Below are 56,626 nucleotides of genomic sequence, written 5' to 3'. Positions count from 1 at the left end.
CCAACAATGTTGCCTTCTAAATCAAAAATGACAATCTTCGCACTCTGGCTTCCGCCATCGATACCAACGATATATTTCTTTTCCATAGTCTCTCCTTTTCATGTTTCTACTATTATATAGCTGGACTACCGTACTAAGAAACCACCATCAACAGCCAAGATATGTCCATTTACAAAATGCGAAGCTTCAGAAGCTAAGAAAGCTGTTGCACCCATCAAATCTGCCACATCTCCCCATCTGCCTTCTGGTGTGTGATCCACAATCCATTTACTGCGTTCTGGATCCTCAATTGATGCTTTTGCCGCATGTGTTTTGAAGTAGCCAGGTGCAATACCATTTACTTGGATATTGTATTGCGCTAATTCGTCACAATAAGCTTTCGTCAAACCAGCTAATCCATGTTTTGACGCGGCATAAGCAGGGGCCCATTGTCCTCCCAAGAAAGAGAACATAGAACAAATATTAATGATCTTTCCACTCTTCTGAGGAATCATCACTTTAGCAGCTTCATGGCTCATATCAAAGGCTGCAGTTAGATTAATGTTGATCGTTGGATCCCATTTATCACGACCATAGCTCACTACGTCATCGCAAGGACAAATTCCTGCGCAGTTTACTAAGATATCTACAGAGCCAAATTCAGCGACACATTTTTCAACAACTTCTTGGCAGACGCCGTCTTTTGTGATATCTGCTTCCATATAAGCTGTTTTTGCTCCACGCTCTGCTAACACAGCATTGAATTCTGGATCATCTGGCATAATCGATGGCATGAAAATATTTGCTCCTGCTTCAGCTAAAGCTAAGGAAAATGCTTGTCCTAGTCCAGTATTTCCGCCTGTTACGATCGCGTTTTTCCCTTTGATATGAAACATATCCATCTTGAAGTCTTTGATTTCCATTCTTCTACCTTCTTTTCCTTTATTTTTGTTTTTTCACCCGCTTTGGGGTTATCCCTTAAGTCTGGTACTTAGCTTCCTTGCAAATTCCGCTGCATCACCATGTACAACGATACTGGCTAAATGATTCATCGGTGCACCCAAATCCGTATTTACCGAAATAATCTCTTTTACATTTTTTAATCCTTCAATGTGCTGTGTCGAACCGTAAATGCCCAGTGCCAAATACAAATCTGGACTCACTGTCTTTCCTGATTGTCCGACTTGTATTTCTCGCGGCGCTCTCTTACGATCAACTAGCTGTTTCGAAACTGCCACGACACCACTCAATTCATCCGCCAACCCCTGTAGTTGATCAATAGGTTCCGAGAATCCTCCGCCTGCTGAAATGATTACGTCAGCCTCCCGAATATCAATACCGCTATGTTCACTTTCGTTAATATCTAAAATTTCAATTGATGACGCTTTCAATTCTGTAGGATAAAAATCGATTTTCTCTGGCATTTTCGTTAAATCCTCTGCATGAAAAACATTAGGATGGACACTCGCCATGATTGGTGACGTTTCACAGACGATACTTGCCATAATATTGCCTGAAAAAGCGGGTCGCACCAATTTCTTTCCACGTTTGTCGACATGAATGTCGGTAATATCAGCCACTAATCCTACCCCCAGTCGCATCGCCACGCGCGGAGCCACCATTCGTCCAAATTCCGTCGCTAAAATAATGATACTGTCAAATTGGTACTCTCTATGAACCTGCTCAATGATATCTGTCATTACACGACTATCCTTTAGTTGGATCGACGGTCCTTCAACGTTAATCAATGCATCAAGCCCTTTAACTTCTTCAGGCAAATTGATCCCTAATCCGTAAATAAATGCTTCTCCTTGAGCCAATCGATTGACTACAGCTATCAGATCCAATGAATAGTCAACCTGATCATTATCTATCAGAATGAGTCCTTTAAACATTATAAGTACCCCTTTTCTTTTAGAAACTGAACCACTTCATCAATACCTTGATCGTCAACTTTCACTACTTTGTGGGCCACTTGCTCTCTTTTTACCACCACATTTTTTTTCACTTTAGTTGGTGAGCCTTTACCGCCGATTTCTCCAGCTGGCAATTGTAACGTTTCATTCGTCACCAGCTCAAATTGGTCCTCCACATTTTTCCCAATATTTTCATACCTTACAAAACCGAGGCGCAGATTCATCTGATGAGTGACGCTCAATACGCTTGGGTTTTTAATTTTTAAATGATACGTTTTTTCCTCTTGAAAAGCTTCAACAATGGAATACTCTTCTGTGAGCGATGGAATAGAAACAATGTTGGAAAACTGATTGATTCTCATAATTTCCGCGATCTGCGGTCCGACATGTCCAGTTCCGCCATCTAAGGTATGCGTACCAGTAAGCAGTACATCATATTTTGTAGAGGAGAGGTAGCTTGAAATAATTCGACTAGTCACCAATGAATCACTGCCGGCAAAATGACGATCGCTGATTAAAACAGCTTTATCCGCACCCAAACGTACAAAATCTTTCGTTGGTTCCTCCAGCTTCATTGGCCCCATCGTCACAACTTCAACAAAAACAGAAGGGTTTTGCTTCTTTTGCATCATCGCAAAAGCCAGCGCATTCTTATCATCCGGATTCAAGATTAAACGGGAGCTATCTCGATCGATTTTATCCGTTTTATAATCATAGACAAATTTCTCTGTATCTGGAACAAATTTGACTAAGCAGATGATTTTCATGCTATTCCCTCCTAATGCGTAATATTATTATCTGTTCAAGGGCTTTCGCCCTTGAACAGATCGTGTACTTATTTTTGATACTTCAAGCCTTCTTGAACTGGATAAATATTTCCAAAACTCATAACACCCTTCGGATCGAAAACTTCTTTCAAGCTTTCTAACATATAGTAGGCAGATTGATGCTCTTCTTTTGTCCATTCATTACGGTACTTCCCGATTCCGTGATGGTGACACATAGAACCGCCTAATTTTAGCGTTTCCTCTACGATGATCGCTTGAATCGGATGGTGATAAATCTTCATTTCATCCTCTGGTTCGCAATTGATATCGTAATTATAAACAAAGTACATGTTCGTCCCGTTTAAATAGCTGTGTGAAGAATGTCCTCCTAGCATTGTTAAATCATCTGCACGAGGAAACTCATTACGAATTCGGTCAATGACGTTGTTATAAATTTTCGTGATTGTTTCCCAATCTGCCGAAACCTCTGTCGTATACCCATCGTGTTTGTCGTTGTCGATCATGCCTTGGATTTCATCGTCGATCGTTTGTTGTGTCCAGTTCAATTGATTGAACCAATTTTCGATCAATTGAGAATCTACTTGTTTCACGATACCATCCTTAAATTTCTCCACCGCTTCTTCGATTCCCTTGCCTGTTGCTTCAACGATTCCTTTTGGCCCTTCCGCCATAAAGATCAGCACGCATTTTCCTTCGTAGAAATGATAGAAATGCTGGCGTGCATCCTCTGGTGAATATGTTCGCGCAACCGATGGGCGATAGCCGTTTACCATCACTTCGCGAAGGACCTTCACGCCATCTTCTACATCATTTACTAAATAGCCGTAAAACTTATTATTGTCTGGGTAATACTTAAATATCTTCACTGTTACTTCAGTGATGTAACATAACGTTCCTTCATTTCCAATTACGATATGACGAATGTCCGGTCCACCGGCACGACGAGAAATATTTTTGATTCGCGAGATATGCCCATTCGGAAAGACACATTCAAGGCCAACGACCATATCTTCGATCCCACCGTATAAGGTAGAGAATTGTCCAATTGATCGTGTCGCAACTAATCCGCCGTATTGAGCGATCGGTTTTGATTGGGGAGAGTGCCCTGTTGTGTACCCGATTTTTCTTAATTCATCTTCCAATGCTTGTAGTGGAACACCCGCCTGAACAGTTGCCTGCATATTGTAAGGATCAATTTTTAAAATCTTGTTCATTCGCGAGCCATCAATTACTAATGCCAAATCTTTCCAGTTTTCCAATCCGCCTTCCGTTGCTGTTTGTCCGCTTCGAGGGATGACGTTGATGTCATTTTCGTTACAATACATCAAGAGCTCTTTGACTTCTTCTGCATTGTTAGGATAAACGACTGCTGTTGGCAGCGGGTTATCTAGAACCCCTTTTGCTTTCATGTATTTGCGGTAGCGGTCAGAGGCTGCATCATATAAAGTTGCATGATCGGTTACTACCTGTTCTTCAGAAACGATTTTTTTTACGTCCTTGATAATTGCTTCTTTCACCAATGTTTCAGAATTCATTCAATTAACTCCATTCATCATTTTTTCGAAAGCGCTTTTCTTGAGTTCAGTATAAAGGGTTGACTCTTGTTTTACATTAAAATTTGATTAAATTTTCTATTTATTTTTGTTTTTTATCAATATAATGGAAAATTTTCCACTTATTGTTTGCTTTTTAGATTCTGCTTATGCTATTCTGAATGTAAGATAACTCAATGAGAATTAGGAGGAATGCCTCATGAAAATACAGCTTGATCGATTAAACGATTTAGAAATAAGCATCCACAATCGTTTAACGCTAGAAAGCAAAGAAAATCCAAACTTGACCATCACGGAAGCGGCAAAGCTTTCAGGTGTTTCACCCTCCAAAATTTCTAAACTTGTCAAAAAAATGGGCTTCTCTGGCTACAAAGAATATTTTCGTTTTTTGACTGGCAAAGAATTAATTAAACAAAAAAAATTAAATAGCGAATTTGCTCGTATCAAGGATTTCATGGAGAATTTTGATGAATCAACGGTAGATTATTTAGCTGGATTGATTCAGCAGTCGGATAAAATTTTACTTTTTGGTTATGGTCCGACAAATTTTTGTATGGAATATTTTGAGTACAAATTAAATTTTACTCTTAATAAAAATGTCATTCGAGTGAGTCAGCCTTCCTTGATTCCTGATTTGTTAACGGAGGACTCTTTGCTACTGATTTTTTCTGTCGCTGGAAAATTTGCGAATTTTGATCCATTGTTTGAAGAAGCGAAAAAGCATCATGCCAAGTCTTTATTGGTAATGGAGGAAATGAACACTGATTTAACTCTTGATGCCAGTGAGATCATCTTCTTGACTAAGTCGCACCAAGATGAGCATTTAAAGTCTCATGAAAAAACTCGAACCATTTTATTGATGTACATCGAAGAAGTCATACGTCAATTAACGAAAGAAGACCTCCGCGAATAACTTGCGGAGGTCTTCTTCATTTCTAAACATTTATCACTATTTCATGATCCAATCAAATAGCCAATCCATCATTATTGCAATAAACGCACATAGGACTGCTCCAACGACAATAATTGGACCGCCATCCGTAATCGCGATTCCACGCAAGATGACATCACCGACCCCGCCAGCGCCAACGAAAGAACCAATCGTCGTAATCCCTACTGAAATTACTAGCGCATTGCGCACACCAGCTAATATCACTGGCATCGCTAATGGTATTTTGATCATATAAAGAATTTGATAGCGATTCATACCAATTCCCTTTGCACTGTCTATATACATTGGATCTACATTTACTAATCCAACATACGTATTTTTGACGATAGGTAACAATGAATACAGAACTACGGTTGCAACTACAGTATTTTGTCCTAAGCCCATTAAAATCAAGAGAACTGTCAGCATCGCAATGGAAGGGATCGTTTGAATCACATTGATGAGACCAATCACAAGATCAGAAAGTTTCTGTCGTTCAGATAATAGAATGCCTAAAGGAAATCCAATTAAAAAAGTTAAGACCACGCCGATCACAGAGATATACACATGCACACCAAATTGCGTAATCAAGTACGAAGAGTTTTCGCTCAAATATTGTATCAAATTATCAAACATTAGCTTCCCTCCTCAAAATAATTATGCTTTTCCAAAAAGCGCCGAGCAATGAGCTTTGGCTCTAGGAGTTCATTATCAGATTCATAATTCAACCGCTGCATCGCTTCTGTATCAATCGTATTCTGTAATTTCAGTAAAAGTGGTTTTAGTTCTGGATATTTTTTTAAAGTATCTCCTGAGACGACAACACTTGCTGTATAGGGTGGGAAAAATTTCAAGTCGTCTTCTAGCATCACAAGATCATAACTGCCCACTCGTCCATCTGTAGAGTATCCTAAGATTACATCCAGTTCCTTAGAGACGAGTGCATCATAAAGCAAACCGACCTGCATCGGATAAACCCGTTGAAACTTCGTATCATAAGCTTCCGTATAACCTTTATAGCCATCGCCTTCTCGCTTATACCACGTCTGATCGGACCCTAGACGCATTTTGTCCGCACATTTTTTTAAATCACTAACGGTTTTTAAGTCATATTTTTGGGCAGTTTCTTGAGTGACCATAAACGTAAACTGATTAGAAAAGCCATAGCTCGGGAACCATTCGAAGCCAAATCGCTGGTCAAACTCTCGTTGTACAATTTTTAGTGCTTTTGCAGGGTCTTTCTCTGTTGGGAGTCCTAAAGTTCCAATCAAATCTGTTCCTGTATAACGTGTAGGTGCAATATCCAGGTCCCCTCGAAGCATGGCTTCATGCATCAAGTTTGCTGATCCTAGATTATTTAGATAAACGATCTTTTTATCCGTTGAATGCTGAAGCAGTTCAACTACGATATTCCCTAATATCTGAGATTCCGATGTGACACCACCCGCAACCGTGATCGTATCATCCTTATTAGAAAAATTTTGCACGACAAAACTTCCGAAAAGCAGGAGCATCGCAACTAACAATAAAACACGCTTTTTCATCGATTCACCCTCTATCCATCGTTAGTTTTGCTTCTGAACGCTTAAGCAATGCATCAGAAAGTAAGGCTAGCAGCGTGATCGGAATTGTTCCCATCAATACTAAATCCATTCGATACAGATTCAATCCGTTAAAAATAAAATCTCCCAATCCACCAGCCCCGATATAGGATGCCAAGGTGGTCCATGAGATAACGTAAACCGTCGATACCCGAATCCCTGCCATAATAACGCCCATTGCTAGGGGCAGTTCAATTTGCACTAATCGCTGCATCTGCGACATCCCCATCCCTTTAGCAGCATCCAAATAGGTCGCATCGACTGATTTAATTCCTACATAGGTGTTTCTTAGAATCGGCAACAGTGAATATAAAAACAGCGCGATCACCGCTGGAATCTTTCCAATCCCAAAAAAAGGAATCATAATCGATAACAGTGCCAGTGACGGAATGGTTTGAAAAACACCTACAACCTTAATCACAGTTTCTGAACCCTTTTCTACACGAGTTAAGAGCGCGCCCAGCGGAACAGCCACGAGGATGCCAAGAAAAATCGCTAAAAAGGACAAATAAAAATGTTCCCAGAATTTCAATAAAATCTCATTACCATATTCTGACCAAAAATTCATGTCATCCCCTCCTACTGCAATTGTTCTTGTACAAGCGACACTAGTGATGAGCGCGTCACGATACCCACTAAGTGTTCCTCGTCATCCACTACCGGCAAGTATTTAAAAACATGATTAATCAGGGGTTCAATGACATCCGCTACTCGATCCTTTTGATTCACACTTGCCGTATCTGTTCTCATTACCTCAAAAACTGAAGAAGTCGGTTTAAGTTTGGAAATATTTCGTTCAACAAAGTTGATATCAATAAAGCCCTTCAAGCAATTTTGATCGTCTACAACAAGCAAAGTATCCACTTTTTTTTCTGACATTTGGCGGATTGCTTCGGTGATTGATTTACTTAAGGAGATCGATTCGACTCGATCCACCATCAAATCAGATACAGTCATCTCGTTATTGTAATACCCATTACGCTTCCGCTTTCCAATCAGTTCCTCTACAAAATCGTTGGCTGGCTTTTCTAAGATTGTATCAACCGTATCATATTGAACAATCTCCCCATGATCCATAATAATAATTTTGTCCGCCAGCTTGATTGCTTCATCCATATCATGCGTAACGAAAACAATGGTCTTTTTCATCTCCTGCTGCAAGCCTTTAATCATCTCCTGCAACGCATCTCGCGTAATTGGATCCAAAGCACCGAACGGCTCGTCCATCAGAATGATATCTTGACTAGCAGCTAATGCTCGAATTACACCAATTCGCTGTTGCTGACCGCCTGAAAGATTCTTCGGTTTTCGTTCTAAATACTCGATGGGTAAATCTACTCGCTGAATCAGCCGTTCCGCAACTCCTGATTTTTTTTCCTCACTCCATTTCAACAGCTTTGGAACGATCATAATGTTTTCACGTATTGTCATATGAGGAAATAATCCAATATTCTGGATCACATAGCCAATCTGTCTCCGCAATTCGTCCTCGTTCAGTTTAGTAACATCTTGTCCGTTAATTTTGATACTGCCACTTGAGGGCTCAATCATCCGATTAATCATTCGAACCAACGTAGTTTTTCCGCTTCCACTCGTACCGATAACACAGATGAATTGATTGTACTCGATCGTTAAGTCAAAGGGCTGTACAGCAACCGCTTTTTCTCCATATCTTTTTTCTACCTGCTCAAACTCGATCATACCAATGATTCCTCCGTTCTTATGTATAGCCGTGACAAAAAAATGCTGTCACGACGTTTAAAATTGGCTGATTACCTTACTCGATAGCCGCCATCGACTGACAAAATATGTCCATTAACAAAATTTGAAGCTGGACTAGCTAAATAAACTAAGGCTCCCATCAAGTCTACATCCTCCGCAAAATAGTTCGTGGGAACGTGGGCCAAGACGCGTTGAGTAATTTCCGAATCCTCGCTTTCAGTCCTATCAGTAATCATATATCCCGGAGCGATACCATTTACCTGAATATTGCTACTTGCCAATTCATCACAATAAGCTTTTGTTAGACCGACTAATCCATGCTTTGCTGCAGCATTTGCTGGTGATTGCTGTCCACCCAAAAAAGAGAATAAGGAGCAGATGTTAATGATCTTGCCGCTTTTTTGTGAAAGCATCACTTTTGCTGCTTCATGAGACATCTCAAATGCAGCCGTCAGATTCAATTGAATCATTGGGTCCCATTTTGAACGATCGAACTTTGTTACTTCTGCTGATAGGTGCATTCCAGCACAATTCACTAAGATATCTACTGTGCCAAAAACCTCCACACAGTGTTCTACTACCTGCTGCGGAACACCCTCTTCTGTTAGATCCACTTCCATAAAAACGTAGCACGAACCCGTTTCCTCAATAATTTTCTGTGTTGTTCCATCGTCATCAATCAAACTAGGCACAAGGATGTTTGCTCCACATTTGGCTAATGCTAATGAGAATGCTCGTCCAATCCCTGTATTCCCTCCTGTTACGATGGCAACTTTTCCATCCAGTGAAAAAAGATCCATATTGAATTCTGTGATTTCCATTTATCTTCCCTCCGATTGTATGATAGCTAATTACTGACGCATTTAGTTTTCTTCATTCCCGACCGAATCTACCCAGTTTTAACCGTTTGTACTAAAATCAAAATAAAAAAGCGAACACCAAATAAGCTGGTGTCCGCTTTTCTCTGTCCTCTTAGCAACAACTACCGTTTTTCATTTTTATATTTCCCAAACATCCATGTTGGTTGTTGAAATGGCAACTGCACCCGCCTGCAAAGCCGTCATAACTAATTCCTTATCACAAACCAAACCACTTGCTACAATAGGCACATCTACAACTTCTTGTACCCATGATAAAACTTTAGGCATCGCACCTGGCAAAACCTCCACAACATCTGCCTTTGATGTTCCTAATTGTTTCGGTAAATTATGATAAGACTTCGAATCAATCAAAAAGAAACGATGAATCGTAAACATTCCTCTGGCATTCGCCGCTCGCAAAAGAATGGATTTTGAGCTGATAATACCATCAGCTTTTGTCGCCCGTTTTAAATAGTCAACGGCCGTCTCCTTTGTCGCTAACCCATCAATCAAGTCCACATCTACCATTACGATTTTTCCCGCTTCTTTCAAGCGATCAACGATGTCCACGATGCTGCACACATCTCCGTAAAGGACGAAGATAATGTCGCTTTCACAGGTCAATGCCTTCTCAAAACTGCGCTTATTATTGATAGCAGCAATTAGCGGATTGTCCTCCATCATTTGAATAATTTTTTCCTTCATCTTCACCCATATCCCTACCAACGTAATTTAATACGCTTTCATTCTAGCGTGGCTCACAAATCTATGTACGAGAAATTTCTGAGAATAACAAAATATTTTTTCAGACTTTATCTTGCTTACTCAACATTTCTTGATTCATTATGATTGTGTTTCTTCAGTCTAAGGGATAACCGCTTTTTCGTCAATCACACTAAAAAAATCTATTTTTCGAATAAACATTGATATATCGGCATTATTCAAGCAAAAAAAACACAAAAATTTAGATGAAAAATATTTTTGAACTATTTTGGGTACAAAAAATTGTTGACATCGCTTTCACTCCCTTCTATACTTTGGGTGTTACTGGAGACCAGAGAGAAGTAACGCTTACTTAAGCGTTGCTTCTTTTTTGTTTTTTTGTAAGAAAATTCACAAACAGGAGGGTGTTATATGAACAAGCAAGCAGTAAAAAAATGGGGAACCTTGTTGCTATTGTCAGCCGGTGCAGGAATTATCTTTCAGCTCCCTTACATTCGGGAAACGTTTTATGTACCGATCCAGAAAGCTATGAATTTAACCAACGCACAAATGGGAATGTTATCTTCCGGCTATGCTACGATGGCGACCTTTTCTTACTTTATTGGAGGAATCGTAGCCGATAAGTTCTCAGCCCGCAAATTGCTGACCTTTTCTTTCTTAGCTACGGGGGTTCTTGGTTTTTGGTTTTCAACTTTTCCGGGATTTCAAGTAAGCCGAATTATTTTTGTATTGATGGGAATTTCTACCATCATCACTTATTGGTCGGCAGCCATCAAAGCGACTCGTATGCTAGGAGACAGTTCGGAACAAGGACGTTTGTTTGGTTGGCAAGAAGGGTTACGTGGTCTGTTGAATGCTCTACTGGTATTCGGAATGACAGCCGTATACAGTCGCTTTTCGAACGAAGTTTTAGGAACCACTTGGGCTATTCGTGTCTGTGCAATCGCTGTTATTATTATCGGTATTTTAAATTGGTTCGTAATTGAAGATACGGCAGCCGAAACTCATACAGAGCCAATTTCAAAAGTTGCCATCGGAATGTTTAAAACGTTGAAAATGCCTCGCACATGGGTATTAGTAGCGATCGTATTTTTTGCATACAGCATTTATGGTATTTTAGGCTACATCAACACCTATGCAATTAATGTTTATGGTTTATCCGTTGCCGGAGGAACCACGCTCGGTGGTGTCCGTTATTTAGTCCAGGCTGCCGGAGGAATTATCGGAGGGATTATCGCAGATAAACTGGGATCACGTATCCGTGTTATTATTGGCGGGGCCGCTCTATTAACACTCTGCTTCGCAGGCTTCTTGGTATTGCCTGAAAGTGCAGGATTATTAGTCGCAATCATTGCAAACTTTATCTTCGGTTTGTTCCTGATCTATGTGGTTCGCAGTCAATATTTTGCTATCATTGATGATGCTGGCTTCCCAGTTGAAATGACTGGTCGTGTTTCAGGTATTGTCTCTTGTTTAGGTTATTTACCAGATGTCTTTATGTACACAATGATTGGTGGATGGCTAGATGCAAATCCTGGAAAAGCTGGTTTTAACATGATGTTCATGTATGCAATCGCAATGGGTGTAGGCTGTATTATCTTCTCATTCGTTCTAACAGCGATCATTAAAAAAGATAAAGCCGCCGCTGCTGTCTCTACTGAAATTGAATAAATAAAACGTTTCATCCCTTGAAACTCGAGGGATGAAACGTTTTATTTTTCCGGTACATCTAAAAATTCACCATGCATATTCTCATAATGCTTCACACTTAATGTTTCAAACACAGCGATCATTGGATGCTCATAGTTCAATTCCTTTTGAAATTCATTTAACTGAGCAGCTAATTTCTTGTATTCGACCAGCTCTTCAGCAAAAAGATAGCCTTTTAAAGCGATACTCTCGTGTTTTTCTTTGTCAAAACAAAAGAGACTGCCACTACGATTTTGTCGAATATTCTCTGCTGTTCGACCGTCACCATTGATATAAAACTTGAAATAGTAAAAACCATTTCGTTCAAGCGGCGGTGATACAGCAATCGCATGAGGAAATCCGCGATTGTCAATCGTAATTAGGGTGAACGTATCGGCTTTCGTTAATAATGCTTCCATGCCTTTATCCATTGAAAAAACCTCCTATCTTTTATTTTTCTGGTACATAAAGCGGCACAAAGTCTGCCAAAAATTCTACCGTTAACGGTAACGCGGGACCCTTATCGCCATCAATTCGGGAATAAATGGTTTTATTCGTCAAAGGCTTTAATTCCAATTTGTTTGTCTCCAAATACGTCAATGAATCTGACTCCTTCAGACGTCCTGTAAAGACTAATCGGAAAAGTTGAAGAAGTTTCCGAAAGCGCATATTGTGCAGAACGCTGACATGCAGTTCGTCGTAATCTGAATCTACATAAGTCCTTCCCCCAATCGAATGGGTCGTTGTCGCTAAAGAAAACCAAACCTTCAGTTTTTCGTGATAATTGTCTGCCTTGATTTCTACTGGATAAGACGTATCCTTGCCTATTTGTTTCATCGCCTTTAGTGGATAGACGATTAAACCAAATTTCTGCTTCTCACTTTGGCGTACTTCGTTTGAGATATCCGCAAATGAGCCAAAGGTGAAGGAACTGATTACTGCTTTTTGTCGATCTTGACAAGCAGCGATGCCGACGTTTCGCTGATGACCAGCGATAATGACATCCATCGCTTCTTCTTCATCCATTGGCAAGTGCCAACGCTTCGCAAAGTTATTAATTGTTCCTCCTGGAATAATTCCCAGAGGTATTGCTTTTCCTGCTTGAACAAATGCTGTTCCAACAATATTCAACGAACCATCGCCGCCGATGGACACTATTCCATCAAGTTTCTCGATTGCTTTCTTCACTGTTTCGACCGCCAGTTCAGGATCAGGAGCGGTTAAGTAATCTGCGGAATGTCCGGCTTGTTCCAATTTTTCACGCATTCGTTCTGCTAATTTTTCTGCATTTCCATCCCCAGCATTCGGATTAAAAAATATTCCATAATGCATTTTTTTCACCCTCATTCAATACTTTTAAAAATTAATCGTGTTTACTAATTAATCCACCCTTTTCAATTTTACTTTATCATTTTTAATCTAAAAAAACTGTTTCAACGAACTAAATTTCTAGAAAATGATTGCTTTTACTTTTTTTCTTAAAAAAAACTGCTATGATAAAGCAAAGAGAGGATGGAGAAAATGTTTGAACCAACAAAACCACGACATAGTGATGTCCCTTTTGACGTTGTTCCTGAACACATGCAGCAGGAAATTTGGCACATGATTTTTATGCGTCCTATGAAAGGACTGCCCCTTAATTCGCCACAGCGCTTCCATTTTTTTAAAAACAAAATTGCTGGCACATTGAGTGTCGTTTACTCACAAAGTGACCCTTATTTTTCTGATGGGATCACGGCCCCTTATGTTGAAGCTTATAAAGACATTGAATTTCCAAAAGCCATGTATGTCTATGATGACGGCAATGAATTACTTATGACATTAGACGAAAAAACCGTCTGACATTTCAGTCAGACGGTTTTAGTTTATCTATTTTACGACCATCACGTTACAAGGTGCTTGGTTTACTACATATGCAGTTGTTGAACCGACCAGCAGCAATGACAATGCCCCTAGTCCAGTTGCACCTATTACGATTAAATCTATCTCTAATTTTTCTGCTAGTTCGACAATCTCGCGCTTAGGATTGCCGGCAATGATTTGAGAAGTCAAATGAACTTCCTTTTCCTCTGCCACACGGTGCTGCTCTAGCTCATTAATAATGCTTTGGGCTTTTTCATGGACCTCCTGCATCAATGGGATGGAACTTCCACCTGTTGTCCCGGTAAAACTAGCCGTATCAATCACTGTCGTCAAGGTCAGCTTCCCCTTATTTCTCTTCGCGATATTGATTGCTTCGTCAAACGCCTTTTTAGATTGTTCAGAGCCATCCACAGCAACCAAAATATTTTTATATTCATCAACCATTTTTACCACCCCTTTCAAATCCTAGTTTATCATTTTGCTTTTCTTTCGAAAAATAAAAATCGTCGTTTCTCTTTATTTTTTTACTTTTACAATCATTAAAACTGCTTTAAAGATGATCGAATAAATTGTTCTTCACTCTGTAAGGTGCTAAACTTTCTTCACTGATTAATATGCAATGCAACACTGATTTTCCAAAAGGAGACATAAAATGAACAAATCACAACGAAGAAAAGCACACTTGATTATTCATGGTGCTTCCACCGCTGCCGCAGGGGTTGGTGCAGGAATGGCACAACTTCCATTTCCCGATGCTACTGTCCTGTTACCGATTCAAACGGCAATGGTCATTGCGTTGGGCAAAGTTTTCCATATTAAACTTGAAGAGGGTGCTGCTAGAGCCTTGGCAACACAATTTCTAGCTCAAAAGGCTGGGCAAATGACTGCACGGTTTTTAGCTGGAAAGCTTCCAGTCGCCGGAAATATAGTGAATGGTTCTACTGCTGCTGCTATCACTGAAAGCTATGGCTGGATGATCGCTAGAGAATTCGCAGAGGATTACGAAAAAAAACTCAAAGTATAATATTTTTTTAATTGCTCTTGAACTTCTTTTAAATGGCTTGAGACTTCGCTATACTTATAGGCGTGGATGAACTTGGTGTTTTACTCGTTCAATGATGTAGTCCGCATTTAAGACAGAGGTGCTGGTTCGATTCCAGCCGTCCACGTAAAAAGAAGCTGAGAGGCTTCTTTTTTTTTATTACGATTACCATTTCACAAAGGTTTTTAATGACAAGAAAAGAGGATCACTCAGGATGAGTGATCCAAAGTAGATTTTTAGAATACGTTTTTACTTAATAAGCTTTCTGCTTTTTCAGACAAAAAGAAAAACTTAAATTGATTTTTGATAGAGCCATTGCTATCAAAGATATTTCCCTGGATGAAGCCATATTTCTTCAGATTATCTAAACTATTTTCAAATTCAGTTTTAGAAGTTTCGAAGAAATGGTGACTTAAATTGCCAAAGTTTTTCTTCGCGATCTCATCCAAAATATAGTACTCCAAATCTTTTAATTTCATTCTATCCCCCCTTGTATATTAGAGTTAGGGTTTTAACCTTCCGGTTTTGATTGGATAACCCTATGAACCATCGTTATTTTAATTTGGTATTAACTCATTTCTTTTGAGATAATATATTTATTGGATTGAGAGGCTAAGCCGTTCCCCCCTTGGGCCATTGAACCCGCACTCGAGAGACTGGCTCCTCTCTCTGATAAGTGGATTGCGTATGAGTTAGATGTTGAAAGTCCTTACTTTACTCCGTATCTCGTACAAGGTAGTGACGCTTTTCAGTTGAGTGGATTTCAATCCAAAATTCTTTTTTTGAAAGGTCAGATATACATGTACTTTTTAGGCATTGATATCGGTAAACGCACTCACGTTGCTTCTATCATGAACGAGGAAGGAAAGGTATTACTAAAAGGTTTTTCATTTCCTAACACCACTGAAGGAGCAGAGTCATTAATTGAGCGAATGGTCGACTATTCCGGAGCACCCAGTGACTTTGTTATAGGGATGGAAGCCACGGGGCACTATTGGCTGTCCATCTTTTCATACCTTCACGAATCAGATTATTTGATTCACGTTGTGAATCCCCTTCAAACAGACGGATGGCGTAAAGGTACAGAAATACGGAAACGAAAAAACGATATTATTGATTCTGTTTTGATTGCTGACTTAATGCGCTATGGCTCATTTGTCGAAACGGTCTTATCCGATGAAAATGTTTTTTCTTTGAAACAACTTTCTCGTTACCGAACTTATTTAGTAGGTACAGCGAGCGACTTCAAAAGAAAAATTATAGCCGTATTGGATCAAGTCTTTCCAGAATACGCGACGATTTTTACCAAGCAGGGCGTTTTCGGAAAAGCTTCTAAAGAGTTATTGCTGGCGTTTAGTGCCCCGATCGACTTAGAAAACATTTCCTCAGAAACTTTGGCCCAATACTTAGCTGAGTTAAGCAGGAACCGAATCAAGGCAGAAAAAGCGGACCAATTGAAGCAAGCAGCTTCTAACTCCTTTGGAGTAAAATTTGCTCAAGAAGCGTTCACCTTCCAACTACGTTCAATGATTGAACAATTAAAATTCATTGAAAGCCAAATAAAGGAAACGGAAAGAGAAATCAAGCACATAATGGACACTTTAAATTCTGTTATTCTCACAATTCCTGGAATTGGTCCTATAAACGGTGCGACTATTCTTGGTGAGATCGGAGATATTCAAAAATTTTCTAACCCGAAAAAACTCGTTGCTTACGCTGGGATAGACGCTTCCGTGACACAATCAGGGCAATATGAGGCAACGCATAATGTTATGAGTAAACGAGGGTCTCCATATTTGCGAAAAGCCTTGTTTTCGGCGGCTTTAGTAGCTTCTCAATGTGATCCTGTTTTTAGTGCGTTTTACCAGAAAAAAGTTTCCGAAGGAAAACATCATCTAACTGCCTTAGGTGCGGTTTCTCGTAAGCTTTGTTACGTGATTCATGCTATTTTGACTAAAAACGAGCCTTATATAATTGTTTCTGATTAGCTATTGAACATTCAAAAAAACTAATGGTAAGAAGCTTATTTGTTGTACCCTTTTTTCGGAATTATCTGTTATAAAATATTTTTTGATTTGGCTAATTTTTACTTGACTCTATATAGTTAGTCTTTCTGGAGGATTATAATACCACTAAAAAAACAAATTTGAGATAATTTTCACAAATTATTTTTTTTATGTATAAAATTCTTATTTAATTGACACAATAAAATTAAGACTTTTAACAGAAAACCCCCATCTTCCTGTAAATAAGCTACAATAATTCAGTTTTGTCCAACTTCTCAACTTTATTAAATTCATTATAAACACTTATTTCAATCAGTATTTCCGACTGTATTATTTATTTTTTTATTATGTCTTTCATGCTTTCACGTATTTTTAATTTGTCACCCTTTACTTCTTTTCTTCAATGGGGTAGGATTTGGTAACAGTTTTTCTGTTAGAAACGTTGAATAGAAGGATTACTGATATGAAGAAAATCTATGCTTGGCTCTATCGCCAACCTCGACACAAAATCTATCGTTTACTTTTGATCGTCTGCCTTCTTTTTTGGCTTGCGCTCTTTTTTCTATTTAAATGAATCTATTGATAAAATTTATGTGGCGAAACAGCAAAATTGAACAACTGTACCTCTTCGTTCTGTATTCGCTAACTGTCCTAAAGTGCCCGCAACAACTTCGCGATGAACCTTGCGCCGAGCGCAAGCGTCTCGTAATCTACCGTATCTTTTATATCTTTTGGAGTATGTGTCCTCTTTAAGCCCCCCGAAAAGAAATCCTGAGAGGTCACTGCTAGACTTGCTACACCCTTGAACGCATAGATGGCATGGTCCCCATTCCTGCCCTTTTGCTACCATGGGATGGTCATCACAAAGCTTTTCCAAAATAGCCGCGAACCTGCTGTCCATATTACAGGTGGATAAAGCAATTCCCGATCCAACATGTCCGACGCTGTCTATATTGATAACAAGCGCAAACTCTTTGTTTTTCCGTTTACAATCATTTAAATAGATTAATTCACCAGTTGCTTCGTAATATTCCTCACTATTAAATGGAACAAAATCAATAGCATAGTTTAAGTTTTCTTTCTTCAATAATTCCATGGTCTGCATCATCATCACTAAACCCGCAGCGTTATCAAGTGCACCGGGAGTCTCATACTTGCTATCCATATGTGCACAAACTAGGATATTCCCCTTCGCATTTTTCGCCTCTTTCTGTGCAATGAGTTGGCGACTTCTTACTTGCTCAATGTGAGAATCAATGACCAGTTTAAGCGAATTACTTTTAAACACGGGCTTCATTTTTTTCCATTCTTCGTATGAAATATAGGCGGATGGAACTTTAAAATTGCCATCTTCAAATAAGTAAAAGGGCTTTAAGCCATATATAGGATGTTCTCCAGTCACTGCAACGATCGCGGCTACTCCACTATCTTCTAACGCATCAATTAGTTCTTTGTGTTCATTAGGATAATAAAAAGGATAATCTTTTGGTTGTAAAGATGCCTTGGTTAATTGACTATGAAGAAACACTATTTTTTTTCGACAATCAAGACTTTTCAGCTCTTTAAGCGATCCGGCCGTTCCCCATTCCGCTTCATCTCTGTAGAATCTCGAAAAGGGACTAGGCATTACCGGATACTTCTTCCCATCTACTACTATAAATGAATGACTTTTATGCCAAGTAAAGCAAGGAAAAGGAAGGGATTTCACCTCATAAGCCATCTTCTGAAACAGCCCTTCAAGTTGTTCAAGTATTCGATTATTTATTGTTGTGCCTACAGGTCGCTCCTTTGCTATCCTACTCATCCATTTGTTGATCATTTTTCCATCCCCTTTATTCGTATTAGAGAAATCTTTCTCTACAATAGAATAACTGAATCAGAAAGGGGTGGTGTACAACTGTAAGGCAGTTATAAGGTAGAAAGCTCATCAAAAATTGCTGGAATCTTTTCTGCGGCTGCCAATATTTTTTTTAGCTCCGTTTGCCACCGATCTCCGACAGACAATTCAAAATGCCACCGATCTTCAGTAGGAATCTCCTTTTGATCGACCGGCTCATTCAGAGCTTTCAAAACTTGTTCTCCTCGTCCTTGTTCATACAGCATAATACTTTTCTGAATCGCCGTGATACTGTAACCAGCTTGACGTAGCATGTAGATAACAGTCATCTTTTCTAATTCTTCATCGTCATAGCGTATTTCTCCTAAATTTCCAGTAACACTTGCTTTTATCAAACGATTCCGCTCCCAATTTCTCACTGTTTCTACGGTAACCCCAAACAATTCTGCCGCTTCTTTTCTAGAAAGATGATCTTGTTTAGACGTGAGGGGCCCTTCATTTTTATCTGTTGCCCAATGATGTAGAATATCAGCAGTTCTTTGAGCAAGTTTGTATTCATTTTCGATAATCTTCAAATAGTCAATTGCATATTCTTTCCCTGACTGCCATTGTTTTTTTCCAGAGGCCCACATAACCTTATTTCCAGCGTCTCGAATCTTTCTATTTGTAAACGAGTAGCCAAAAATACATCGACATATTTTTACCTGCAAGACATGCAGGTCGGAAAAAAGGCGATGGCCATTTTTATCTCGTTTTGACAAAGATAGAAACCCTTGTTTTTCATAAAGTCTTATCGTATTGGGATGAAGGTTAAACACCCTTGCCAAATCGATTGGTCGGTATTTTTTTCTATTCTCATAGTCAACTCCATCTTAAATATCTTTTCATGTTCATCCGTACTGACTGCTAAACAGCAGATATTTTTATTTTATCAAGCATCGTCCTGTGCAGAAATACTTTTCTTTTTGCGTATTTTATTTTGAAAAATAGTCGCATACTACTTTACTTTGCGAACAAATGTTCGTATAATGATTTTGAGGTGATGACCATGTCTATGATTAGTCCAGATTCTGTTGAAATTTTTTATCGAACCTATGATTCTCTAGTAAAAGACTCCCTGCCGTTAGCATTATTTTTGAGCCAAATTACTGCTAAGATGGATGAAGAAAATCGTGATTACTTTGTTATCCCTGCTAAAAAAACCGGCCGCAAAAAAGATATTTATTTTCAGTTTGAGCGTAAGAACGATGAGCTCGTTTTCAAAGGTATCCATACGAGGAGGAAGGAAAATGGAATCTCTTAAAGGAACCGTATCAAAACTAAAAATCATTCAATTTTCACAGCAGCCTTTGGTCTATTTTCAGCTAGAAAACACCCATTGCTTAATCGCGGCTCACTCACTGAATTTTCTTGCGGATGTCGAAAACGGTATGAAGATTCTTGTCCTGGGTAAACGAAATGCTCGCGGACAATTAATCATTGCAAAATACGCCGTGTTAGGAAAAACAAAACTCATGAATGATTTTCAAACCTACCAAACAGCAAGCTAAAAGCCAGCGCATATCATGTGCTGGCTTTCTTTTCTATTAACGAACGACCATAACATTGCATGGTGCATTATTGACTACATAAGCCGTTGTTGATCCTAGCAACAAGCGCGAAAATGTTCCCGTTCCTGTCGCCCCCATCAGAATCAAGTCAATCTTCTTCTCTTCAGCGTACGCGACAATTTTGGCTTTTGGGTTCCCATCATCAATAATCGATGTATAGGAAATATCTTCTGGAATCAGCTCCTCTAAGGATTCGATCGTTGCACCAGCTGCTTTCCTTGCTTCTTTAACGATGTGTTCAACCGCATATGGCTCGGCGCCTAAATGATTGGTATCTGACACGATCAAAATATACAAATGCGCGTCATTTCTACGAGTAACTTCAATTGCCTCTTGAAAAGCTCGACGTGCTTGGTCCGATGAATCCACCGCAACTAGTATCTTTTTGTATGATTCTTTCATAATAAGCCCCCCTTTATTCTTTATACAATTTAATTGTAAGCCTTTTCATCTATAAATATCAAGGAATTTCCTTATCTCCTTTTATTGGCTCAAAAAAAAGCACCTTGATCACCAAGGTGCTTAAAGGGGATGCTAGTCAAATAAAACTAGCTAAGAAAGATTGAGAGAGGTCTTCCTCATACTCATATTTTAACAGATTTGTCCTTCTTTTTGGTGTTTTTTTGAATTGTTTTTTTAACATTTTTAAATTTATTCTGAATCTGACTAAATAATTTCATTCCACAAAAGTGTCTTTTTTTTTAATTATGTCAGAATACGATTATTAAAAAGATTATTTTACTTAAATAGTGCTATTTCCAAACATTAAAAAATCTTTTTTATCGCTATTTTTATGAACCTTCAATCAGTTTGATACTTTTTTCACAAATGTAGGTAAAAAAATTAAACCTTTACGTATTCTAATTCGAAACCCTTTGAATCATTTTTCATAGCGACCTTGTATGCGGTAGCTAATGTCTTCATGGTCGCAGGATCTAAAGCCAATTTCATAAATGTGGGCAGCTCCATTGCTTCTACATCCGCTGCCTGTTGTGTCGCTATCGGCTGCATCATCTTAGCAAAGCCGCCTGTGATTGAAATATTTTGTTTCTCACAACGAATGGCATTTCTTAACTCCATTGGATTTGCAACTACTTTTTTCATTCCCATCACCTCTTCTTTTTTTTGATGATAGCATAGCTAATAATAGAAATCAATAATTTTGTGAATTAAAACACAAAATTTCTTTTTTATTTTTTGGTATACTTTCTAAAAAGGAGGGGCTCTATGGACAATTATTTGCAGCGTAAGCAGCGAGGTTGAATAGAAGGGAATGACCTATTCAATCATAAAACAAATTCACGCGAGACGTTGATCTCTATGCTCCACTCTCAAGATGCTTGCGATCGAACAATCGCAGCCAAACTTTTACCCCTTGATTGTGAAACAACAGACATTCTTCTACATTCATTAATGACTGAAACAGCCTTGTACACCCGCTTAGCAATGACAGAAAAATTGGAAGGCGGCGATAGCTCTACCGCACTCAAAATGATCGGCTTTCTTGGAAAAATTGGGAAGAATCAGCACCGCATCCCCATTGCTCCTTCCAAAAAGAAATCCTTTCCTTTACTAAGGGATTTGATGGCTCGGTCGTTAGGACGAATGAACCCTGAGCTGTTTCCGGTTTTGTTAGCTTCAGCTGAAGAACTTCCGCCTTTAAAATTAAGCGAGCTGATTGATGCCATCGGGTATATGGCCTTCTACCATCCCGCTTTGGCAACAGCACAAAACTATCAGCGTCTTCTGCAGATAAAAAATTCTTATGACCACGATCCACTAATCCAATGGAAATGTTTGATTTGCTTCTCCGCTTTTCCTCAAAGCAAAGATTTATTAGCACAAGAAGACCAATTTTCAATGGAAGCTCAGCGTTCCTTGAGCTTACTGGCATTAAAAAAGGATTGAGAAAAACTCGGAGCCACTGATAAAGTTCAATAACAAAAATTGTCGAAAGAGAATGCAGGCATTTTCTTTCGACAATTTTTTCTTTTATATAGTGATTCGTTGTCCAGATATCTTTATAATTAGAAGTATCTAGGGGGGGCGATTTCATGCTTAAACAAATGGTTCAAACCAAACTTAGTCCATATAGTGATCTTTATGATTTACTCATCCCAGCCGATCATATTTTGCGTCGGTTCAATGAGTTAGTTGACTTTTCTTTTGTTTACGAGGAACTAGAAAATAAATATTGTTTAAACGATGGTCGCAATGCCTATGATCCGATTAAGTTATTCAAATATTTGATGTTAAAAGCGATGTTTCCCGCGTCTGATGTGGATCTCGTTGCTCGCAGTAAAACAGACATGGCCTACAAATATTTTCTTGGCTTAGCTCCAGAAGACGAGGTTATTGATCCAAGTCTACTGACGAAATTTAGACGACAACGCTTGAACGATTCAAATTTACTAGATCTCTTATTGAACAAAACCGTTCAGCTCGCGATCGAAAAAGAGATTATCAAAAGCAAAGGAATTATTGTAGATGCCACACATACCGCTTCTAGATTTAATAAAAAATCCGCAATAGAGCTCTTACGTTCTTATTCAAAAAAGGTGCGCAAAGCGATTTATACAGTAAAACCTGAAGCGAAACAGATCATGCCTGAAAAAAATCAAAAAAACGAGTACCAAGCAGAAAAAGACTATGTAAAGACGCTCTTAAAAGCAATTGAGGAACATCCAGAATGGTCCGTCATACCTGCAGTCGCGGAGTCAGTCAATCAGTTAAAAGAAACGGTTGAAGATTGCCAAGAATATGAAGTCTATTCTCACGATACGTCCGCAAAGGTTGGACATAAAACCGTGGAAACAGAATTTTTCGGCTATAAAACCCATCTGGCTATCACCGAAGAACGAATTATCGCAGCCGCAAGTGTGACTGGTGGGGATGTTGGAGACGGCCCATATTTAAAAGAATTAGTTGAAAAATCACGTGCGAACGGAATTGATGTGAAGGAAGTTATCGGTGATACAGCGTATTCAGGAAAAGCCAACTTACTTTTTACAGCAGAAGAAAAAATTAAACTTTATTCAAAACTTCATCCAGTGATTTCAAATGGCACACGAGATCCCGAACAGGAGTGGGAATATAATAAGGACGCTGGAATGTACGTCTGTCCCAATGGACAATTGGCCTTTCGAAAAGCTGTTCAAGGAAAGAAAAATCAAGGAGAAAACCAACGATTGACCTTCTATTTTGATGTAAAAAAGTGCCAAGCTTGTCCATTGAATGAAGACTGTTATAAAGAAGGGGCAAAAAGTAAAACGTACAGTGTGACGATTCAATCCAAAGCACATAGCGACCAACAGACATTTCAGGAAACGGAAGCGTTCCAAAAACGTTACCGTATGCGTTATATGATTGAAGGAAAGAATAGTGAAATCAAAAACAGACATGGCTACAATGTTTCTTGGTCTAAAGACATTGAGGGCATGATGCTTCAAGGAGCCAGTACGCTCTTTGTCACTAATTTAAAACGAATCGTTAAGCTGATTGATGAAAAAGCGGAAGAAAAATAATAAAGAACGCCCGATGATCAACTTTGTAGGCTGATCATCGGGCTTTTTCCGTTCATTAATCTGATTTTTTGTAGAAACTAGGGTACTTTATCAGTGGCTCCGAAAAACTCCTCAATCCTTTTATTTCGTATAATATTGAATAATCTCACATAACGCTTCTGTTGCACCCAATCCGCATTTCTCATCATAGTAATCGGTGAAATGCTCATCACTAAGATACAACTCACTTAAACTTCGATGGGCTTCCTTTGTATATTTTTCCCAACTATATTGCAGCCACAATCTATGTAAAGAAAAAATCTCCTCTGCTAGTGAACTAGGCACGCCCCCTTCTTTTATGTATCGAGATAACTTATCGAACAGTTGATTTTCAATATCATCCATCTTTAAATAATCAAAGTCACTCATTTCTAGCCAGTTCTGATTAGAACTTTCCACCGCTACTCCTCCATAGCTTTCCCGGATCTCTTCTCCATAGTTCTCTTCATTTTCTATTAACGATTTGTGTTGAAGTGTTCCAAATCTTTCTTTGTTCATCATCTTGATTTCCCCTTTATAATAAAGCAGTGTATTATCAAAAGCTTGCAACAAACGAGCCAATTCTTCTTGTTTTTCCACCACTTTAGCTCTTTGCTCTAACAAGGTCTCTAGAATTCTTTCAGCTGGCCGATCCACCAGATTCTTGATCACTCTCAAAGGAACACCCGCCGATTGGTACAATAAAATCTGCTGCAGCTTATCCATCTCTTTTTCTGCATATCTCCGATAACCTGCCCCGTCTAAATCAGCAGGCATTAGCAAGCCTCGCTTTTCATAAAATAGTAACGTGCGAATGCTGAGCTCTGAGATTTCCGCTACCTCTTTGATCGTATACTCCATCTGATCCCTTCTTACTATTTATCGGTTCATTCATACAATACTTTGGTTTTTTAAACGTCCTCAACTTGTGAGGTCAAGGAAAAACCAGCAGTATTCTGCTGGCAGCCGATGTCTACTATTTAACCACCATGACATTACATGGTGCATTATTCACCACATAATCTGTCGTAGAACCGACCAATCTACGTTCAATTGCTCCTTTTCCTGTTGCCCCCATATAAATTAAATCGATCTTATAGATTTCAGGCAATTCAAAACAAAGAGCCTTCTTAGGACTCCCGACACAGGTAACCATTTGCTTATTATAGTAATCAATCCCAGCCACTTCTTCTTCCAGCTGCTTAATTGCGACACGCTTTTCTTCTTCGATAATCTGGGAAACAGGCGTCGCGCTATTTATTAGCAATCCCGTAGTATTGACAACCCGTGCGATGTACAAACGTGCATTATTTCTACGTGCGGCTTCAACTGCTTCCATTAATGCCTGGTGCGATTGTGGTGAACCATCGACTGCAGCTAGAATATTATAATAGCGTTCTTTCATTGTGCCTTCCCCCTTTGTTCCAGTATAGCAACCAGAAAAAGATTTGTAAGCACTTTTTCAAACCAAAAGATTGTTGTAAAACAATGATTTGTGGGTTTGGCTTTTTTCAAAAACAATAAAAAACCACTTCAAAATGCATCGAAGTGGTAAAAAGTTTATATTTTTTCTAGATAAAGGGATTGCTGGTCAGATTCTTTGTAAATATCTTCTAGGTCAGACCAATCAACTTCGCGGTTCTGATACCCATAAGGATCATTTACATAGACAATTTCTTTCTCACGATCAAAACCTGTGATAACCGCAGAATGAATCAGTGGTGTGACATACATACTCCCTTGATCAGTCTCCCACAGCAGCCAGTCATCGTCCTTGGGAACTTGAAAATCCACCGTCGCAACAATCCACACAGGTTTCCCGCTGGCAACAACATTAATGAGTTTATCAAAGGGTGTCTTCTCACTAGACACCACGCGATAATCATCGCTTACATATTCCTTTGCCAACTTCGCTATAGGCTCAACCGCAACACCCATTGCTTCATCGCCTCCCGTAATATCTCCGACAAAGCCTAGATGAGGATTTCCGTGATTTCCTGATTCTGTATAAAGCGGTTGATAATCTAATTCATCAGCTAGTTCATTTTTATTCGTCTCATAGCCGTAATAGCGCAATAGCATAGATAACGCCGTCACCTCACAGCCATTTTCCAACGCCTCTCCATCAAACTGACTTTCCAAAGGAACATTGAGAACCACTTTATTTTTTTGCTGTGGCTGTTCAATGAGCTCTGTCAGTTCATTTTTTCCTTTAGCAAAGTAGATAATCCCTCCAAGTAATGCGATAAAAAACACCAGTATTATTATTCTCTTTTTCTTCATGCCATCACCTAACATTAATAGTCCATCGGAAATTATACGGTTTATTAGGAAATGCACCAAAGAAAAACCCTTAAACTAAAACTAGTTTAATACTTTTTTATCTTATTAAAAAAACACACTTTAAGGATTTGATAAATTCATTGCCTTTTACAGCATTTACGAACTTTTTATTAGTAAAACTAATTAACTCTGTGCTATAGTAATCATTGGAATTTCGTTATCAACGTGATCGTTGCCTTTCGTCACTACAAGAAAGGAGAATGACTATGACATTCGATAACAAAAATATGCAATACCGTGTCACATTGAATACTGATTTAAATCTTTTTATCGTTTTTGATAAAAACGATAAGAATCACGTAGCAACCGGTGTAACGATTGAAAAAGCGGTACAAGAATTGCAAAAAACAAAATAGAATTTCCTTCATACGAACAAGGATTTCAGTTTCACTTCAAGCTTTAGATTGATTAGTGAAATGACATACGGGTTGAGAATAAGACTCATTTTTTCTCAAAAAATGAATTCCTTCATACGAACAAGGAGTGACTCTTCAATGGAAGACGCGAAATTGCGTTAAAAGCACCTGCTGTGAATCCACGGTAGGTGCTTTTTTGACTTTCAATAGACATCTTGGTATAGTCGACGAAAGAAATTTCGGAGGTGTTGGTTATGAACGCTTTTACCTATTCAATTGATGAACATGTTGCCTTGGCTTTTCCTCAGCTTGATGCTGCGGAAGAACTTTTTTCATTGATTGAATCAGATCGACCACATATCGAGGCCTTCATAGATGTCATCGCTGAGACTAAATCTATCAAAGACGAAAAAGATTTTATTAAATTGAAGCTTCATGGTTATGCGGAAGAGACGGAGTATCTCTTTTTTATCCTTTATGACCAAATAATTTGCGGCTGCATTGATATTCACGGCATTGATAAAAAAGTCGGTAAGGGAGAAATTGGCTATTGGCTACACTCTTCATATTCGAAGCGGGGAATTGTTACAAAAAGTGTACAGGCAATTTGCACACTTGCCTTTGAAGAATATGGGCTAAATAAACTGATCATCTGCGTTGACACAGAAAATGAACCTAGTAATCGCGTGGCACAAAGAGCCGGATTCATTAAAACCAGTACAGAACCTCAGGATGCTTTGCTTTTTGGCAAATTACGAGATATGAATCGTTACACTTTACTAAAAGAACAATTCAAAAAGGGTTTTGATGAGTGATTGTCTCACCAAAACCCCTTCTTTATCTTACCACCATTACGTTACAAGGTGCATGATTCACGATATACCCACTGGTAGATCCTACTAGTAACCGTTGGAAACGACCTTTACCAGTAGCTCCAACATAAATTAAATCAATTCCATATTGTTTCGGCAATTCTTCCGTCAACGCTTTTTTAGGATTTCCGATATATTGAACGAGCTCCATATTTTGATAACGTCCCCGTTCAGCCAGCTTCTCTAGGTATTGTTTTGCCCGTTGTGTTTCTTCAGCTAGGATATCATCCATCGGCTGGGCACTGCTCATTAAAATACTGGAATCATCAATGACTTGGACAACATACAATTTGGCCTCATTTCGTCGAGCCGCACCGATTGCTTCAAAGAAAGCACCCTCAGACTGATCCGATCCGTCAACAGCCACCATAATATTTTTATATCTACCAATCATACTATCCGCTCCTTACTTCAATTATCGAATCACCGTCACACTACATGGGGCATGGTTCACAACATACGCCGCAGTAGAGCCTATGCGTGATAAACTGATTTCTCCTTTTCCCGTAGCTCCAAGGTAAATCATATCTACATCATTGTCCTTTGCAAATTCAACGATTTTCTCCTTTGGACTGCCTAAATCAACAAATGGTTCAATATTTTCAAATTCTTTGCGAGAGGCATCATGTACTTTTTTCAATAGTTCTTTTTCAACTTGTTCTTTTTCTGCCGCGTAAATTTTACTGAAAGAAAACGCGCTTGTGGAGAGTTCACTGTCATTAATGATTGAAATAACATTCAACTTAGCATCATGGCGTTTAGCCGCTTCAACTGCTTTAGCAAAAGCATGTTCTGAATGCTCAGACCCATCAATTGCTACTAAAATATTTTTGTAGTTATCAAGCATTGTAACCGCCTCCTTTATTTAAGTATAAAGGAAAACAAGAAAACTGTGAAACGAAATCACCTTTTTTCTACTGATCCAAACAAGAAAAGATTCTTACATACAGGAACGTCTAAAAATCCAAACTATTTTTTCTATTGTGAGCATTTTTCTTGTATCTCTTTTGCCAATCCGTTAAGGTTACAGTAGTTCATTTGTTTATCCGAGTTCCTTCCCAGGACTCCGGCCGTCGTTGCCCTGCGGCGGCCTTTTTTTGAGCAAAAAAGTTGCAAAGAAAGCCTTTTCCAATTATAGTTATAAGCGGGTATTACCCATCCTTTATAGAATTTGTTTTTTCACTTGCGGACCGTTGCCTTTTGGGGCCGGTCTTTTTTTTTGCTTAGTAACGATACCTAAAAATACCCTGGTTTAAATAAAAATCCCTCTTTTTCTCTGGCTTTTGTGTGTTAAACTAGGTATGTTGACACACAGTGCAATTGGAGGAAAGGACATGTATAAAGCCAACTTAAAGAATATCCTCACCCGCAAAGAAGAGCGGACAATCGATCTTACTTTGATCCCTCAGGTGGGCGATACCTTACAATTGAAGGAACCAGAGAAATTTTTGCTGGTCCATGGGATCACTCATATTATTGAAAGCGAGTCCATCCAATTTGAGATTTTTGTCGAACCAATCGACCGCACTTATTGGATGAACGAAATTTAGAAAGCGAGGAATAAAAAATGATTGCACACAAAAGAGATGGACTCCATGTAGTTTAAGATCATTAAAAATTACATGGAGGAATTACGATGACTAATATTTATGATAATGAGAAATTTTTTGAAAGCTACAGCCAAATGAATCGCAGCCAGCAGGGACTAGATGGTGCCGGTGAGTGGCAGACATTAAAAGAGCTGCTGCCTGATTTTAAAGGAAAGCGGGTATTGGATCTTGGCTGCGGCTATGGATGGCATTGCCTTTATGCCGCTGAGCATGGGGCTGCCTCTGTAGTAGGCGTAGATCTTTCTGAAAAAATGCTTGCCGTGGCTCGTGAAAAGAATACTTTCGATACTATTACTTATCTTCATGCCAGTATTGATGAAGTCACCTTTGAACCGGAAAGTTTTGATGTTGTGATCAGCTCACTAGCGATTCATTATATTGCCAATTTTGAAAAGCTCACAAAAAACATTGCGAAATGGTTAGTCCCAAGCGGACAATTCGTTTTTTCAGTCGAGCATCCAATCTTTACTGCTGAAGGTTCACAAGATTGGGTTTATGATGACAAAGGTACCATTCTGCACTTCCCTGTCGATAATTATTTTTACGAAGGACAGCGAACTGCGCATTTTCTCGGTAGCGATGTGACAAAATACCATCGGACGCTGACGACTTATTTAGATAATCTGTTAACCAATGGCTTTCAAATCAAGCGCATCGTCGAACCGATGCCCCCTGAAAATATGATGGACATCCCAGGGATGAAAGACGAAATGCGGCGACCAATGATGCTGATTGTGGCGGCGGAGAGAAGTTAATAGCATTTACGTAAATATAGAAAAAAGCCACTTCAAGTTTGAAGTGGCTTTTACTATTAAGAACCCGCATTAATGGCTTGATCCAAACGAACTAGCCACGCTTCTTTATCTCCAGATAAATCAATGTTTGGCATATATTTTCCAGTATTTTTGTGATAAACCTCATTCAAGATAGTTGCACAGTCTGCATGTGGTAGGTTATGTCTTTTTTGTCCATCAAACCAGCTAATTCCTTTTTTTGTTCCTTGTCCAATCGTAATTAATGCTTGCATTTCAATTCCTCCTTGACTTGTTGTATTCCCTTCATTTTTAAACTGATCGTACCAATATTGCGCTTGTGTTGCTCGAACTGGTTGGTTGGGATTTGCGGGATGTTCATAAAAAGCAATAAAATATTCTGCTGCTTTTTTTACATCCGTCAATTTTGTAAAATCCCGAAATGAAATATAACTTAGATCTGGTCGTTGCGGATTACTGAACCATTGAAGCCCATTCTCCATTTCAAATTGAATACGTTGGCACTGAGCATCTACAGTTTTGTAATTCATTCCAAGACTATTACACCAATCAATTAATTTTGATCCTGGTGTCCATTGGACCAAACCATATCCCCCATCTCCAGACCAGATATCAGGATTTAAACTACTTTCACTTTGAATATTTCCTAATATCCCAGCTACGGACTGTTTAGTCCAACCACGAGAAACTAAAAAATCCCAAACTTGTTTTGCTACTTCTCTTTGTCCCAATACAATTCACTCCTTTCATTTTTACGGTTTAGCATTAATTGCTTGGTCTAGCCTTACTAGCCAAGCTTCATCAGCACCTTTCATTTTCATGGTTGGCATGTCTTTACCATTATTTTCACGATAAATTCGATTTACGATTTCCTGACAGTCTTTATTTGGAAGATTGTGTCTTCTTTTTCCATCAAACCATGAAATTCCATTATTCATTTCTATAAAACATTGCGGTTGAACATCGCCTTTAGTGGCACCGTCTCCTGCTGCATTTCCGCCTTTTAACCGATAATAATAAACTGGCGGCCCGCCTAACCAACCTTCCGCTGCAGACGTTACAATCCCATTAATGCCATAAGGTAAATACTTTGTAGCGTGAATAATTGTTTGATTATCAAGAAAAATCCCTGTATGTCCGTTATTTCCCGTGGACGAGCCTTTAGGACCTGAAACGAAAATATCACCTTTACCTACTTGTTCTTTGGAGATTGGAATTAATAAACTACCTTCTAATCCATATAATGTTTCTGTATTTCCGTAATTTCCTCCGCTATTGTCCAAAAAACCGCCTGCTCTTAAAGCAGAAATGACAGCAGCAGAACAATCATACCTTGGTGGGGTTCCTGTTCCCCACGGTCTGACTTGTTCATAAACTACTTTACCTTCTCGATCCTTCATCCATTGAATCATTTTATTGATGTCACCCATTAAAATTCCCTCCTTTATCTTGTTTATCTGTAATAAAGTGAAAAACTAACCCCTGTCGCCAAAATATGTGTCAAAACCTTATCCATGTTCTCCTATCCTCTCATTAATATGATTGACCGTTGTCTCAATTCTCTCTACTTGCTTGAGTGATTCCGTCAACTCGTCGATCGTGTGTAAATAGCGTTCTTCTCGCGCATTGTTTTGTTTCATCACCCATACTAAGAGAAAGACAAAAAGCACTGGAAATCCGATGCTTTCAGGATTATTGAGAAACGTTGAAATAAAATTATCCATGCTTCACCAGCTTCCTAAAATTATTCTGTTTTCTTGTTCATTACTTCTTGGTCATTCAGAAGAACAATTGAATCTATACGTGATTTCGAAATTCTCTATCCACACTGAAAACGCACCATTTAACACCTGAAAATAGAAAAACTATCTACCAAAAATCCTTCCGACCCCTTAAAATTGCTACTTCTTATTCGCCTTAATCTTTTACTTATACCTTCGTTTCTTCATACATTTCACCCCTTCCTGTTTGATCTATCTAAACTATATACGAACTTATGTTCGTTTTGTTGCCAAAAAAAAGACATCAAATTCCTAGATGTTCAGCTAGCTCTTCGAAAAAGGCATCACGCAGTCGAATCACTTGCCGCTTGCTTAAAAAGACTTGATCTGCGACTAAGTCGAGCGTTCCTTTTTGCTTATTGGACATATACAAGCGTTCGATGATTTCTCTTGTTTCTTCAGTTGCCGTCTCTAAACACATTGAAATGATCTTTTGGTTTCGCTCTAAATTAATCAGCTGACGGTCTAAAGAGATAGAAATTAACAGCTTTTTATCTTTGGTCTCTTTATTTGAGTGTTGATGAGTCTCTTTACTACGGAAGAGCAGTTTTTCTTTTCTTTCTAAATAGTAGTCTTCCATTTTAGGATAATCCTGCAAAATGCCTTTTAAATAATCCTTCTTCCATTTTTCCATGGTCCTTCCTCCTTAAAATAACTATTACTTGAAGTATCAGAGAAATAGTAAATTATTTTTAATACTAAATTTCCTCTGAACCAACGTAAAATTCTTTTTTGTAGATTAATGGTAATACATTACGCGTACTATGTAAATCATTTTGTCGACATATCGTCTGTTTTTTATAGAAAATCTACGACATTTCGTGGTATTATAGGGAAGAAGGGAGTGGGACTATGTTTGCACAACAATTAAAAAAATTAAGAAAAAGAACACCTCACCTAACTCAGATGGACATGGCTAAAGAATTAGGGGTCGCTAAAACGACTTACGCTTCCTATGAACAAGGAAAACGAACGCCCGATATAGAGATGCAAAATAGGATCGCTGATTTTTTTAATGTGACTTTAGATTACTTGCACGGACGAGAACAAAAGTCTTCTTTTTCCACCAAACAGATGACTGTCGCGGCTCATATTGATGATGAAGTGACTGAGGAACAAATGGAAGATATTTTGAGCTATATTGATTTTATTAAGCAGAAACACGCAAAGAAGGATTGATTGGATGGATAAAGCAGAAAAATTAATGGCTCATTTTCCAGGAATCAATTATATTTTTGATCCAGCTATGCCAGATGGACAAAAAGGATTGTATATCGACAACCATGTCTATTTGAATCCACGCCAAACCTCTGAAGAATTGACCGATACAGTCGCGGAGGAGATCGCCCACTACTTGACTAGTTCCGGTGATATTACACCCCAGGATACCAAGGAAAAACGCAAACAAGAACAAAAAGCCCGTGATGTCGGAGCAACTTTGGTGGTATCTCCCCAAGACATCATTGACTGTTACAAAGAACGTTTCTCTACCGTTTGGGAATGCGCCGATTATTTGGGGATCAATAAGGATTCCTTAGAGCATGCCGTGAAAGTCTATGCCCGGATGTATGAGGATGGATTATCCTATAAAAATTATCGCATTCTTTTCCGAGGAAATGGCACCATCGGAGTCATCGAATTTTTTGACGATTAAAAACGACCTTAGCTTATTCGCTAAGGTCGTTGTTTTATCCGCTGATTTAAAAATTATTTTCAGGATCGACTAGTTCTCCATAACTAACAACCGTTGTAAAATCAATGAAATCTTCTGTTTCACTTTTGATGATTTTAACGATCGCTGAATTGTTTAATTTATTCTTCACAATTCCTAGTTGTGTTTCCTTTTTATATTCGAAATATACTTCTTGTCCAATTGAGAAGCGCTCCCCTAAAAATGAGGGCTTTGGAGATTTGAATCCATAGGTGTTCGCCATTTGAATATCCTCCTTCAAATATTATAAAAAAAGAAGACCGTTTCCGATCTCCTTAGTCATCCGTCAATAAACAATTATTAGTCTTTAACGATGTTTGAAGCTTGTAAGCCGCGTTGGCCTTCTTCAACGTCAAACGTTACTGCTTGACCTTCGTCTAAAGATTTGAATCCGTCTCCTTGGATAGCTGAGAAATGTGCGAAAACATCATTTCCATCTTCTCCAGTGATGAAACCAAAACCTTTGTCTGCATTAAACCATTTTACTGTACCTTTATTCATAGAAAGTACCTCCAATTACACATCAACTGTGTTTATTTTGTAATAAAAAATGACGTGTAAGAAAAAGTATCTTAAATTATCTAGATAACTACCTAGTCACATATCAAAGTATTACTTAGTTACCATAACATGAATAAATCCTAAAAGCAAAAAAACATGAACATTTCTGCAAAACAATCCATATAATATTAAGTTTTGATTCTTTTCCTTAATAACTCCATTTAAATCTTGTATTCTACTTTGTTTTCAGGACAAAAAAAGAACTTTCTCGGTTTTACTCCTCATTTACTAAAAGCGAACAATCCCTTTAGACAGAAAAAAGCATGCAGCGGACTGCATGCTTTTTTTATTCAGCCGTTTCTGCATAGAAGCCAATGCCTTCTGAACGCCAGCCAACTCGAACAAGATGATCCCGTTCATTCGAATTCGGCGTGTAGTGATGGGCACCTGCTTTTGCGTTTGGATTATATAACCGATAAATAGGCACTCGAGGGTGATTAGAGAAAGCGGACACAAAAGCAACACCCTCATCTCTCCACCCGACACTTACTAAGTGTGCCGCTTCATAGCTGTTCATCGTATAATGATGATCTCCGGCATTTGGATTGTACAGTCGATAGACAGGCGCTCCCGTATGAAAATTCGGTGCAAACCAGCCAATCTGTTCCTCGCGCCAGCCAACACTTCGTAAATACCTTGACTCTGACAAATCAGGCGTATAAAAATGTTCACCAGAATTCGGGTTATACAACCGATAGACAGCAACACTTGCGGAAGCTTCAAGAGAAAAACCAAAAAGTAACAAACAAGTGAAAAAGAGTCCAACAACGCTAGCTATTTTCTTCATTCCAAACGCCTCCTTTCTTTCATTATAGAGGGTTATCTCTTGCGATTAAAGAAAATCCTGTGAACACGGTTACTTTTTATTCCGACAATAATCCACATAGCCAAAAGCAAAGGCTTCAATCAATAGGAAAAATGAGGAGGCGGTTTGCAACCACCAGTCTGTCGGGTTCGGGCTGCGACTACTTGAGGCATACAGCGAAAAATCCGCTCTGCCAGACAATAAATTATTTTGCATAGTTGTAATCGACACAATCGTCGAACGATAGGTGGAAAGAACATTTAACACATTGAAGAGATGTTGATTCTCTCCAGATAATGACAAAACAAAAATCAAATCGTCTTCATTGATGCTTTCCATGATCCGTTTGAATTCATTGGATTGAGAGGACGCCGGGATCATTTGCGCGGGTTTCCCGATTAGCAACAATAATCGCTGCAATTCTGCCGCCTGGTTTTGCTGGGTGACACCGGTTCCTAATAGATAGACGTTTCGACTGTTTTCCAGCGCCTTATAAATGTTTTCCCAGTTGTTTGTTTTGAGATAATTGATTGTCCGTTCCGCATCAGAAAAAATACGAGTTTTGAAGCTCGCCTCCTTTTGTTCATCACTGGGGTTATTCTGCCACTTTAAAAAATTCCGCAGCTCGCTAAACCCAGTGAAGCCCAGCTTTTGTGTAAAGCGAATCACGGATGATTTTGAAGAATGACAAATTTTCGCGAAATCATTGGTTCCCATTGTCGTCATTTCTTTCGGATGGGCATGGATGTATTTGACCATTTGAAGATCGACTTCATTTAATGCCTCATAATGTTGATTGACAATATCAGAAAAAAGCATAGCCAGCCTCCTTACTCTTTCATCTTATTTTATCCTAAAACGAATGCAGCGTGTTCCCTATAGAAAAAAAGTATGAACGATCGTTGCCAACCATTCATACCTTCATTGCAGATTTTACTTTAATTCTGGCCACCAGTCGCCATTTGCTTCAATCATTTCATCTAAAATCTCTTTTGCCACTGCCGCAGAAGGAACAGTTTTAGATAGTGTCATCGCCTGCCAAAGCTTTTGATACGACTTTTGCTCAAAGGCATCCACGACTAATTTTTCAACCGCTACCTGCTGTTCGATCATTCCTTTTTGGAAATGGGGGATTTTCCCCATACATAACGGCTCGTAACCGCGCTTGCTGACAATGCAAGGAACCTCAACCATCGCATCATCAGATAAATTGGCGATCGCCCCTTCATTTTTAACGATGAGAAGCATCCGTTCATAAGTATTGTAGGCTAACGCTCCGGCCAATTGGACGATAAATTCAGCATGTTCGCCTGCTTCGATCGTTGTATCCTCAGCTGTTTGCGCCGCAGCGATTCGCTCACACTCCGCAAATACATTCTTCTCCCGATTATCCATCACTTCATTGGCGCGAGTATAGTTTGGATCGGCATGAGCCACCACGTAATCAGGGTATAGGTAATATTTTAAATACGTATTTGGAACAGTCAGCGGATCAACTGCGTAAACATCCTTGGCTTTTTGGAAGGTATCCATCCAGCTGTTTTCCTCTAGTAATGGGTTGCCTTCTCCCTTGGCAGCGGCATAGCCATATTTTGCTACATGCTCCTTCAATTTCGGCATAAGATCGTTGCCCTGTTTGTCGGTCATTTCTGTCCACCAGCCAAAATGATTCAATCCATAATAACGATCGACAATGTCGCTTTCACTTTCTAAGCCGACAATATCGGCGATAGACTTCTTGATTGCAACAGGCATGTCGCAGATATTGATAATCTTTGCCTCTGGACGCATTCTACGTGTCGCTTCCGCTACAATCGCTGCTGGATTCGAATAGTTGAGCATCCAAGCTTCTGGCGAATACTTTTCCATGTAGTCGATCAATTCCACCACTCCTGGAATCGAACGCATCCCGTAAGCCATTCCTCCAGGCCCGCAGGTTTCTTGGCCAACAACCCCATGCCTCAAAGGGATCTTCTCATCTTGTTCACGCATTGCAAGGCCACCCACTCGAATGTGGGCCATCACAAAATCAACGTCGGTGAAGGCTTCTTCAGGATCCGTTGTTGCTAAAAATTCGATTTCTGGCGCGCGTTCCTTTACAATCACCTCGCAGGCTTTCGCAACAATATCTTGACGTTCTTTATTATTATCGTAAAATTTTAATTTGCGTAAAGGAAACTTCTCCTGATTTTCGATAAGCATCATGACGATTCCTGCGGTATAGGTGCTTCCCCCACCTGCAATTACGACTGACTGTTTTTCCAACTTCATTCTTCTCTTCCTTTCAAATTGACTCTCTATAATTTATGATTCGCTCATACCTAATCTCTCACAGATATCTTCTTTAAATCCTTGAACCCCCATCCCGATGATGACTTGGACACTCGTTCCATTTAAAACAACACCCTTTTGCTGAGAGATTCTCTCTAATTGAGCCGAATCAACCAGCGCTTCGTCTTTCACCGTGACCCTTAATCTGGTAAAGCAATTGGAAATACTTTCGATATTTTCTCTTCCACCCAATCCAGCAACAACTAAGTCAAAGTCTGCGCTGCCATCTGCCGTAAACTCGCCATTCGTTTCATTTACTAGTACTGCTTCTTCTGATTCCTCATCTTCTCGACCCGGTGTTTTAATATTTAACTTGTTAATCAACAAGACAAACACAAAGTACCAAATGACTGACATGATGACTCCAACAAGAATCACCAAGTAAAATTTCGTGACAGAAGGGCTAAACACAGAATTAGAGACAAAGGTGTCAATCAAGCCATACAGCATATAGGTTCTGGCACCGATTCCCCACAGAATTGTTTCTGATACCGCCGTTAGTAAACTATGAACCAGCCATAGCAGCGGTGAAGCAAATAAGAAGGAGAAATCTAACGGCTCCGTGATGCCGGCTACTGCCGCAACGAACATTGACGGCAGGATCATCCCTTTCACTTCCTCTTTGCGCTGCTTTTTCGCACAGTGGATCAATGCAAGAGAAACCGCGATCGAGCCAAAGATCTTCACAAAGCCAAACGTCGCAAAGCGTAACGATGGGTCTAAGCTGGTAATTGACCCCGCATTGGCCATTTCTGCGTAAAAAATATTTGCCGCACCATTGTAAACCTGACCGCCAATTTTTGCGGTACCGCCTAACGCAGTAAAACAAAATGGCATCCATAATAAATGATGTAACCCCGTCGGAATCAAGAATCGATTACCGAACGAATAAATGAACACGCCCAACAAGCCTGTCGTCAAGATAAAGCCTGACAAGGAAGAAATCCAGCCATTCACCACCGGCCAAATGTAGCTCATTCCAATCGCTGTCACTAAAATAACCGGGATCAGAATCATGAAGGAAAAGCGTGAACCACCATAAATACTCAAGAAGTCCACAAATTCCTTATCTGAAAAGCGATTGTGAATAAACGCGACGATACAGCCAACCAACATCCCTAAAAAGACATTCATATCGACAACTTGAAAGCCTAAAACTACAGCCTGTCCTGTCCCAAAAAGACCCATATCCCCTGCTTCAGCCAATTGATTCGTCAGCGTCAGCCACGCATTGTTTGCTGCCAAAAAGAATAAAAACGCGATCAATGATATCAGAGCAGCCTCAACTTTTTTCTTTTTCGCTAGCGAAGCAGTGATTCCTACACAGAAAATCAATGCTAAATTATTTAACATGCTGTCCATCATTGTTTTGATCAGCCCGCCAAAGGTCTGCAAAACATTCGGCATGAATTCCAATTGTAAAATAACAGAAACTGCCAAGAATAGCCCCATTACCGCCATGAACTTCACTGGAACGATCACCGCTCGAGAAAAATCCTGCATCGTCTGAGAAAATTTACTTTTCATCGTTTCTCTCCATTCAATTTATTGAGTATACGTATCTCTTGACCTCAGACTACCAACATATGAAACCCGTTACAATACTCCTTCCACTCTTTGGACCCAAGTCCAAGAATAGGAACCAAAAAAGAGAAATAGCAGCTTTAATAACAAACGGAGAGAAACACTATTTTTCGTTAAAAAAGAGCTCAATTCTTTAAAAGAATTGAGCTCAGAGGAGGAACAGTATTTAAAAAGGGACCTTACTGTTGCATACAAGAGAATGAACAAAAAAAAGGAAAGCACATTCCATGCTTTCCTTCCTCCGTTGATGCTTGAACAATATACCCATTTTCTCATATAAGATAAAAATCTTCTTCGGGGGAAACACTCGGTAAACTTCACTTATTAATTACTGGGTACAAGCTTCATCAAGGAGCTGTATCTTTTCATTTAAAGGTGCTCGACTTCTGTTGATTCCTATCTTAGCGCCGTGTTCTTAATCTAGATATCTATTTAGATCTACCTAAGAAAAATGAGACGATCAAGACTAAGATGACTGCTCCAATGATTGATGGTACTAACGCCATTCCAGCTAAAGAAGGTCCCCAAGAACCTAATATTGCTTGACCTAACGCTGAACCTACTAAACCAGCGATGATATTTGCGATCCAGCCCATGCTGTTTCCTTTACCTGTAATCGCTCCAGCGATTGCACCGATAACTGCTCCGATAATTAATGACCATAATAAACCCATGACAAATTCCTCCTACAATACACTTATTTTACTCGTGGTTCACGATTTTCTTCGATTTTTGCTTGCGCTTTGTTTGTGCCGCGGTTCACTACACCTTTTGCTTTGTCTGTTTGTTTTGAAGCAAACTCACCTGTTGTCTTCGCTGCACTAGTTACTTTGTCTTGAACCGTTTCGCTATCTTGTTCATACTCTTCTTCAGACTTGATATCCACGACATTGATATTTACTTCGATCACATCTAAATGTGTCATCTTTTCCACTTCATCATGAATGACTTCTTTGATACGATCCGCAATTTTTGGAATGTCTCTTCCATACTCAATCACAACATCCATATCCACAGCTACTTGTTTTTTACCGACTTCTGTTTCGATACCTGTCGTTACGTTATCTGTATTGACCAATTTTTCAGCGATATTTGAGAAGAATCCGCCATCTACGGTTAATAACCCATCAATTTGTTCAATCGCTGTGCCAACGATTTTTTGAATAACCTTATCGTCATACGTTAATTCACCTTTGACTTCTGACGCTTTGTTTGGTGTTTGTCCTGATACGGCTGTTTTATCGTTTACATTTTTGTTTTGAAAATTGTTTTCCATGATACTTTTCCTCCTAATGGTTGTTTTGTTTAAAATATTCATCTAATAAATTGGTTTGCTGCAGGTAATAGCCCAGTGCTGCGCCTAATCCAGTTAATAAAACGATCAACAATGTTTTGAAAAAACCGATCGCTACCAGCAATATGGCTAAAATTAACCCTGCGATCCCGAAAATAATCGGGAGTTTGTATTGATTCATTAAATCTTTCAAGCGGCTCCCTCCTTATTCGTGTAATTGATTGCTCCCATTTGAGCATTGCGTTGTACTATTTTACCCGTGAGTGATCAGCTGTGTTCTTGTCTTGCTCATCATCAAAAGACTTATAAGCAACATCCACTTTGATTTTTTCCTGACTACCTAGGATTTCTTGTAGTTCCTGTTGAATTTCTTTCATCAATGTTTCTGTTTTTCCGATATGGGCAGATGTGCGGTTCAATTGGCCTTTGATTTTGATCCTGATCTTATTTTTTGTCGCACGCACCTTCACATCTGGTGAAGCAACAAATCCGACATTCTGCGTTTTCGTCCGAACAAATCCTTCAATCGCTTTTCTGTCTAAGGAGAGACGTCCCTTCTCTTCTTTCAGTACAAATGTTTGTTTGACCTTTGGATAAAAGATAAGGAAAAGAATGAAAATCAGTAAGATTATTGAGAAGACTAACGCTACCCAAAATAAGTACTCGCGAAGAAAGTAATTAGATAGAGAATTTCTGATAAATTCCGTACGATGAATGCCAAACGGCAAATTCATATAAGGAGAACTGATTGCGATAACCATCAGCAGAGCTGACATCAAGATAACTGAGATGATAATCCCGATTGCTTTTATTCCACGATTCATAATTGTACACCTCCTTCATAATAGAAACTCAGTAATAAATTATGTTGCTAATGCGGATCACTTTTCTAATCTCTCTTTTAATTTCCAATATTCCATCCATATTTTTAACAGAAAATTAAAAGCTTTTTTAGTGAAAGTAAATCATCTTACATAAATCATCATAACTTGATTTATTTTATTTTTGAAATATTCAGCTCACAATATCCAAATACGCATTATTTAAGCTTACTATTTGACAATAAATCTATGATAAGTTACGGAATAATAGTTTCTCAATTGTTACAATTAATATTTATGATTATTCCACTCAACCAATAAACATTAAAAAATAAATAATCTGATTAAAAAGTGTGCTGAAATCCACTATGCAGAACCTTTATTTTTAATGTACTCTTAAATACAAAAAAGACGTCCCCTTACGAGACGTCCATTTTTTCTTTTTCAAATTTACATCGAGCCATTCTTCAGCTTCGTGAAGACTTCAAAGCGATTGCCCATTCATGCATGCTTTCTCATATACGAACAATGCATTATTCACTAATCAAACAAGCCTTGATGGTCATTTTCGCTGCTCTTGAGGCAGGCTTTTTGCTCGCTCTTCGGCCAATGATCAGGATGACAATCAGCCAGATGACGTAACTAAGAACGATATTGAAAAATGAGAGTTGGATCGGTGCCTCCAAAGTCACTTTGCTAAAATAATCGGTGCTCAAATGAAGTGGCTGGAAAATATCCACATCGAACAGCAGCACATGGAACGCTTAGTCTCTGATCTACTTACTATCTCTCGCGCGGATACGAGCGAAGAGGAAATCCAGCGAACATTTTTCTCACTAGATAGCTTGTTAAAAAGCATCGTAGAAAAATTTTCACCAGTCTGTCAAAATAAGACCATTCAATTAAAGGCTAATCTAGCCTCTGAGGTTCCCTTCTATGGTGATCAGCAAAGAATCAATCAATTAGTGATGATTCTGCTTGATAATGCCTATCAATATTCCAATGAAGGAGGACAAATCACCTTAACCCTTAAAAATTTACCAAAGGATATTCAAATCTCTGTCAAGGATACAGGCATCGGCATTTCTGAAGAGAATGTCACGAAACTCTTCGATCGCTTCTTCCGAGTCACCAACTCGCGAAAGAAAAATCCAGATGGTTTGGGCTTAGGACTATCCATTGCCAAGCTGATCACGCAGCAGCATCAAGGAGACATTACGGTTACGAGTACGGTGGGTGAAGGGACTGAGTTTATTGTTACGTTGCCTAAGAAGAGTGAAAGTAGCATAGAATAGTCAAAATAAGGGAGCAAACTGCGAGTGCGGTTTGTTCCCTTATTATTTTTATTAAGTAGAAAGCCGTACTTGTTTAAAACTAAACAATTGTATTAATTACATGACTTCCCCATTTGATTCGATTACCTGTTTATACCAATAGAAGGAATCTTTCTTCGTTTCCAACCAAAATATATTAAGAAAAACTAAAGAAAAATAGAAAGCAATTATTTTAACTAACCAATTTTAAATAATATTTTACCAATAAATGCCTATATATCAACATTTCTTCTGCAAGCATAAAAACCTCTCCGTTGTCAAAGTGCTGAATTCTGCATTTGGACCTGAATTTTGCAGGGGATTTGGTGCTTCTTTTTTTCAAAAGCCTATGAAATCAGGATTATTCAAAATATTTTAGTCGTTGCCTCTGCAAAATTGGCCCCTAAATGTAATTTTCACGGTTTTGACCTAGTTTTATTTTGTACCTTATCGTTAAGTCACCGGCCGATATTAACAAACTATGAAACGGAGGAACTATTTTAATGAATGAACAAACCCTTTCGTACCGCCAGTTGTTCCATTTGAAATCAACAACCTTAGAAAAACGTATCAAAGAGTATTACTACAGTACACAAAACAGCAGCTTAACGATTAAATACATTCTCACTTTGAAAATACGGCACCAGCTAGGTGCGGAAGAGTTTGCTTTCATTCTGAAGGATCTTGTCCGTGAGATTTTCATGAATACGAAAGCCACTCGCACCATGAAGCGCTTCTTTTACTACTTTCAAGATTACTTCATGGCCCCAGAGTGGCAAGCCTTAAAACTGAGAACCTTCCCTGTCCGTAACTTCGGTGAAAAAGCCGTGTCCCTTGTCCGTTCCTTGATTGCCAAAGTCCGTCCCGATGAAACGAATGAACCTTGATAGAAGATGACCTACGCAAAAAAATTTGAGAAAGGAAAAGAAGGCTATGAGACAGGATTTAGTGGCGACCTTTACCAACGGTCTGGGCGCAACACATGACTGGAAATATAACAATCTAAAGAATGATCTGCCAATACCAGTGATCAAAGAAGCTTGCGAACTCTTAACTACATTAGACATTTTTGAAGAAAATGGCGTAAAACTATTTGATTCCGTGGTGACAGCGAAGATCATTACTACTAAAGAAACCGAGATTTTTGATAAAGAAAAGGAACCTAAAGAAGAAAAAACGGTTCCTTCTCCAAAAATAGAGAAAGAACCGGAAATGCCCGCTGTTAAAACAGGAAACAGCTACGACTATTTGTTCAATGCATCGAGAACTGCGATTGCTAAAAGTTTGGAGAAACCAGCAGAAACGAGAAACGACTCCCTTTCATTAATAATACCTGCACCACAAATCGGAGAAAAAACAATTACATCATTGGAAAATACCTCTGCTGAGAATTCTTCTGATCTTTCGGTTGCACAGTCAGATGTTCCAGAACAGGAAAGTCGGCAAAAAGGCTTTCTCGCTCGGCTTCGTCGAAAAATCAATCGAAACAAGGACGACCCAGACATCCGTTCTCGAGACGGTGATTCCAGCAGCTAAATTCTGCCCTTCTCAAATAAATAATGCGTAGGTCTATCTTGCTCAAGTCGTCAGCCTCCACATCGGAGAGGAGGTGATGCACCTTGAGCGAGCTGATTCGATATGTCCTCGCTCCGCTCTTTGTGGGGCTGATCATCGCCCTAGTCAACCACTGGTTGAGCGGGCGTGATCCATGACGACTGAAGACAAAACATGCTGAAGATCTGAAAGCATTCCGTACTTTCAGATTCTCAGCTGCTATGAAATTTAACCCATTATTGTGGGCAATCATAAGATAAACTAGTCGGAAAAGTACGGGCTTATTCATTCTTTTATTTCATATGGGGAGCAGCATTATGCTCCAAATGGATATCAAAATGCCCTATTCCTACTATCGTTATCGCAATAATGATTTTTTATATATTCCTATCTCAGAATTCATTCACTGCTTAGTACTTCCTATAGAAAGAATCCCTTTATTTCGTTGAACGCAATGAACTACTATACGAATGAGAAAATTATATTAACTCCTCGGAAATCTTTTGGTTCAAGGAATGAATTTTTCAGAATTATTTCCTAACGAATAATCAAAAGAGAACGTCCGGTAATCAGCCTGCGAAATATGAGAATTTCGAAGGATGCTACCACGAAAGCCCTACTCGGTCAGGAGTAGGGCTTTTTTTGCTAAATGTGTGACAGTCAGCATGTGGGTTAGAATGACAGCTGCACCCAATTGTCATCGCGGTCATCTAAAATCATGATATCTCAAGACAGCTACTATGCATGAGTATACTCTTTTTGTTATAAAAGAAAGACTTGAATTTACACTGCCGCTGGATAACGGCTGGTTAGAGTTACAATTGCCGCAATTAGTACTAATACCAATAACAGTGAAACAATAATGTTAATCTTCATTGGTTTGATATTCAAAATCGCATCCTTACTTGAAAACAAAGGAACAACTAATAAACTTATAGGGATAAAGTATCTTCCCTGGAGACCTTCAATTGAGGTTGTTCTACCGACTTTGTTCCAAATCTGATACAAAGCAAAGAACGTTAGTAACGTGTAGAGCGCCAGCATAACAAGCAGAATGGCACGTTGATAAGCTATCAATGATTGACTATCTTTCTCTTGGACCAGAGAACCTAAAATAATGCTTGAAAAATATAGAACGATCCAATGAAGACCCATAGGAGCATCTAATAGGCCGAATTTACCAGCAAAAGAATAGACAATATTGTCCCCTTTCACACCAAATAAGTAGTTTTTTCGAAAGTTTTCAAAGAAGATTGATGGGTCTTTTAAGAATTGCGCCAACTGTTTGTCTGGATTCCCGAAATCTCGATAAAGAATTTGTTGATCAATCATCATTTTATTCCAAATAACATAGAATAAAATGCAGGACACAAAAATTACAATCCCCCACACTGCTTTCCTTTTTATACTGAAGGACTTATTAGGAATCAGAAAGAAGAGCATTCCTAGAACAATTAATGTAGGCTTAAGCAGAACTAACGTAATCATTAACACGGCGCTAATTAGAAGTTTTAGGTTCGTTAATCGCTCTTTACCGATCAGACCGGTTAGCCAAGAGACGAAAAGGAAACTCATTGAAATGATCATTGCATCTCCTGATGTTGACGAAGCGAGAAAGAGCGCCATTGGATTTAGAGCCAAGACTGCCGCACCCAACTTAGAAAAGCGGAACTTCCAGATTGCCAAAAACATAATCAGGATATAGCCAATTAAATTAAAATAGCGTGCTGCATAATATTGCCATACCATAGGTTTATTTAAGGTTTTTCCAACGGTTATCCCAAGAATTTGGGGAATATAATTCACGAAATAGTAATTAGTTATTCCTCCAGTCCCAATAAAGGCTTTCTCACCCTTTTTAATTTTATCCTTATCTACCTCTTCGTAAAAATAGGGAAATTTTTCTTTTTTACCATTCATATCAATTGCATAGGAGTTCATACTTTTTATTGTGTAAGGGACTTCAAAACCAAATTTTCCCCAAGTACTTTCATTCTTTCCAAGCTTTTTCGTTAAGGATTCGGGGCGTATTTTAAATTCCGAAAATGAATAGGCCTTAATGAAATGTCCCACCTCATCCGGTGCTTGCAACGGTGGAACTATGTTTACCATCATTAATCCAAAAATTAATGAGAGAAATAAAAATAATCTGTTGGGAAAAGGTACCCTCTTCAATGAATCTAAGATACCTAGACAAGCATTCACTATTTTCTCGATTAGAATCACCCCTGCTTAATTAAATTACCTTTTAATTATACATTTTGCATACTGGAATTAAAACCTGCTGTAAAAGTAAATTAGCGTGTATTCTTTTTATGTATCTATTTATTATAGTTCAAAATATACTGAAGAAAAAAGAGGAACACGGAGGATGCATCACATTAGGAGGATAATTTTATATTTCCAGAAAAGTTTATGAGACAATCAATCGTTTTTCTAACACTGTTTCGACTAAAAATGCCGTGAAATCAGTAGCAATAACCAATTTTGTTTTTATCTTTTAAGCATACATTGTCTCTTTTTATTGGCCCAATCTAAACAGCCAGAAACACCTGATTATTCTTCAAGGTATTTCTGGCTATTTTTTCATTCCGTGGTAAACAATGTTCCTAGTTTGTTTTAAATTCTATCTAAATCAATCAGCTATCTCAAATAGGTTTTGATAATTGATTTATACTTATCAATCATATCTAAGTAATTATCAATCTCGACGTATTCGTTTATTTGATGTGGAAGTGTGGGCTCTCCTGGACCAAAAACAACGAAGTCGAATGTATTTTCTGACTTAGTAAACTCGGCAGCATCCGTTGTACCAGCTGCTGTTACTAGAGGCAAAGGCTTCTCGAATTGATCTTGAACCGCTTGAATGAGCGCTGAATTTTTGTCGGCTTTTACAGGAATTTTATTGAAATCAATCGATAGCTCCAGTTTATAATCAGAGCCTTCATTTAATTCATTAATGATCGTAGTGAGCAAGCTTTTCACTTCATCGTTACTGAAATTTGGAATGGAACGAATATTTCCTTGAAGCTCAGCATAGCTAGGAATACTATTTACTTGATTGCCTCCTTTAATTACAGTCACATTATGAATCGTTCGGCCGAGATCTTCGTTCACATAATTTTCAGCAACAGTGGCCATTTCTTTATTTACTCTCGTAATGAATTCATTTAGGTGATTAATCGCATTGAAGCCTTGTTCAGGCATTGAGCTATGCGCTTCCTTCCCACGTGAAATCACGGAATAATTAATTGACCCCATATGAGCATACATCAAATTGTATTTCGTCGGTTCTCCTATCAATAACCCTGTTAGATCATCCGCATAACCGGCTTCTGTTAACTGTTGCGCCCCAAGCTCTCCTATTTCTTCTCCGACTGTTGCGAGCAGTTTCACTGTTCCATCAAACGAAACTTCCTCTTCACCTAGCTCGATCATGGCAATAACCATGGCAGTCAGACCGCTTTTCATATCTGTAGAACCGCGACCATAAAGTTTATTGTCATCAATTACTGCCTCATAGGGAGGAAATTTCCACTGGCTTTCATCTCCTGCATCAACAACATCCATATGACCTGATAATCCTAGGACTTTTTTTGAATTTCCCTTTTTTATTGTCGCTACTAAATTATCACGACCTTCTTGGTAGTTAATTTTTGTACTATCAATACCATGAGTCTGTAAAAGTTTTGCATAATAATCGGCTACTTCTGCCTCATTATTATTCACTGACCGAATTTTTATCACGTCTTGTAAAATAGCTATTCTTTTTTCTTTCTCCATCAGTATCACCTTTCTTCTGATCGTTATTGATTACTCACGTTTAATCGTTGGGGATATCTGTCACATTGATTGAAATCATCTATAGCCCTTCTCGTACTACTTTTCACCCCAATATAATAACACTGAATAATTTATAATTAAAGTTTAAGCACTCATGCCATACGTTATGTAAATAAGAAAAATTATTCATTCAAATAGTTCAAATTTTCTATATATAAATATTTTTCAGTTTTATAAGGATGTATTCTATAGTAAATTCATACGTATCTCGAGATGACATGATGATAGCTACTATGGACAGAAAATTATTGTTATATAAACAATAGATCAAAAAAATTTTTTATAGGTAAAAATCACATTTTTATATAGAACTGCCGACCATTTATTCAACCAAAACGATTTCACACAAGTGAACAACAGTGGTCATTTATGACTTTTCTTTTATCGTCCGCCTAATGAAGATTGAACAAATATATGGAAAGTGCGTAAAAAAACACACGACTAGACAATAAAATAGCCTAATCATGTGCTTTTCTCGGTGATTCCAAAGAAGGCATTCTTTTTGACTTTTCAATCTGTTTAAAAATCAAGGTTTTACTGGGTATCTCTAGTTAAATCGAATACTAGAGATTAATCAGTTAAATACAATTACTGTCGATGTTGTATAAACAACAAGAAATAGTTTAGTCGTCGGGTATGAATACGCCGATTATTATGATAGAAATACGACATTTAAATCTCAAAGTGTCACCTTGCGCAGGATAATTAATGCTAGAACGACTATCGTTAATCCGCTAATAAGTAAATACTGACTTTTCTTTTCTCCAGTCAGTGGCAATTTTCGCTGTTGGTTGCTCCTTTGATTGCTTGAGACTATTTTATTTTGATAATTATTTTTATCTTTATCCTTGTCTTGATTCGTTAGTTCCAATTTCTCTTTATTGACCACAGTTACCTGCGCTTTACTTGATACTCCACCGTAGCTGTATGTTATTTCATACTTGCCTGCTTTACTTGTGTCTACTTCGCCTGCTACTTTTATCTCTTCGAAGGATACTGGGCGCCCGATTTCATCTACTGCACTTTCGAAATTATCTGACGACTGCCAAGGGGCTCCTACAAATAGAGTGCTATCCTTTACTTTTATCGCTGTTTGTCTTTCTTTCACCGTAACGATTGCTTTACTTGATACTCCACCGTAGCTGTATGTTATTTCATACTTGCCTGCTTTACTTGTATCTACTTCGCCTGCTACTTTTATCTCTTCGAAGGATACTGGGCTTCCGGTTTCATCTACTGCACTTTCGAAATTATCTGACGACTGCCAAGGGGCTCCTACAAATAGAGTGCTATCCTTTACTTTTATCGCTGTTTGTCTTTCTTTCACTGTGACGATAGCTTTACTTGATACTCCACCATAGCTGTATGTTATTTCATACTTGCCTGCTTTACTTGTGTCTACTTCGCCTGCTACTTTTATCTCTTCGAAGGATACTGGGCGCCCGATTTCGTCTACTGCACTTTCGAAATTATCTAATGCTTTCCAGTCATCTCCTACAAAAAGGGTTGAATCTGTCACCCTCACAGCTGTTTGTTTTTCCTCAATAACCAGCATGGCTCCCGATAATATTTTTTTCCCTTGATAAAAACGGATATAATATATACCAGGTTGTGATGTATCCACATTTTTATTTGCGAGATCGACTCCGAGTGTCTCAAATTCAAGCTTTTCTATGGGGATATCGAGACCAAACTGATTGGTAACAGCTATCACATGATCTCCTATCTGCCAGTCATCTCCCACAAAAATTTGGATATCTCGCACCTTCAAATCATAATTTTCTTCCCAAACATATTCTCCTGCCATTGTACTGCCCTCATATTGAGTAACTAACTCGCTAGATGAATACGCGTCTATAGTATCTTTTTTTATCCATCTTCCTGTATGAATGCCCCATTCTGGTGGTTCCTTTAAACCCATCGCTTCTGACAGTTTTGTTTTCACACCTAATTTTAAGGATTCCAGCGTTATTGGTCGGTTATTTCCTGTAAAAAACATTTCATTCACATTTGTCGTATTGGTCATATCAAAGCTTGATAAATCTAATGCTTTTAAGTTTTCTGTGGATTGAAACATATAACTCATGTTTTCAACATTCTTCGTATCAAAATTCGATAAGTCTAACGACTCTATCCCCCGCATTGCGAACATCCCCTGCATGTTCTTTACCTTAGAGGTATCAAAGTTCGAAAGGTTCAGCGCTGGAATATTTGGTGTACTGAACATATAACTCATATCCGTCACTTGGCTTGTATCAAAGTTTGATACATTTAAAGAAGTCAACTTATTCGTGTTCGCAAACATCCCCCGCGTATTCGTCACTTTACTCGTATCAAAGTTCGATACATTTAAGCTTTCTATATTTCTTAAATCATTAAACATATTCGCCATGTCGGTCACATTACTCGTCTTAAAGTGAGACACATCTAATGCCTGTAAGCTGACGATAGAGTTAAACATCTCTTTCATACTTGTAACGTTAGACGTATCAAAATTTGATACGTCTAGCGTTTCTAGGCTACTCATAAAGCCGAACATCCCACTCATGTCCGTCACGTTAGAAGTATTTAAATGATGAATATTCTGGATTTCAGTCACGGAGTTTAACCGATAGAATAAATAGCTGCTGTTCCAATGTGCCTCTACCGCTTCTTCAAAGACTATTTTTTTATTTTCTCTCGATAGCTGGACCAATAACTCGTAGGATCGTAACCTAAAGTCCCTCCGTATATATGTAACGTTCCTTCCTGATCGATAGACCAAGGACAAGTTCCAAACGTTCCTGAAGCAATGTCCACATTCGTCTGTATCAATGAATGCTCTTCTTGGCTACTTGTTGTATCGGTTTTCTCTCCTGATTCCTCTGAAAAATCCCCCTTTTCAGCTTCTTCCGCAATAGGAAGACTCTCTTCCTGCCACGAGTTATTTTCCTCGAAGGAATTTTTTTGATTCTCGTCAGTAGCCTCTCCAGCATATCCAGCCACCGGCAGTACCTGATTGAACAGTAACAACGAGAACACAGAACAATTGAGGACTCTTTTTGCAACTTTTTTATTCATCATTTCTCTCCTAAAAAATACTTTTTTGTTATTCTAACCTTATAATACAGTCCTCATTGAAGATATCAATTTACACTTAACTAGGAGATGTAAAGTATTTAGCACAATATGATGCTCTCATTTGAAAAGAACAAATGTAATTATTATAATTAACTAGTAAACACTTGTTATAAAAAATACTAGACTCAAGGAGAAAGAGTATGAACGATTCTGTCATTCCTAACTTGGTCATTGACTGCGCAGTTGATCATTTACAATCCACCCCATTGGATAAACTATCTGTAACAGCGATTACTCAGTCTGTAGGCATTAGTCGAGTTACCTTTTACAATTATTTCAAAAACCGAGAAGACATAATTGATGTCCTCGTTGAAGTGTTACTGGCACAGTTTGATGAAATACAGAAGAAGAACCTGCCGTTTCTAAATCTTGTGAATATGGCCGATACTAAGGAGATCAAAAAGATTTTATATCCGAACACGCTGGAGATTATGAGCTTTTTTTATAAAAACAAAAAGAAGATCGCCTGTCTCCTATCTAAAAACACTACTGTCGACTTTATGGATATCCTTCATGGCACTTATTACAATCATTTTTTGAACGCTTTACCCGAGATTTTTTCCGCTAAATTTTCTGAAGACACTATTACAAGCTATGCCCTTTATATGACAACCGGTGTACGAGCGATCACGGAGGAATGGTTTCTGTCTGATTTTAATCCTTCTCCTGAAATTGTCACTGAACGAATACTGTCCGTACTAACACCCTCTTTAATGGAGCTGTATACTAGAAACTAGTTTTATACATTAGCGAAACTCCCTCATTTTAGATTATGTAGTTTCAGTGTTCTTACTGTGGAAGAAGCAACTAAAAAGACCAACGAATCCTATCGTTGGTCTAATTGAATTTTTGTAGAAGATAGACTCTTTAGAAGCTTAAAAATCTACCTGATCAGGATTTTTAGCACTTCCCGCTAATCCTTTTAAGCCATCAATGATTGCCATGTCCTCTGGTTTTATTTCAAAGTCAAAGACTTCAAGGTTTTCTTGAATACGCTCTTTATGAACTGACTTCGGCAATGGTAAGAACTGATGCTGCAGGCTCCAGCGTAAAACAATTTGCGCAATGGAGCGATTGTATTTTTCAGCGATTTCTTTTAATTCGCCTACTTTAAAGATTTCACCCGTTCCTAATGGACTATAAGCTTCACTTAAGATGTCATGCGCCTGATTGTACTTCACAACTTCTTGCTGCTGATCACTAGGATTTAGAAAGATTTGATTGACCATTGGTTTTATTTTCGCTGTTTCATACAATGCGTCTAAATGGTGTGGCAAGAAATTAGAAACACCGATGGCTCTGATTTTTTTCTGTTCTACCGCTTCCTCCATCGCTCGCCAGGCTTCTGCGTTCCCTTCCTTCCAATTTTCACGAATGGCTAAGGGACTTGGCCAATGAATCAAGTAAAGATCGATGTAATCTAGGTCTAAGTTTTTTAAAGAGTCATCAATCGCTTGTTTCGCGGCAGTATACGAATGTCCTTTACTTCCCAATTTTGTTGCGATAAATAATTCTTCTCGAGAGACCCCAGAGGCTTTTATCCCGCGACCTACAGAAGCTTCATTTCGATAAGCCGATGCAGTATCAATATGACGATAGCCTGCTTCGATCGCCCATTTTACCGCCGCTTCAGCAATCTCGCCATTCGGTGTTTGCCACGTACCAAAGCCGATGACAGGAATCTCCACTCCATTCGATAATGTATAGGTACTGTTTTTGTTCATACTCGTTCCTCCTAAATCTATTGTTTTTTTTTCGTATTCCCGTTCCAATAAGGACAGTGCTTCATCCAAGGCTTTTCCCGCAAATTTCTGAGCAGAAATCCACTCACCGCTTACTCCCTTTTTAACAAAAGCGCCCAGAACCATTCCTGGAATTACACTGCCTACTTCATGATGAGCCTCCGCACCCCCAAGATCTGTCCGTACCCATCCAGGATCTGCTAGATTGATTGTGACATCTTTCGTTGCTAATTGATTCACTAGATCCTTTGTTAATTTATCCAAGGCACCCTTCGATGCTGCATAGGCTCCTTGTTCAGGTTGATTCTTAATGCCGCTTGTTGTGTTGATGATTCTGCCAAAGTTTTGCTCCAGCATTTTTGGTAAGAAACCTTCTATTAAAAGCATCGGTGCAATGACATTGACCCGATAAGTACTGAGATAATCATCAACAGCTACGCCCCAATAATTTGTTTGTTTTTTCGGCTGAACACCGGCGTTATTGAACAAAATGTCAATCGTCACCTTGCTTGAAACGAATGCAATCATCTGCTTGACTTGCTGCTCGTCGGATAATTCCGCCGCCACAGAAAATGCTTGAACGCCTAATTCCTCTAACTCCTTAACAATTGAGCTCGTATGCTCCAGCTCACGACTGTGTACGACAACATTGACTCCTTGCTTTGCCATAAATAGCGCTATCTCTCTGCCTATTCCCCTGCTTGCGCCTGTCACAAGCGCCCATTTGTTTGTTAAATCCGACATTCTCATTCCCCCCACCAGTTCTTTTCGATGTTTCTGTATGATCCTATGTAGAAGGTATTCACGAACCTATCGAACACCTTCGTAGTAACTCTCTCACTTTCCCTTATAGAAAAATGAAAAGCGGAAAACGGTTCCTAAAATTGATTATACACTTTATCTTTTGTTTGTAAATAACTATATAGATATAATTTTTTAGAGTTGTTTATCCATGATAAATCATATGATGGTTCTTTTTAGAACAAAACCAATTTACCTAAAAACACTAACTTATTAACATTTTTAATCTTCTTTTTTTTATGATAAATAAGTCCGGAACGCTTTTAAAAATATATAGTTTTTCGTTGTTCGTGATTAAGATTTTTATTTAGCCCTTCATTAATACTAATCTCCTAAAAATTGATCGACGTTCAGTTACTAATTCTTTACCAAACCGAAAAGTTCACCACCAACTTCTCGATAGCAATCTAGCACAGCACCTTATATACAAATTTTGAAAAGATTGCTTAAGGAAACGGCATACATAACGTTTTTAGATAAATACTACAAACGATATCGTATACAATGAATAGCCTGGCTATACGAAAACATATTAATCGCCACTCAGTACTTTACTAAATAAAAAAAACAGCTCAAGGAAGCAATTGCTTTCTTGAGCTACGATAATTATAAAACACCTAGTCTCTTTTATCAGGGGGAACACTTTATTTTATAAGTCTACAGCCTATTTCCGACAGACCAGCACCGCATGATTGCTGGTTCCCGCACAGGAGCTGCTGTTGTACATATAGTCCATTATTTCGGTCCAAACCGCATATTTTTCCTCGTCCATACTGTTTATGCCTGTTGGATTGAAGGAGAAATCTACACCCGCATTACGGACGACCGTTAATCCCTCGTCTGTTGCGTCTTGCACCATCTCCTCTGGCATAGTGAAATAGAAAACATCCGGAAGATGGTCATCTATCCCCTCTACAAATACTGAATGATTTGTGGCAGCATTGGGATAGTTTACCTTCATATCATCGTCAAAGCACGCTCGCAGATAAGCGCCTACTTTATTGATATAAGCAAATAGAATTAAGCCGCCCTCTTTACAGACTCGCTTACTTTCTGCGATTACCTTCTTGCGTTCATTGGGCTGCAAATGGTACATGGGACCAAAGACTAACACAATGTCATAGGTGTTTTCTTGAATTTCTGGCAAATGAGTTGCATCTCCAACAGCCGCCTGAACATTCGGGAGTTGGTGATCGACTATCTTTTTCTGGAACTGTTTGATGTGTTTTGGCACAAGATCAATTCCCTGATAGGACTTACATTTCTCTGATAAATACAGTCCATAATAGCCTGTTCCGCAGCCTAACTCAAGCACTGTTTTTGAGGAGTCGATATAAAAATCAAGCAATCGTTTTGTATAGATAAACTCGATCTGATCAGCTCTACTGCCGAAGGCTCTCTGTTCTTCTTCAAAGTGATCATAGTTTGAAATAATTGGATTGTGTTTCATTCTCTGCTCCTTTTTGTTTTCACTTTTATCGTTCTTTGTTTATCTTCAATCACTAGATTTTTTTACAGAAATCCATATTTCCGATAAACTGTCTGGGTAGCTACCGGCTCCTTTGGGATAAACCTCTAGCTGGAAGCCTGCCGGCTCATACTCTGAAGCCGGAAAAAAATCAGAAAAGATCCAGGTCCAGCAGTCTTTATCCGCCGTGTTTTTAACATTTAAGGAAGCACTGCGGAACTTTATCCATAATGAAGAAGGAAGCGTAAGAGTTGTGTATCCTGAAGGAACCGTCTCTGCATGATAGGGTGTCGCAATGTAATACATGTAACCTTCCCCATCGAAAGATTCGCCATCAGCTAAGCCAATCCATTCTTTCTCATCAGAAGTAGAATAAGTGGTTAGTTTCGCAAGCGTCCCATCTTTTTGACACTTCTGCCAAAACAAATCGGCCTTCACCTGACCAACTAATTGCATCTCACCCTTGCCCAACAGTTGGAAGTCTTCCATCGTAACAACTTGATAATCCATTCCTTTTCCTCCTCTATTCAGTAAAGACATTACTAACCTTTATTTTATGTACTATATACAAAAACAGATATTATCTATAACCATTATAATCTAATAAAACATTGTAAACCATAGGAGGAAAAGCCACTCATGATCGCTTCAAGCACTACTGGAAAAAGATCACAGCTAATTTTTATTGAATTTGTCTTCTAATTCTCTCGTGATCGTTCTTCTTTATCTATTCAAATAGATAGTATAGTATGAATTTATTGCAGGAGGAATGGTTGGCATGGACTTTAGATCATTATTAGATAAACCCTTATTATATGAGTTTTCTATCTTAGATGTATTGTTTCAACATGATAGTTGGGTGACCATCAACGAGATTGCCGCTGAAACAGGTTTTAATAGAAAAACAATTATAAAATACCTAGCACTTATTGATGAGTATCCAGAACTTAGCGGATTGATTAGGAAAAAAGGCGCTGGTATTCAACTGAAAATGAGTAGGATCGATTATACCAAAATAAAAACCTCTATTTTAAAAAGAAGTGTTCCATTTGCTATGATTGATAAAATTTTAAAAAATGGCTCTTTTTCTATGTCGGATATTTCCAAAGAAACGTATTTAAGTGAATCAAATATTTATCGCTATATGAGGAAACTAAAGAAAATTCTAAACTCCTACAACATTGATCTGGTAAAAAAAAGAAACCAATACAGATTGATAGGAGACGAGAGAACCATCCGTTTCTATTTATACTTATTCTATTGGCAAGTGTATAAGGGGGTCTCTTGGCCTTTTTCTGAAGGACTGAGGAAAAAAGTAGCAGAGGATCTGCAGATAGTCGCTCAAAAAGCAGGCATGTATCTAGCTGTTCCTTTCGAAAACCAACTTACTTTAATCGTTTCCATTAATTACCTACGCTATAGAACTCGTTGCTTCATTCATAGAGAGGATGCCTTCGAGCAGCTATACGCCTTGAATGAAACGATCCCTGCCTTCAACCAACTAAATCTTTTATTTACTACAAACTATCATATGTCAAAGGATGAGACGCATTTGCTTTTTTTCTATCTTTTAACTCGGCCCTCCTTCTACCATTCATGGGACTATGCGGACCACTTTATAGAAAATCATCAACATGATAAAACCGAAATAGCTAAAGCCTCAGAGCGAGCCGCAAAAGAGATGAAAAAACAATTTCCGTTGCTACACATAAAAACGGATGCAGATTCGTCTTTTTTTAAAAGTTTATTTTCCATTCATTATCACACGATGCTATTCAAAGAATTTCCCACTGATATCAGTAATTACAAGCTTACGCCATATATAGATAGGAATTTCCCACAGCTAAAAAAAGAGATCGTGACAGTGAGCCAACACTTGACGACCACCGATAAAAATCCCTGTTTTGAACAAGAAGACTATTTGATTACCCATTATTCAATCCTATTAGCAAATATTCTCTCAGAAACGCACTTTGAGAAAAAAATTTATTTAAAAATGGAGACGGATTTTCCTTTCTTCATCGAACGCATTGTGAAAAACCAGCTGCTCAATCATTTCAAAAATACGTATCATTTGATTTTCACCGAAAATGAACAAGAGTACTTTGATCTGCTTCTTACTGTGCCCGGTAGTCATGTGTTAGAACAGTCGATTGCTAAAGAAAAAATTATATATATAACTCCAGAATTAACCATTCAAACCTATAAGACGATTTCTAGAAAGTTAAGAACCCTCATTCAAAAATAATTATTTGTTCCTTCAGTCTAACTAGACTGAAGT

Annotated in this window: 66 protein-coding genes and 1 pseudogene (1 of these 67 cut by a window edge); 21 read left to right on the top strand and 46 right to left on the bottom strand. The window is 38.6% G+C overall.

Annotation, left to right across the window (positions count from 1 at the left end):
- The 5 genes from J9537_RS19070 to J9537_RS19050 all read right to left on the bottom strand — a co-directional run.
- On the bottom strand, positions 1-86 hold the start of the coding sequence (locus J9537_RS19070) for an FGGY-family carbohydrate kinase (RefSeq protein WP_028021189.1). The gene continues 1,360 nt to the left of window position 1, outside the view; only the first 86 of its 1,446 coding nucleotides appear in the window; the start codon lies at positions 84-86; the stop codon falls past the left edge of the window.
- Between the two features lie 39 nt (positions 87-125).
- Positions 126-902, bottom strand: coding sequence for an SDR family oxidoreductase (locus J9537_RS19065; RefSeq protein WP_010743859.1), 777 nt, complete (start codon positions 900-902; stop codon positions 126-128).
- A gap of 48 nt (positions 903-950) precedes the next feature.
- Complete coding sequence (locus tag J9537_RS19060) at positions 951-1,874, bottom strand: electron transfer flavoprotein subunit alpha/FixB family protein (RefSeq protein WP_028021190.1); 924 nt, start codon at positions 1,872-1,874, stop codon at positions 951-953.
- Positions 1,874-2,662 (bottom strand): electron transfer flavoprotein subunit beta/FixA family protein, encoded by a 789-nt coding sequence (locus tag J9537_RS19055; RefSeq protein ID WP_028021191.1) that lies wholly within the window; start codon positions 2,660-2,662, stop codon positions 1,874-1,876. The genes J9537_RS19060 and J9537_RS19055 overlap by 1 nt, the downstream gene beginning before the upstream one ends.
- A 68-nt stretch (positions 2,663-2,730) precedes the next feature.
- Positions 2,731-4,218, bottom strand: a complete 1,488-nt coding sequence (locus J9537_RS19050; protein ID WP_028021192.1) for an FAD-binding oxidoreductase — start codon at positions 4,216-4,218, stop codon at positions 2,731-2,733.
- 217 nt (positions 4,219-4,435) lie between these two features.
- Here J9537_RS19050 and J9537_RS19045 point away from each other — a divergent pair, with 217 nt between their 5' ends.
- Positions 4,436-5,149: a MurR/RpiR family transcriptional regulator gene (locus tag J9537_RS19045; RefSeq protein ID WP_010743863.1), complete on the top strand. Its 714-nt coding sequence runs from the start codon at positions 4,436-4,438 to the stop codon at positions 5,147-5,149.
- 36 nt (positions 5,150-5,185) lie between these two features.
- Here the strand turns inward: J9537_RS19045 and J9537_RS19040 are convergent, their stop codons facing one another.
- From J9537_RS19040 to J9537_RS19015, 6 genes are all read right to left on the bottom strand, one after another.
- Entirely contained in the window at positions 5,186-5,803 is a 618-nt protein-coding gene (locus J9537_RS19040; protein WP_028021193.1) for an ABC transporter permease, read from the bottom strand.
- Positions 5,803-6,711: an osmoprotectant ABC transporter substrate-binding protein gene (locus J9537_RS19035; protein ID WP_010743865.1), complete on the bottom strand. Its 909-nt coding sequence runs from the start codon at positions 6,709-6,711 to the stop codon at positions 5,803-5,805. Before J9537_RS19035 ends, J9537_RS19040 begins: the two co-directional genes overlap by 1 nt.
- Positions 6,712-6,715: 4 nt before the next feature.
- On the bottom strand, positions 6,716-7,336 hold the full coding sequence (locus J9537_RS19030; RefSeq protein ID WP_010743866.1) for an ABC transporter permease: 621 nt from the start codon (positions 7,334-7,336) through the stop codon (positions 6,716-6,718).
- 11 nt (positions 7,337-7,347) lie between these two features.
- Positions 7,348-8,469, bottom strand: coding sequence for an ABC transporter ATP-binding protein (locus J9537_RS19025; protein ID WP_218257446.1), 1,122 nt, complete (start codon positions 8,467-8,469; stop codon positions 7,348-7,350).
- Between the two features lie 71 nt (positions 8,470-8,540).
- On the bottom strand, positions 8,541-9,290 hold the full coding sequence (locus J9537_RS19020; protein ID WP_245001364.1) for an SDR family NAD(P)-dependent oxidoreductase: 750 nt from the start codon (positions 9,288-9,290) through the stop codon (positions 8,541-8,543).
- 198 nt (positions 9,291-9,488) lie between these two features.
- Entirely contained in the window at positions 9,489-10,055 is a 567-nt protein-coding gene (locus tag J9537_RS19015) for a glycerol-3-phosphate responsive antiterminator (protein WP_028021196.1), read from the bottom strand.
- A 429-nt stretch (positions 10,056-10,484) separates the two neighbouring features.
- On the opposite strand from J9537_RS19015, the gene J9537_RS19010 reads away from it, so the two are divergent.
- Positions 10,485-11,744: an MFS transporter gene (locus J9537_RS19010; protein WP_010743870.1), complete on the top strand. Its 1,260-nt coding sequence runs from the start codon at positions 10,485-10,487 to the stop codon at positions 11,742-11,744.
- 41 nt (positions 11,745-11,785) lie between these two features.
- Here J9537_RS19010 and J9537_RS19005 read toward each other — a convergent pair whose 3' ends face one another.
- Together J9537_RS19005 and J9537_RS19000 are read right to left on the bottom strand one after the other, a co-directional pair.
- On the bottom strand, positions 11,786-12,193 hold the full coding sequence (locus tag J9537_RS19005) for a pyridoxamine 5'-phosphate oxidase family protein (RefSeq protein ID WP_010743871.1): 408 nt from the start codon (positions 12,191-12,193) through the stop codon (positions 11,786-11,788).
- A 19-nt stretch (positions 12,194-12,212) separates the two neighbouring features.
- Entirely contained in the window at positions 12,213-13,094 is an 882-nt protein-coding gene (locus tag J9537_RS19000) for a diacylglycerol/lipid kinase family protein (protein ID WP_028021197.1), read from the bottom strand.
- A gap of 189 nt (positions 13,095-13,283) precedes the next feature.
- Between J9537_RS19000 and J9537_RS18995 the strand changes: the two genes are divergently transcribed.
- Positions 13,284-13,604 (top strand): DUF960 family protein, encoded by a 321-nt coding sequence (locus tag J9537_RS18995; RefSeq protein WP_028020959.1) that lies wholly within the window; start codon positions 13,284-13,286, stop codon positions 13,602-13,604.
- Between the two features lie 27 nt (positions 13,605-13,631).
- Here the strand turns inward: J9537_RS18995 and J9537_RS18990 are convergent, their stop codons facing one another.
- Positions 13,632-14,069, bottom strand: coding sequence for a universal stress protein (locus J9537_RS18990; protein ID WP_010743874.1), 438 nt, complete (start codon positions 14,067-14,069; stop codon positions 13,632-13,634).
- 208 nt (positions 14,070-14,277) lie between these two features.
- On the opposite strand from J9537_RS18990, the gene J9537_RS18985 reads away from it, so the two are divergent.
- Entirely contained in the window at positions 14,278-14,649 is a 372-nt protein-coding gene (locus J9537_RS18985; protein WP_028020961.1) for a hypothetical protein, read from the top strand.
- A 254-nt stretch (positions 14,650-14,903) separates the two neighbouring features.
- Here the strand turns inward: J9537_RS18985 and J9537_RS18980 are convergent, their stop codons facing one another.
- Complete coding sequence (locus tag J9537_RS18980; RefSeq protein ID WP_028020962.1) at positions 14,904-15,146, bottom strand: hypothetical protein; 243 nt, start codon at positions 15,144-15,146, stop codon at positions 14,904-14,906.
- 321 nt (positions 15,147-15,467) lie between these two features.
- On the opposite strand from J9537_RS18980, the gene J9537_RS18975 reads away from it, so the two are divergent.
- A complete protein-coding gene (locus J9537_RS18975; protein ID WP_002297293.1) occupies positions 15,468-16,655 on the top strand; it encodes an IS110 family RNA-guided transposase in 1,188 nt (395 codons plus the stop codon).
- A 607-nt stretch (positions 16,656-17,262) separates the two neighbouring features.
- On the opposite strand, the gene J9537_RS18970 is transcribed toward J9537_RS18975, so the two are convergent.
- Complete coding sequence (locus tag J9537_RS18970) at positions 17,263-18,492, bottom strand: M28 family peptidase (RefSeq protein ID WP_218257444.1); 1,230 nt, start codon at positions 18,490-18,492, stop codon at positions 17,263-17,265.
- Positions 18,493-18,581: 89 nt separating this feature from the next.
- A complete protein-coding gene (locus tag J9537_RS18965) occupies positions 18,582-19,328 on the bottom strand; it encodes a MerR family transcriptional regulator (protein WP_245001335.1) in 747 nt (248 codons plus the stop codon).
- 230 nt (positions 19,329-19,558) lie between these two features.
- Between J9537_RS18965 and J9537_RS18960 the strand changes: the two genes are divergently transcribed.
- Both J9537_RS18960 and J9537_RS18955 read left to right on the top strand, forming a co-directional pair.
- Positions 19,559-19,813: a DUF5960 family protein gene (locus tag J9537_RS18960; RefSeq protein ID WP_028020897.1), complete on the top strand. Its 255-nt coding sequence runs from the start codon at positions 19,559-19,561 to the stop codon at positions 19,811-19,813.
- Complete coding sequence (locus J9537_RS18955) at positions 19,800-20,060, top strand: hypothetical protein (RefSeq protein ID WP_010743878.1); 261 nt, start codon at positions 19,800-19,802, stop codon at positions 20,058-20,060. The genes J9537_RS18960 and J9537_RS18955 overlap by 14 nt, the downstream gene beginning before the upstream one ends.
- A gap of 36 nt (positions 20,061-20,096) precedes the next feature.
- On the opposite strand, the gene J9537_RS18950 is transcribed toward J9537_RS18955, so the two are convergent.
- Positions 20,097-20,522, bottom strand: a complete 426-nt coding sequence (locus tag J9537_RS18950) for a universal stress protein (protein ID WP_028020896.1) — start codon at positions 20,520-20,522, stop codon at positions 20,097-20,099.
- Positions 20,523-20,963: 441 nt separating this feature from the next.
- Positions 20,964-21,224, bottom strand: a complete 261-nt coding sequence (locus tag J9537_RS18945; RefSeq protein WP_028020895.1) for a hypothetical protein — start codon at positions 21,222-21,224, stop codon at positions 20,964-20,966.
- Between the two features lie 216 nt (positions 21,225-21,440).
- Between J9537_RS18945 and J9537_RS18940 the strand changes: the two genes are divergently transcribed.
- Positions 21,441-22,028, top strand: a complete 588-nt coding sequence (locus J9537_RS18940) for a hypothetical protein (RefSeq protein ID WP_245001334.1) — start codon at positions 21,441-21,443, stop codon at positions 22,026-22,028.
- A gap of 146 nt (positions 22,029-22,174) precedes the next feature.
- Complete coding sequence (locus J9537_RS18935; RefSeq protein ID WP_218257443.1) at positions 22,175-23,644, top strand: IS1182 family transposase; 1,470 nt, start codon at positions 22,175-22,177, stop codon at positions 23,642-23,644.
- Positions 23,645-23,764: 120 nt separating this feature from the next.
- On the opposite strand, the gene J9537_RS18930 is transcribed toward J9537_RS18935, so the two are convergent.
- The 3 genes from J9537_RS18930 to J9537_RS18920 form a co-directional block, all read right to left on the bottom strand.
- Complete coding sequence (locus J9537_RS18930; protein ID WP_028020775.1) at positions 23,765-24,523, bottom strand: MerR family transcriptional regulator; 759 nt, start codon at positions 24,521-24,523, stop codon at positions 23,765-23,767.
- A gap of 115 nt (positions 24,524-24,638) precedes the next feature.
- Complete coding sequence (locus J9537_RS18925) at positions 24,639-25,067, bottom strand: universal stress protein (RefSeq protein WP_028020776.1); 429 nt, start codon at positions 25,065-25,067, stop codon at positions 24,639-24,641.
- Between the two features lie 155 nt (positions 25,068-25,222).
- On the bottom strand, positions 25,223-25,945 hold the full coding sequence (locus tag J9537_RS18920; RefSeq protein ID WP_028020777.1) for a C39 family peptidase: 723 nt from the start codon (positions 25,943-25,945) through the stop codon (positions 25,223-25,225).
- Positions 25,946-26,211: 266 nt separating this feature from the next.
- Here J9537_RS18920 and J9537_RS18915 point away from each other — a divergent pair, with 266 nt between their 5' ends.
- Both J9537_RS18915 and J9537_RS18910 read left to right on the top strand, forming a co-directional pair.
- Positions 26,212-26,361 carry a hypothetical protein gene (locus J9537_RS18915; protein WP_010743885.1) on the top strand — a complete coding sequence of 50 codons (150 nt, stop codon included), beginning with the start codon at positions 26,212-26,214 and terminating at the stop codon, positions 26,359-26,361.
- 254 nt (positions 26,362-26,615) lie between these two features.
- Positions 26,616-27,176, top strand: a complete 561-nt coding sequence (locus tag J9537_RS18910; RefSeq protein WP_028020778.1) for a GNAT family N-acetyltransferase — start codon at positions 26,616-26,618, stop codon at positions 27,174-27,176.
- Positions 27,177-27,198: 22 nt separating this feature from the next.
- Here the strand turns inward: J9537_RS18910 and J9537_RS18905 are convergent, their stop codons facing one another.
- Together J9537_RS18905 and J9537_RS18900 are read right to left on the bottom strand one after the other, a co-directional pair.
- A complete protein-coding gene (locus tag J9537_RS18905) occupies positions 27,199-27,627 on the bottom strand; it encodes a universal stress protein (RefSeq protein ID WP_028020779.1) in 429 nt (142 codons plus the stop codon).
- 21 nt (positions 27,628-27,648) lie between these two features.
- Complete coding sequence (locus J9537_RS18900; protein WP_028020780.1) at positions 27,649-28,080, bottom strand: universal stress protein; 432 nt, start codon at positions 28,078-28,080, stop codon at positions 27,649-27,651.
- 487 nt (positions 28,081-28,567) lie between these two features.
- Here J9537_RS18900 and J9537_RS18895 point away from each other — a divergent pair, with 487 nt between their 5' ends.
- A complete protein-coding gene (locus J9537_RS18895) occupies positions 28,568-28,783 on the top strand; it encodes a hypothetical protein (RefSeq protein WP_028020781.1) in 216 nt (71 codons plus the stop codon).
- 86 nt (positions 28,784-28,869) lie between these two features.
- Positions 28,870-29,598 carry a class I SAM-dependent methyltransferase gene (locus J9537_RS18890; protein ID WP_028020782.1) on the top strand — a complete coding sequence of 243 codons (729 nt, stop codon included), beginning with the start codon at positions 28,870-28,872 and terminating at the stop codon, positions 29,596-29,598.
- A 56-nt stretch (positions 29,599-29,654) separates the two neighbouring features.
- Here J9537_RS18890 and J9537_RS18885 read toward each other — a convergent pair whose 3' ends face one another.
- From J9537_RS18885 to J9537_RS18870, 4 genes are all read right to left on the bottom strand, one after another.
- On the bottom strand, positions 29,655-30,347 hold the full coding sequence (locus J9537_RS18885) for a phage tail tip lysozyme (protein WP_028020783.1): 693 nt from the start codon (positions 30,345-30,347) through the stop codon (positions 29,655-29,657).
- A gap of 21 nt (positions 30,348-30,368) precedes the next feature.
- Positions 30,369-31,046, bottom strand: coding sequence for a peptidoglycan amidohydrolase family protein (locus tag J9537_RS18880; RefSeq protein WP_060789352.1), 678 nt, complete (start codon positions 31,044-31,046; stop codon positions 30,369-30,371).
- 78 nt (positions 31,047-31,124) lie between these two features.
- Positions 31,125-31,340, bottom strand: coding sequence for a BhlA/UviB family holin-like peptide (locus tag J9537_RS18875; protein ID WP_010743893.1), 216 nt, complete (start codon positions 31,338-31,340; stop codon positions 31,125-31,127).
- A gap of 301 nt (positions 31,341-31,641) precedes the next feature.
- Positions 31,642-32,031 (bottom strand): RinA family phage transcriptional regulator, encoded by a 390-nt coding sequence (locus tag J9537_RS18870; protein WP_028020784.1) that lies wholly within the window; start codon positions 32,029-32,031, stop codon positions 31,642-31,644.
- Positions 32,032-32,249: 218 nt separating this feature from the next.
- Here J9537_RS18870 and J9537_RS18865 point away from each other — a divergent pair, with 218 nt between their 5' ends.
- Positions 32,250-32,576 carry a helix-turn-helix domain-containing protein gene (locus J9537_RS18865; protein ID WP_028020785.1) on the top strand — a complete coding sequence of 109 codons (327 nt, stop codon included), beginning with the start codon at positions 32,250-32,252 and terminating at the stop codon, positions 32,574-32,576.
- Positions 32,577-32,580: 4 nt separating this feature from the next.
- Positions 32,581-33,051 (top strand): ImmA/IrrE family metallo-endopeptidase, encoded by a 471-nt coding sequence (locus J9537_RS18860; RefSeq protein WP_028020786.1) that lies wholly within the window; start codon positions 32,581-32,583, stop codon positions 33,049-33,051.
- A gap of 46 nt (positions 33,052-33,097) precedes the next feature.
- Here the strand turns inward: J9537_RS18860 and J9537_RS18855 are convergent, their stop codons facing one another.
- The 10 genes from J9537_RS18855 to amaP all read right to left on the bottom strand — a co-directional run bounded on the left by J9537_RS18855 (position 33,098) and on the right by amaP (position 40,507).
- A complete protein-coding gene (locus J9537_RS18855; protein WP_010743897.1) occupies positions 33,098-33,331 on the bottom strand; it encodes a hypothetical protein in 234 nt (77 codons plus the stop codon).
- A 77-nt stretch (positions 33,332-33,408) separates the two neighbouring features.
- Positions 33,409-33,609 carry a cold-shock protein gene (locus tag J9537_RS18850; RefSeq protein ID WP_028020787.1) on the bottom strand — a complete coding sequence of 67 codons (201 nt, stop codon included), beginning with the start codon at positions 33,607-33,609 and terminating at the stop codon, positions 33,409-33,411.
- Between the two features lie 346 nt (positions 33,610-33,955).
- Positions 33,956-34,456, bottom strand: coding sequence for a hypothetical protein (locus J9537_RS18845; protein ID WP_028020788.1), 501 nt, complete (start codon positions 34,454-34,456; stop codon positions 33,956-33,958).
- Positions 34,457-34,525: 69 nt separating this feature from the next.
- On the bottom strand, positions 34,526-35,293 hold the full coding sequence (locus J9537_RS18840) for a MurR/RpiR family transcriptional regulator (RefSeq protein ID WP_028020789.1): 768 nt from the start codon (positions 35,291-35,293) through the stop codon (positions 34,526-34,528).
- A 114-nt stretch (positions 35,294-35,407) separates the two neighbouring features.
- Complete coding sequence (locus J9537_RS18835) at positions 35,408-36,745, bottom strand: 6-phospho-alpha-glucosidase (RefSeq protein WP_028020790.1); 1,338 nt, start codon at positions 36,743-36,745, stop codon at positions 35,408-35,410.
- A 33-nt stretch (positions 36,746-36,778) separates the two neighbouring features.
- Positions 36,779-38,332 (bottom strand): PTS transporter subunit EIIC, encoded by a 1,554-nt coding sequence (locus tag J9537_RS18830; protein WP_028020791.1) that lies wholly within the window; start codon positions 38,330-38,332, stop codon positions 36,779-36,781.
- Between the two features lie 485 nt (positions 38,333-38,817).
- Positions 38,818-39,063 (bottom strand): GlsB/YeaQ/YmgE family stress response membrane protein, encoded by a 246-nt coding sequence (locus J9537_RS18825; protein ID WP_028020792.1) that lies wholly within the window; start codon positions 39,061-39,063, stop codon positions 38,818-38,820.
- Between the two features lie 23 nt (positions 39,064-39,086).
- Positions 39,087-39,665 carry an Asp23/Gls24 family envelope stress response protein gene (locus J9537_RS18820; RefSeq protein WP_028020793.1) on the bottom strand — a complete coding sequence of 193 codons (579 nt, stop codon included), beginning with the start codon at positions 39,663-39,665 and terminating at the stop codon, positions 39,087-39,089.
- Between the two features lie 13 nt (positions 39,666-39,678).
- On the bottom strand, positions 39,679-39,876 hold the full coding sequence (locus J9537_RS18815) for a DUF2273 domain-containing protein (protein WP_028020794.1): 198 nt from the start codon (positions 39,874-39,876) through the stop codon (positions 39,679-39,681).
- Between the two features lie 55 nt (positions 39,877-39,931).
- Positions 39,932-40,507 carry an alkaline shock response membrane anchor protein AmaP gene (gene amaP, locus J9537_RS18810; RefSeq protein ID WP_028020795.1) on the bottom strand — a complete coding sequence of 192 codons (576 nt, stop codon included), beginning with the start codon at positions 40,505-40,507 and terminating at the stop codon, positions 39,932-39,934.
- 713 nt (positions 40,508-41,220) lie between these two features.
- Here amaP and J9537_RS18805 point away from each other — a divergent pair.
- The 4 genes from J9537_RS18805 (at position 41,221) to J9537_RS20840 (ending at position 43,529) form a co-directional block, all read left to right on the top strand.
- Positions 41,221-41,799, top strand: coding sequence for a sensor histidine kinase (locus tag J9537_RS18805; protein ID WP_082718864.1), 579 nt, complete (start codon positions 41,221-41,223; stop codon positions 41,797-41,799).
- Between the two features lie 521 nt (positions 41,800-42,320).
- The gene (locus J9537_RS18800; protein WP_060789356.1) at positions 42,321-42,704 is read left to right on the top strand and encodes a hypothetical protein; all 384 of its coding nucleotides are present in this window, start codon (positions 42,321-42,323) and stop codon (positions 42,702-42,704) included.
- 46 nt (positions 42,705-42,750) lie between these two features.
- Entirely contained in the window at positions 42,751-43,353 is a 603-nt protein-coding gene (locus J9537_RS18795; RefSeq protein ID WP_060789357.1) for a DUF2922 family protein, read from the top strand.
- Positions 43,354-43,475: 122 nt separating this feature from the next.
- Positions 43,476-43,529 carry a hypothetical protein gene (locus J9537_RS20840; protein WP_231371736.1) on the top strand — a complete coding sequence of 18 codons (54 nt, stop codon included), beginning with the start codon at positions 43,476-43,478 and terminating at the stop codon, positions 43,527-43,529.
- Positions 43,530-44,154: 625 nt separating this feature from the next.
- On the opposite strand, the gene J9537_RS18785 is transcribed toward J9537_RS20840, so the two are convergent.
- The 4 genes from J9537_RS18785 to J9537_RS18770 all read right to left on the bottom strand — a co-directional run bounded on the left by J9537_RS18785 (position 44,155) and on the right by J9537_RS18770 (position 50,277).
- Positions 44,155-45,486, bottom strand: a complete 1,332-nt coding sequence (locus J9537_RS18785; protein WP_245001333.1) for a DUF2142 domain-containing protein — start codon at positions 45,484-45,486, stop codon at positions 44,155-44,157.
- Positions 45,487-46,014: 528 nt separating this feature from the next.
- Positions 46,015-47,154 (bottom strand): ArgE/DapE family deacylase, encoded by a 1,140-nt coding sequence (locus J9537_RS18780; RefSeq protein ID WP_218257442.1) that lies wholly within the window; start codon positions 47,152-47,154, stop codon positions 46,015-46,017.
- Between the two features lie 739 nt (positions 47,155-47,893).
- On the bottom strand, positions 47,894-49,813 hold the full coding sequence (locus tag J9537_RS18775; RefSeq protein ID WP_245001363.1) for a bacterial Ig-like domain-containing protein: 1,920 nt from the start codon (positions 49,811-49,813) through the stop codon (positions 47,894-47,896).
- Between the two features lie 62 nt (positions 49,814-49,875).
- On the bottom strand, positions 49,876-50,277 hold the full coding sequence (locus J9537_RS18770; RefSeq protein WP_218257440.1) for a hypothetical protein: 402 nt from the start codon (positions 50,275-50,277) through the stop codon (positions 49,876-49,878).
- Between the two features lie 197 nt (positions 50,278-50,474).
- On the opposite strand from J9537_RS18770, the gene J9537_RS18765 reads away from it, so the two are divergent.
- Positions 50,475-51,071: a TetR/AcrR family transcriptional regulator gene (locus J9537_RS18765; protein ID WP_060789625.1), complete on the top strand. Its 597-nt coding sequence runs from the start codon at positions 50,475-50,477 to the stop codon at positions 51,069-51,071.
- Between the two features lie 138 nt (positions 51,072-51,209).
- Here the strand turns inward: J9537_RS18765 and J9537_RS18760 are convergent, their stop codons facing one another.
- From J9537_RS18760 to J9537_RS18745, 4 genes and pseudogenes are all read right to left on the bottom strand, one after another.
- Complete coding sequence (locus J9537_RS18760; RefSeq protein ID WP_060789633.1) at positions 51,210-52,058, bottom strand: aldo/keto reductase; 849 nt, start codon at positions 52,056-52,058, stop codon at positions 51,210-51,212.
- Between the two features lie 237 nt (positions 52,059-52,295).
- Positions 52,296-52,745: pseudogene (locus J9537_RS20735) on the bottom strand (SDR family NAD(P)-dependent oxidoreductase); the annotation flags it as partial.
- 796 nt (positions 52,746-53,541) lie between these two features.
- Positions 53,542-54,327: a class I SAM-dependent methyltransferase gene (locus tag J9537_RS18750; RefSeq protein WP_060789626.1), complete on the bottom strand. Its 786-nt coding sequence runs from the start codon at positions 54,325-54,327 to the stop codon at positions 53,542-53,544.
- A gap of 45 nt (positions 54,328-54,372) precedes the next feature.
- Positions 54,373-54,855, bottom strand: a complete 483-nt coding sequence (locus J9537_RS18745) for a GyrI-like domain-containing protein (protein ID WP_060789627.1) — start codon at positions 54,853-54,855, stop codon at positions 54,373-54,375.
- A 268-nt stretch (positions 54,856-55,123) separates the two neighbouring features.
- Between J9537_RS18745 and J9537_RS18740 the strand changes: the two genes are divergently transcribed.
- Positions 55,124-56,593 (top strand): AcpB/EbpR/MafR family transcriptional regulator, encoded by a 1,470-nt coding sequence (locus J9537_RS18740; RefSeq protein ID WP_060789628.1) that lies wholly within the window; start codon positions 55,124-55,126, stop codon positions 56,591-56,593.
- Positions 56,594-56,626 lie beyond the last annotated feature (33 nt).

Origin of the sequence: Enterococcus raffinosus, assembly GCF_019175485.1 — a bacterium.
GTDB classification, from domain to species: Bacteria; Bacillota; Bacilli; order Lactobacillales; family Enterococcaceae; genus Enterococcus_A; species Enterococcus_A raffinosus.
This window is presented reverse-complemented; position numbering and strand designations above follow the sequence as displayed.

Bases quoted from the DNA above. Each gene is read 5' to 3' on its own strand.
- J9537_RS19065 (WP_010743859.1), bottom strand. From the start codon at position 902: ATGGAAATCAAAGACTTCAAGATGGATATGTTTCATATCAAAGGGAAA.
- J9537_RS19060 (WP_028021190.1), bottom strand. From the start codon at position 1,874: ATGTTTAAAGGACTCATTCTGATAGATAATGATCAGGTTGACTATTCA.
- J9537_RS19055 (WP_028021191.1), bottom strand. From the start codon at position 2,662: ATGAAAATCATCTGCTTAGTCAAATTTGTTCCAGATACAGAGAAATTT.
- J9537_RS19050 (WP_028021192.1), bottom strand. From the start codon at position 4,218: ATGAATTCTGAAACATTGGTGAAAGAAGCAATTATCAAGGACGTAAAA.
- J9537_RS19045 (WP_010743863.1), top strand. From the start codon at position 4,436: ATGAAAATACAGCTTGATCGATTAAACGATTTAGAAATAAGCATCCAC.
- J9537_RS19040 (WP_028021193.1), bottom strand. From the start codon at position 5,803: ATGTTTGATAATTTGATACAATATTTGAGCGAAAACTCTTCGTACTTG.
- J9537_RS19035 (WP_010743865.1), bottom strand. From the start codon at position 6,711: ATGAAAAAGCGTGTTTTATTGTTAGTTGCGATGCTCCTGCTTTTCGGA.
- J9537_RS19030 (WP_010743866.1), bottom strand. From the start codon at position 7,336: ATGAATTTTTGGTCAGAATATGGTAATGAGATTTTATTGAAATTCTGG.
- J9537_RS19025 (WP_218257446.1), bottom strand. From the start codon at position 8,469: ATGATCGAGTTTGAGCAGGTAGAAAAAAGATATGGAGAAAAAGCGGTT.
- J9537_RS19020 (WP_245001364.1), bottom strand. From the start codon at position 9,290: ATGGATCTTTTTTCACTGGATGGAAAAGTTGCCATCGTAACAGGAGGG.
- J9537_RS19015 (WP_028021196.1), bottom strand. From the start codon at position 10,055: ATGAAGGAAAAAATTATTCAAATGATGGAGGACAATCCGCTAATTGCT.
- J9537_RS19010 (WP_010743870.1), top strand. From the start codon at position 10,485: ATGAACAAGCAAGCAGTAAAAAAATGGGGAACCTTGTTGCTATTGTCA.
- J9537_RS19005 (WP_010743871.1), bottom strand. From the start codon at position 12,193: ATGGATAAAGGCATGGAAGCATTATTAACGAAAGCCGATACGTTCACC.
- J9537_RS19000 (WP_028021197.1), bottom strand. From the start codon at position 13,094: ATGCATTATGGAATATTTTTTAATCCGAATGCTGGGGATGGAAATGCA.
- J9537_RS18995 (WP_028020959.1), top strand. From the start codon at position 13,284: ATGTTTGAACCAACAAAACCACGACATAGTGATGTCCCTTTTGACGTT.
- J9537_RS18990 (WP_010743874.1), bottom strand. From the start codon at position 14,069: ATGGTTGATGAATATAAAAATATTTTGGTTGCTGTGGATGGCTCTGAA.
- J9537_RS18985 (WP_028020961.1), top strand. From the start codon at position 14,278: ATGAACAAATCACAACGAAGAAAAGCACACTTGATTATTCATGGTGCT.
- J9537_RS18980 (WP_028020962.1), bottom strand. From the start codon at position 15,146: ATGAAATTAAAAGATTTGGAGTACTATATTTTGGATGAGATCGCGAAG.
- J9537_RS18975 (WP_002297293.1), top strand. From the start codon at position 15,468: ATGTACTTTTTAGGCATTGATATCGGTAAACGCACTCACGTTGCTTCT.
- J9537_RS18970 (WP_218257444.1), bottom strand. From the start codon at position 18,492: ATGATCAACAAATGGATGAGTAGGATAGCAAAGGAGCGACCTGTAGGC.
- J9537_RS18960 (WP_028020897.1), top strand. From the start codon at position 19,559: ATGTCTATGATTAGTCCAGATTCTGTTGAAATTTTTTATCGAACCTAT.
- J9537_RS18955 (WP_010743878.1), top strand. From the start codon at position 19,800: ATGGAATCTCTTAAAGGAACCGTATCAAAACTAAAAATCATTCAATTT.
- J9537_RS18950 (WP_028020896.1), bottom strand. From the start codon at position 20,522: ATGAAAGAATCATACAAAAAGATACTAGTTGCGGTGGATTCATCGGAC.
- J9537_RS18945 (WP_028020895.1), bottom strand. From the start codon at position 21,224: ATGAAAAAAGTAGTTGCAAATCCAATGGAGTTAAGAAATGCCATTCGT.
- J9537_RS18940 (WP_245001334.1), top strand. From the start codon at position 21,441: ATGCTCCACTCTCAAGATGCTTGCGATCGAACAATCGCAGCCAAACTT.
- J9537_RS18935 (WP_218257443.1), top strand. From the start codon at position 22,175: ATGCTTAAACAAATGGTTCAAACCAAACTTAGTCCATATAGTGATCTT.
- J9537_RS18930 (WP_028020775.1), bottom strand. From the start codon at position 24,523: ATGGAGTATACGATCAAAGAGGTAGCGGAAATCTCAGAGCTCAGCATT.
- J9537_RS18925 (WP_028020776.1), bottom strand. From the start codon at position 25,067: ATGAAAGAACGCTATTATAATATTCTAGCTGCAGTCGATGGTTCACCA.
- J9537_RS18920 (WP_028020777.1), bottom strand. From the start codon at position 25,945: ATGAAGAAAAAGAGAATAATAATACTGGTGTTTTTTATCGCATTACTT.
- J9537_RS18915 (WP_010743885.1), top strand. From the start codon at position 26,212: ATGACATTCGATAACAAAAATATGCAATACCGTGTCACATTGAATACT.
- J9537_RS18910 (WP_028020778.1), top strand. From the start codon at position 26,616: ATGAACGCTTTTACCTATTCAATTGATGAACATGTTGCCTTGGCTTTT.
- J9537_RS18905 (WP_028020779.1), bottom strand. From the start codon at position 27,627: ATGATTGGTAGATATAAAAATATTATGGTGGCTGTTGACGGATCGGAT.
- J9537_RS18900 (WP_028020780.1), bottom strand. From the start codon at position 28,080: ATGCTTGATAACTACAAAAATATTTTAGTAGCAATTGATGGGTCTGAG.
- J9537_RS18895 (WP_028020781.1), top strand. From the start codon at position 28,568: ATGTATAAAGCCAACTTAAAGAATATCCTCACCCGCAAAGAAGAGCGG.
- J9537_RS18890 (WP_028020782.1), top strand. From the start codon at position 28,870: ATGACTAATATTTATGATAATGAGAAATTTTTTGAAAGCTACAGCCAA.
- J9537_RS18880 (WP_060789352.1), bottom strand. From the start codon at position 31,046: ATGGGTGACATCAATAAAATGATTCAATGGATGAAGGATCGAGAAGGT.
- J9537_RS18875 (WP_010743893.1), bottom strand. From the start codon at position 31,340: ATGGATAATTTTATTTCAACGTTTCTCAATAATCCTGAAAGCATCGGA.
- J9537_RS18870 (WP_028020784.1), bottom strand. From the start codon at position 32,031: ATGGAAAAATGGAAGAAGGATTATTTAAAAGGCATTTTGCAGGATTAT.
- J9537_RS18865 (WP_028020785.1), top strand. From the start codon at position 32,250: ATGTTTGCACAACAATTAAAAAAATTAAGAAAAAGAACACCTCACCTA.
- J9537_RS18860 (WP_028020786.1), top strand. From the start codon at position 32,581: ATGGATAAAGCAGAAAAATTAATGGCTCATTTTCCAGGAATCAATTAT.
- J9537_RS18855 (WP_010743897.1), bottom strand. From the start codon at position 33,331: ATGGCGAACACCTATGGATTCAAATCTCCAAAGCCCTCATTTTTAGGG.
- J9537_RS18850 (WP_028020787.1), bottom strand. From the start codon at position 33,609: ATGAATAAAGGTACAGTAAAATGGTTTAATGCAGACAAAGGTTTTGGT.
- J9537_RS18845 (WP_028020788.1), bottom strand. From the start codon at position 34,456: ATGAAGAAAATAGCTAGCGTTGTTGGACTCTTTTTCACTTGTTTGTTA.
- J9537_RS18840 (WP_028020789.1), bottom strand. From the start codon at position 35,293: ATGCTTTTTTCTGATATTGTCAATCAACATTATGAGGCATTAAATGAA.
- J9537_RS18835 (WP_028020790.1), bottom strand. From the start codon at position 36,745: ATGAAGTTGGAAAAACAGTCAGTCGTAATTGCAGGTGGGGGAAGCACC.
- J9537_RS18830 (WP_028020791.1), bottom strand. From the start codon at position 38,332: ATGAAAAGTAAATTTTCTCAGACGATGCAGGATTTTTCTCGAGCGGTG.
- J9537_RS18825 (WP_028020792.1), bottom strand. From the start codon at position 39,063: ATGGGTTTATTATGGTCATTAATTATCGGAGCAGTTATCGGTGCAATC.
- J9537_RS18820 (WP_028020793.1), bottom strand. From the start codon at position 39,665: ATGGAAAACAATTTTCAAAACAAAAATGTAAACGATAAAACAGCCGTA.
- amaP (WP_028020795.1), bottom strand. From the start codon at position 40,507: ATGAATCGTGGAATAAAAGCAATCGGGATTATCATCTCAGTTATCTTG.
- J9537_RS18805 (WP_082718864.1), top strand. From the start codon at position 41,221: ATGAAGTGGCTGGAAAATATCCACATCGAACAGCAGCACATGGAACGC.
- J9537_RS18800 (WP_060789356.1), top strand. From the start codon at position 42,321: ATGAATGAACAAACCCTTTCGTACCGCCAGTTGTTCCATTTGAAATCA.
- J9537_RS18795 (WP_060789357.1), top strand. From the start codon at position 42,751: ATGAGACAGGATTTAGTGGCGACCTTTACCAACGGTCTGGGCGCAACA.
- J9537_RS18785 (WP_245001333.1), bottom strand. From the start codon at position 45,486: ATGATGGTAAACATAGTTCCACCGTTGCAAGCACCGGATGAGGTGGGA.
- J9537_RS18780 (WP_218257442.1), bottom strand. From the start codon at position 47,154: ATGGAGAAAGAAAAAAGAATAGCTATTTTACAAGACGTGATAAAAATT.
- J9537_RS18770 (WP_218257440.1), bottom strand. From the start codon at position 50,277: ATGATGAATAAAAAAGTTGCAAAAAGAGTCCTCAATTGTTCTGTGTTC.
- J9537_RS18765 (WP_060789625.1), top strand. From the start codon at position 50,475: ATGAACGATTCTGTCATTCCTAACTTGGTCATTGACTGCGCAGTTGAT.
- J9537_RS18760 (WP_060789633.1), bottom strand. From the start codon at position 52,058: ATGAACAAAAACAGTACCTATACATTATCGAATGGAGTGGAGATTCCT.
- J9537_RS18750 (WP_060789626.1), bottom strand. From the start codon at position 54,327: ATGAAACACAATCCAATTATTTCAAACTATGATCACTTTGAAGAAGAA.
- J9537_RS18745 (WP_060789627.1), bottom strand. From the start codon at position 54,855: ATGGATTATCAAGTTGTTACGATGGAAGACTTCCAACTGTTGGGCAAG.
- J9537_RS18740 (WP_060789628.1), top strand. From the start codon at position 55,124: ATGGACTTTAGATCATTATTAGATAAACCCTTATTATATGAGTTTTCT.